This window comes from Thiothrix litoralis (assembly GCF_017901135.1).
Classification (GTDB): Bacteria; Pseudomonadota; Gammaproteobacteria; order Thiotrichales; family Thiotrichaceae; genus Thiothrix; species Thiothrix litoralis.
This window is the reverse complement of sequence record NZ_CP072801.1, coordinates 4,192,714-4,249,720: the sequence shown is the minus strand read 5'-3', so window position 1 is coordinate 4,249,720 and position 57,007 is coordinate 4,192,714. Positions and strand designations below refer to the sequence as shown.

60 protein-coding genes (2 of these 60 running past the window's edge) are annotated in these 57,007 nt (G+C 52.4%); 28 read left to right on the top strand and 32 right to left on the bottom strand.

What is annotated here, in order from left to right; all coding sequences use genetic code 11:
* The 10 genes from J9253_RS20710 to J9253_RS20665 all read right to left on the bottom strand — a co-directional run.
* On the bottom strand, positions 1–739 hold the 5' portion of the coding sequence (locus tag J9253_RS20710) for an RNA-guided endonuclease InsQ/TnpB family protein (RefSeq protein ID WP_210222695.1). The gene continues 476 nt to the left of window position 1, outside the view; only the first 739 of its 1,215 coding nucleotides appear in the window; its start codon is at positions 737–739; its stop codon lies off the left edge, out of view.
* Positions 740–935: 196 nt separating this feature from the next.
* Positions 936–2,054 (bottom strand): ATP-binding protein, encoded by a 1,119-nt coding sequence (locus J9253_RS20705; protein WP_210222694.1) that lies wholly within the window; start codon positions 2,052–2,054, stop codon positions 936–938.
* A gap of 1 nt (position 2,055) precedes the next feature.
* Entirely contained in the window at positions 2,056–2,724 is a 669-nt protein-coding gene (locus J9253_RS20700) for a response regulator (protein WP_210222693.1), read from the bottom strand.
* Between the two features lie 6 nt (positions 2,725–2,730).
* Complete coding sequence (locus J9253_RS20695; protein WP_210222692.1) at positions 2,731–3,348, bottom strand: cytochrome b/b6 domain-containing protein; 618 nt, start codon at positions 3,346–3,348, stop codon at positions 2,731–2,733.
* Between the two features lie 12 nt (positions 3,349–3,360).
* Positions 3,361–3,897, bottom strand: a complete 537-nt coding sequence (locus tag J9253_RS20690; RefSeq protein WP_210222691.1) for a diheme cytochrome c — start codon at positions 3,895–3,897, stop codon at positions 3,361–3,363.
* Positions 3,898–3,907: 10 nt separating this feature from the next.
* Positions 3,908–4,324, bottom strand: coding sequence for a DUF1924 domain-containing protein (locus J9253_RS20685; protein ID WP_210222690.1), 417 nt, complete (start codon positions 4,322–4,324; stop codon positions 3,908–3,910).
* A gap of 115 nt (positions 4,325–4,439) precedes the next feature.
* A complete protein-coding gene (locus tag J9253_RS20680) occupies positions 4,440–5,690 on the bottom strand; it encodes an FAD-dependent oxidoreductase (protein WP_210222689.1) in 1,251 nt (416 codons plus the stop codon).
* On the bottom strand, positions 5,690–6,130 hold the full coding sequence (locus tag J9253_RS20675) for a c-type cytochrome (protein ID WP_210222688.1): 441 nt from the start codon (positions 6,128–6,130) through the stop codon (positions 5,690–5,692). Before J9253_RS20675 ends, J9253_RS20680 begins: the two co-directional genes overlap by 1 nt.
* 90 nt (positions 6,131–6,220) lie before the next feature.
* Positions 6,221–7,195 carry a DUF5666 domain-containing protein gene (locus tag J9253_RS20670; protein ID WP_028488662.1) on the bottom strand — a complete coding sequence of 325 codons (975 nt, stop codon included), beginning with the start codon at positions 7,193–7,195 and terminating at the stop codon, positions 6,221–6,223.
* Entirely contained in the window at positions 7,185–8,033 is an 849-nt protein-coding gene (locus J9253_RS20665; RefSeq protein WP_210222687.1) for a DUF6502 family protein, read from the bottom strand. Before J9253_RS20665 ends, J9253_RS20670 begins: the two co-directional genes overlap by 11 nt.
* 94 nt (positions 8,034–8,127) lie before the next feature.
* On the opposite strand from J9253_RS20665, the gene J9253_RS20660 reads away from it, so the two are divergent.
* A complete protein-coding gene (locus tag J9253_RS20660) occupies positions 8,128–8,652 on the top strand; it encodes a helix-turn-helix transcriptional regulator (protein WP_210222686.1) in 525 nt (174 codons plus the stop codon).
* An 8-nt stretch (positions 8,653–8,660) separates the two neighbouring features.
* Here the strand turns inward: J9253_RS20660 and J9253_RS20655 are convergent, their stop codons facing one another.
* From J9253_RS20655 to J9253_RS20640, 4 genes are all read right to left on the bottom strand, one after another.
* On the bottom strand, positions 8,661–9,266 hold the full coding sequence (locus J9253_RS20655; protein WP_210222685.1) for a cytochrome b/b6 domain-containing protein: 606 nt from the start codon (positions 9,264–9,266) through the stop codon (positions 8,661–8,663).
* Between the two features lie 140 nt (positions 9,267–9,406).
* Positions 9,407–10,384, bottom strand: coding sequence for an LbtU family siderophore porin (locus tag J9253_RS20650; protein ID WP_210222684.1), 978 nt, complete (start codon positions 10,382–10,384; stop codon positions 9,407–9,409).
* 340 nt (positions 10,385–10,724) lie between these two features.
* Complete coding sequence (locus J9253_RS20645; RefSeq protein ID WP_210222683.1) at positions 10,725–11,273, bottom strand: cytochrome b/b6 domain-containing protein; 549 nt, start codon at positions 11,271–11,273, stop codon at positions 10,725–10,727.
* 6 nt (positions 11,274–11,279) lie between these two features.
* Complete coding sequence (locus tag J9253_RS20640; protein ID WP_210222682.1) at positions 11,280–11,606, bottom strand: PepSY domain-containing protein; 327 nt, start codon at positions 11,604–11,606, stop codon at positions 11,280–11,282.
* Between the two features lie 216 nt (positions 11,607–11,822).
* Between J9253_RS20640 and J9253_RS20635 the strand changes: the two genes are divergently transcribed.
* The gene (locus tag J9253_RS20635; RefSeq protein WP_210222681.1) at positions 11,823–13,613 is read left to right on the top strand and encodes an AAA family ATPase; all 1,791 of its coding nucleotides are present in this window, start codon (positions 11,823–11,825) and stop codon (positions 13,611–13,613) included.
* 38 nt (positions 13,614–13,651) lie between these two features.
* On the opposite strand, the gene J9253_RS20630 is transcribed toward J9253_RS20635, so the two are convergent.
* The 7 genes from J9253_RS20630 to J9253_RS20600 form a co-directional block, all read right to left on the bottom strand.
* Entirely contained in the window at positions 13,652–14,668 is a 1,017-nt protein-coding gene (locus tag J9253_RS20630; RefSeq protein ID WP_210222680.1) for a sensor histidine kinase, read from the bottom strand.
* Positions 14,665–15,354, bottom strand: coding sequence for a response regulator transcription factor (locus tag J9253_RS20625; RefSeq protein ID WP_210222679.1), 690 nt, complete (start codon positions 15,352–15,354; stop codon positions 14,665–14,667). Before J9253_RS20625 ends, J9253_RS20630 begins: the two co-directional genes overlap by 4 nt.
* A gap of 32 nt (positions 15,355–15,386) precedes the next feature.
* On the bottom strand, positions 15,387–16,043 hold the full coding sequence (locus tag J9253_RS20620) for a DUF2202 domain-containing protein (protein WP_210222678.1): 657 nt from the start codon (positions 16,041–16,043) through the stop codon (positions 15,387–15,389).
* 28 nt (positions 16,044–16,071) lie between these two features.
* The gene (locus tag J9253_RS20615; protein WP_210222677.1) at positions 16,072–16,827 is read right to left on the bottom strand and encodes a DUF2202 domain-containing protein; all 756 of its coding nucleotides are present in this window, start codon (positions 16,825–16,827) and stop codon (positions 16,072–16,074) included.
* A gap of 76 nt (positions 16,828–16,903) precedes the next feature.
* Entirely contained in the window at positions 16,904–17,548 is a 645-nt protein-coding gene (narL, locus tag J9253_RS20610) for a two-component system response regulator NarL (protein ID WP_210222676.1), read from the bottom strand.
* Positions 17,538–19,343 carry a type IV pili methyl-accepting chemotaxis transducer N-terminal domain-containing protein gene (locus J9253_RS20605; protein WP_210222675.1) on the bottom strand — a complete coding sequence of 602 codons (1,806 nt, stop codon included), beginning with the start codon at positions 19,341–19,343 and terminating at the stop codon, positions 17,538–17,540. Before J9253_RS20605 ends, narL begins: the two co-directional genes overlap by 11 nt.
* Positions 19,344–19,436: 93 nt before the next feature.
* Positions 19,437–20,474 carry a tellurite resistance/C4-dicarboxylate transporter family protein gene (locus J9253_RS20600; RefSeq protein WP_210222674.1) on the bottom strand — a complete coding sequence of 346 codons (1,038 nt, stop codon included), beginning with the start codon at positions 20,472–20,474 and terminating at the stop codon, positions 19,437–19,439.
* Between the two features lie 311 nt (positions 20,475–20,785).
* Between J9253_RS20600 and J9253_RS20595 the strand changes: the two genes are divergently transcribed.
* Genes J9253_RS20595 through J9253_RS20560 form a run of 8 tightly spaced genes read left to right on the top strand, consistent with a single transcriptional unit; the run spans position 20,786 to position 31,443 of the window.
* Entirely contained in the window at positions 20,786–22,063 is a 1,278-nt protein-coding gene (locus J9253_RS20595) for an MFS transporter (protein ID WP_028489079.1), read from the top strand.
* A 15-nt stretch (positions 22,064–22,078) separates the two neighbouring features.
* A complete protein-coding gene (locus J9253_RS20590) occupies positions 22,079–23,686 on the top strand; it encodes an MFS transporter (protein WP_210222673.1) in 1,608 nt (535 codons plus the stop codon).
* A gap of 21 nt (positions 23,687–23,707) precedes the next feature.
* Positions 23,708–24,007: a TusE/DsrC/DsvC family sulfur relay protein gene (locus J9253_RS20585; RefSeq protein WP_210222672.1), complete on the top strand. Its 300-nt coding sequence runs from the start codon at positions 23,708–23,710 to the stop codon at positions 24,005–24,007.
* Between the two features lie 5 nt (positions 24,008–24,012).
* Positions 24,013–27,765, top strand: coding sequence for a nitrate reductase subunit alpha (locus tag J9253_RS20580; RefSeq protein ID WP_210222671.1), 3,753 nt, complete (start codon positions 24,013–24,015; stop codon positions 27,763–27,765).
* Entirely contained in the window at positions 27,762–29,315 is a 1,554-nt protein-coding gene (gene narH, locus J9253_RS20575; protein ID WP_210222670.1) for a nitrate reductase subunit beta, read from the top strand. Before J9253_RS20580 ends, narH begins: the two co-directional genes overlap by 4 nt.
* The gene (gene narJ / locus J9253_RS20570) at positions 29,312–29,995 is read left to right on the top strand and encodes a nitrate reductase molybdenum cofactor assembly chaperone (RefSeq protein WP_210222669.1); all 684 of its coding nucleotides are present in this window, start codon (positions 29,312–29,314) and stop codon (positions 29,993–29,995) included. Before narH ends, narJ begins: the two co-directional genes overlap by 4 nt.
* Before the next feature lies 1 nt (position 29,996).
* The gene (gene narI, locus J9253_RS20565; protein WP_028489074.1) at positions 29,997–30,674 is read left to right on the top strand and encodes a respiratory nitrate reductase subunit gamma; all 678 of its coding nucleotides are present in this window, start codon (positions 29,997–29,999) and stop codon (positions 30,672–30,674) included.
* 10 nt (positions 30,675–30,684) lie between these two features.
* The gene (locus J9253_RS20560; RefSeq protein ID WP_210222668.1) at positions 30,685–31,443 is read left to right on the top strand and encodes a peptidylprolyl isomerase; all 759 of its coding nucleotides are present in this window, start codon (positions 30,685–30,687) and stop codon (positions 31,441–31,443) included.
* 105 nt (positions 31,444–31,548) lie between these two features.
* On the opposite strand, the gene J9253_RS20555 is transcribed toward J9253_RS20560, so the two are convergent.
* The 4 genes from J9253_RS20555 to J9253_RS20540 form a co-directional block, all read right to left on the bottom strand.
* Entirely contained in the window at positions 31,549–32,574 is a 1,026-nt protein-coding gene (locus J9253_RS20555) for a 4-phosphoerythronate dehydrogenase (protein ID WP_210222667.1), read from the bottom strand.
* A 3-nt stretch (positions 32,575–32,577) separates the two neighbouring features.
* The gene (locus tag J9253_RS20550) at positions 32,578–33,465 is read right to left on the bottom strand and encodes a TIGR01212 family radical SAM protein (RefSeq protein WP_210222666.1); all 888 of its coding nucleotides are present in this window, start codon (positions 33,463–33,465) and stop codon (positions 32,578–32,580) included.
* Positions 33,466–34,743: an NnrS family protein gene (locus tag J9253_RS20545; protein ID WP_228291449.1), complete on the bottom strand. Its 1,278-nt coding sequence runs from the start codon at positions 34,741–34,743 to the stop codon at positions 33,466–33,468.
* 127 nt (positions 34,744–34,870) lie between these two features.
* A protein-coding gene (locus J9253_RS20540) for an ISNCY family transposase (RefSeq protein ID WP_228291448.1) occupies positions 34,871–36,345 on the bottom strand; the annotation gives its coding sequence in 2 pieces (ribosomal slippage) (positions 34,871–35,892 and positions 35,892–36,345; 1,476 coding nt in all).
* 303 nt (positions 36,346–36,648) lie between these two features.
* On the opposite strand from J9253_RS20540, the gene J9253_RS20535 reads away from it, so the two are divergent.
* From J9253_RS20535 to J9253_RS20515, 5 genes are read left to right on the top strand one after another with little or no spacing between them, the layout of a single operon-like run.
* Positions 36,649–37,557, top strand: a complete 909-nt coding sequence (locus J9253_RS20535) for a TauD/TfdA family dioxygenase (RefSeq protein WP_210222665.1) — start codon at positions 36,649–36,651, stop codon at positions 37,555–37,557.
* Positions 37,554–39,266 carry a ribonucleoside triphosphate reductase gene (locus tag J9253_RS20530; protein ID WP_210222664.1) on the top strand — a complete coding sequence of 571 codons (1,713 nt, stop codon included), beginning with the start codon at positions 37,554–37,556 and terminating at the stop codon, positions 39,264–39,266. The genes J9253_RS20535 and J9253_RS20530 overlap by 4 nt, the downstream gene beginning before the upstream one ends.
* Complete coding sequence (nrdD, locus tag J9253_RS21220) at positions 39,251–39,448, top strand: anaerobic ribonucleoside-triphosphate reductase (RefSeq protein WP_210222663.1); 198 nt, start codon at positions 39,251–39,253, stop codon at positions 39,446–39,448. Before J9253_RS20530 ends, nrdD begins: the two co-directional genes overlap by 16 nt.
* Positions 39,436–40,041: an anaerobic ribonucleoside-triphosphate reductase activating protein gene (locus J9253_RS20520; RefSeq protein ID WP_210222662.1), complete on the top strand. Its 606-nt coding sequence runs from the start codon at positions 39,436–39,438 to the stop codon at positions 40,039–40,041. The genes nrdD and J9253_RS20520 overlap by 13 nt, the downstream gene beginning before the upstream one ends.
* Positions 40,042–40,061: 20 nt before the next feature.
* Positions 40,062–40,406 carry a hypothetical protein gene (locus tag J9253_RS20515; protein WP_210222661.1) on the top strand — a complete coding sequence of 115 codons (345 nt, stop codon included), beginning with the start codon at positions 40,062–40,064 and terminating at the stop codon, positions 40,404–40,406.
* Here the strand turns inward: J9253_RS20515 and J9253_RS20510 are convergent.
* Positions 40,363–40,836 carry a MarR family winged helix-turn-helix transcriptional regulator gene (locus J9253_RS20510; RefSeq protein ID WP_210222660.1) on the bottom strand — a complete coding sequence of 158 codons (474 nt, stop codon included), beginning with the start codon at positions 40,834–40,836 and terminating at the stop codon, positions 40,363–40,365. The genes J9253_RS20515 and J9253_RS20510 overlap by 44 nt on opposite strands.
* Before the next feature lie 195 nt (positions 40,837–41,031).
* Between J9253_RS20510 and J9253_RS20505 the strand changes: the two genes are divergently transcribed.
* From J9253_RS20505 to ubiT, 4 genes are all read left to right on the top strand, one after another.
* A complete protein-coding gene (locus J9253_RS20505; protein WP_210222659.1) occupies positions 41,032–41,592 on the top strand; it encodes a Yip1 family protein in 561 nt (186 codons plus the stop codon).
* Positions 41,593–41,681: 89 nt separating this feature from the next.
* Positions 41,682–42,692 carry a ubiquinone anaerobic biosynthesis protein UbiU gene (ubiU, locus tag J9253_RS20500; RefSeq protein ID WP_210222658.1) on the top strand — a complete coding sequence of 337 codons (1,011 nt, stop codon included), beginning with the start codon at positions 41,682–41,684 and terminating at the stop codon, positions 42,690–42,692.
* A gap of 7 nt (positions 42,693–42,699) precedes the next feature.
* Positions 42,700–43,599 (top strand): ubiquinone anaerobic biosynthesis protein UbiV, encoded by a 900-nt coding sequence (ubiV, locus tag J9253_RS20495; protein ID WP_210222657.1) that lies wholly within the window; start codon positions 42,700–42,702, stop codon positions 43,597–43,599.
* Positions 43,600–43,614: 15 nt separating this feature from the next.
* Entirely contained in the window at positions 43,615–44,097 is a 483-nt protein-coding gene (ubiT, locus tag J9253_RS20490; protein WP_210222656.1) for a ubiquinone anaerobic biosynthesis accessory factor UbiT, read from the top strand.
* A 27-nt stretch (positions 44,098–44,124) separates the two neighbouring features.
* On the opposite strand, the gene J9253_RS20485 is transcribed toward ubiT, so the two are convergent.
* The 6 genes from J9253_RS20485 to J9253_RS20460 form a co-directional block, all read right to left on the bottom strand.
* The gene (locus J9253_RS20485) at positions 44,125–44,493 is read right to left on the bottom strand and encodes a group I truncated hemoglobin (RefSeq protein WP_210222655.1); all 369 of its coding nucleotides are present in this window, start codon (positions 44,491–44,493) and stop codon (positions 44,125–44,127) included.
* Positions 44,494–44,584: 91 nt separating this feature from the next.
* Positions 44,585–45,298 carry an ABC transporter ATP-binding protein gene (locus J9253_RS20480; RefSeq protein ID WP_210222654.1) on the bottom strand — a complete coding sequence of 238 codons (714 nt, stop codon included), beginning with the start codon at positions 45,296–45,298 and terminating at the stop codon, positions 44,585–44,587.
* 2 nt (positions 45,299–45,300) lie between these two features.
* Positions 45,301–46,494, bottom strand: coding sequence for an ABC transporter permease (locus tag J9253_RS20475; RefSeq protein WP_210222653.1), 1,194 nt, complete (start codon positions 46,492–46,494; stop codon positions 45,301–45,303).
* Positions 46,491–47,678 carry an efflux RND transporter periplasmic adaptor subunit gene (locus tag J9253_RS20470; RefSeq protein WP_210222652.1) on the bottom strand — a complete coding sequence of 396 codons (1,188 nt, stop codon included), beginning with the start codon at positions 47,676–47,678 and terminating at the stop codon, positions 46,491–46,493. Before J9253_RS20470 ends, J9253_RS20475 begins: the two co-directional genes overlap by 4 nt.
* Positions 47,675–48,295, bottom strand: a complete 621-nt coding sequence (locus tag J9253_RS20465; protein ID WP_210222651.1) for a TetR/AcrR family transcriptional regulator — start codon at positions 48,293–48,295, stop codon at positions 47,675–47,677. Before J9253_RS20465 ends, J9253_RS20470 begins: the two co-directional genes overlap by 4 nt.
* Before the next feature lie 108 nt (positions 48,296–48,403).
* The gene (locus tag J9253_RS20460; protein ID WP_210222650.1) at positions 48,404–48,607 is read right to left on the bottom strand and encodes a hypothetical protein; all 204 of its coding nucleotides are present in this window, start codon (positions 48,605–48,607) and stop codon (positions 48,404–48,406) included.
* Between the two features lie 133 nt (positions 48,608–48,740).
* On the opposite strand from J9253_RS20460, the gene J9253_RS20455 reads away from it, so the two are divergent.
* The 9 genes from J9253_RS20455 to J9253_RS20415 form a co-directional block, all read left to right on the top strand.
* Complete coding sequence (locus tag J9253_RS20455; protein WP_210222649.1) at positions 48,741–49,337, top strand: hypothetical protein; 597 nt, start codon at positions 48,741–48,743, stop codon at positions 49,335–49,337.
* 84 nt (positions 49,338–49,421) lie between these two features.
* Positions 49,422–50,636 (top strand): zinc-binding metallopeptidase family protein, encoded by a 1,215-nt coding sequence (locus tag J9253_RS20450; protein WP_210222648.1) that lies wholly within the window; start codon positions 49,422–49,424, stop codon positions 50,634–50,636.
* A gap of 69 nt (positions 50,637–50,705) precedes the next feature.
* A complete protein-coding gene (locus J9253_RS20445; protein ID WP_210222647.1) occupies positions 50,706–52,004 on the top strand; it encodes an Lcl domain-containing protein in 1,299 nt (432 codons plus the stop codon).
* A gap of 27 nt (positions 52,005–52,031) precedes the next feature.
* A complete protein-coding gene (locus J9253_RS20440; protein ID WP_210222646.1) occupies positions 52,032–53,150 on the top strand; it encodes a thiamine-phosphate kinase in 1,119 nt (372 codons plus the stop codon).
* Complete coding sequence (locus J9253_RS20435) at positions 53,147–53,839, top strand: thymidylate synthase (protein WP_210222645.1); 693 nt, start codon at positions 53,147–53,149, stop codon at positions 53,837–53,839. The genes J9253_RS20440 and J9253_RS20435 overlap by 4 nt, the downstream gene beginning before the upstream one ends.
* 59 nt (positions 53,840–53,898) lie before the next feature.
* Positions 53,899–54,348, top strand: a complete 450-nt coding sequence (locus J9253_RS20430; RefSeq protein ID WP_210222644.1) for a DUF4231 domain-containing protein — start codon at positions 53,899–53,901, stop codon at positions 54,346–54,348.
* Between the two features lie 233 nt (positions 54,349–54,581).
* Complete coding sequence (locus tag J9253_RS20425; protein WP_210222643.1) at positions 54,582–55,040, top strand: hypothetical protein; 459 nt, start codon at positions 54,582–54,584, stop codon at positions 55,038–55,040.
* A 10-nt stretch (positions 55,041–55,050) separates the two neighbouring features.
* On the top strand, positions 55,051–56,745 hold the full coding sequence (locus J9253_RS20420; protein WP_210222642.1) for a YHYH protein: 1,695 nt from the start codon (positions 55,051–55,053) through the stop codon (positions 56,743–56,745).
* A 98-nt stretch (positions 56,746–56,843) separates the two neighbouring features.
* Positions 56,844–57,007: the start of an IS4 family transposase gene (locus J9253_RS20415; protein WP_210221796.1), read on the top strand. The gene runs 1,183 nt beyond the window's last position; the window shows 164 of its 1,347 coding nt (coding positions 1–164); the start codon lies at positions 56,844–56,846; the stop codon falls past the right edge of the window.

Below are 57,007 nucleotides of genomic sequence, written 5' to 3'. Positions count from 1 at the left end.
CATTGGCGATTTGCGTGTGAATTTTTTGAACGTTGGCTTGTGCCTTTTTCCAGTTGTTGCTGAATTTCTGTTTGTGCGCCATGCGCCGTTGGTATTTGGCGAGTTTGGCGGCTTTGCTCTTGAAGCTGTTGCGCGGTTCAAGGTACGTACCGTCGGAGAGCGTCGCAAAACGCGCTATACCAAGGTCAATACCGATAGCAGTGGTTGCGGGTGTGGCTGGCAATTCCACTTCGCGCTGGGTTTGGATGCTGACAAACCATTTGCCGCCTTTGCTGGAAACCGTGACATTGCGTAGTTCTCCCAACACATCGCGGCTATTACGGTAGCGTATCCAGCCGAGTTTTGGCAGAAAAATGCGGCCATTGCCTGGGTCGAGCTTGATTTGTTTGGGGTCGGGGTAACGGAATCTGTCACCACTGCCCTTGCGCTTGAAACGGGGGAAGTCGGCACGTTTGGTGAAGAAGTTTTGGTAAGCCTTGTCGAGATCTTTGAGCGCGTGTTGCAGGGGATGAACAGGGGAATCTTTCAGCCACGGGGTTTCCACACCGTTGCGCCATGCCGTCAGGTGTTTTGCCATTGCCACGTAACCGATGAATTTTTCGCCCGCTTCATGATTGGCTTGCTGCAACGCTAACGCCTTGTTGTAAACGAAGCGGCATGACCCAGCAAAACGGCGTAGTTGACGCTGTGTTTCACCATGGGGCATGAGTTCGTATTTGAAGGCTTGGTGTCGTTGCATCTTCGGAGTGTAGCTAAAAAAGAGCGGCTTGAGTGGGTATTCTGCGTTAAACTGCGCGGATTATCCGACAAAACTACCGAACATCGGGCGGCTTCGCCACCCGCGCTATCCTCCCCGACCTGAAGGACGGGGTTTGCCGCGCAACCTGATCAACAGATGATTTCAGCAGTGTATTGGCTGTGGAAACGGCGCAAGCTTAGCCGAATATCACCGTGACACTCAAACCCTGCCCATCAACTGCGGGGGCAAGCTGCAAGCTCGCCTGATGAATTTCCGCAATACGCTGCACAATCGACAGCCCCAAACCGCTTCCCGTAGCAGACGTACCCAGCGGGCGGTAAAAGCGTTGGGTGATTTTCGCTAATTCCGCCGCAGGCAAACCGGAACCATTGTCGCTGATACGGATACAAGGTTTACCCTGTTGGTGCATAATATCTACCGTCACCAACGTACCCGCTGGGGTGTAACGCACCGCATTATCCAGCAGATTGCGCACCATCACTTGCAACAAGGCGGGCAAGCCCTGCACCGTGATGTCCGCACCGTCGCGTAATTCCAGATGCACCCCGGCTTCCAGCGCTTGCGGGGCAAGCTCTGCCATGACTTCGGCAACCAAGGTGCGTAAGCGGCACGCTTGTAAAGCTGTCGTATCCACACTTTCCAGCCGCGCCAATGTCAGCAACTGCCCGATCAAGTGCGTAGCACGGTTACAGCCTTGAATCGCATTATCCAACGCGTGATCACGCCCTGCGGCATCACTTGCCCCTTGCGCGACTTGCAACTGTGCCTTGATCGCCGCAATTGGGGTACGCAATTCGTGGGAAGCATCGGCCGTAAAGCGGCGTTCGTTTTCGATCAACTTGCCGGTGCGGGCAAACAGGTGGTTGAGGCGCTCGATCAGCGGCATGACTTCACGCGGCGCAGCCACATCCAACGGCGCAAGATTGTCCGGCTGACGACGGGCGACCGCTTGCGTCAGTTTGACCAGCGGGCGCAAGCTGGCAGCAATGACCCACCACAACAGCCCCGCCAGCAACGGCAAAGCCACCCACAAGGGCAGCAACAGATTGCGGGTAATTTTCAACGCCAGTTCATCGCGCATCCCCGCCAATTCAGCCGCATCATCGCCATGCTCATCATCATCGTCCTGATGGGTAGAATGCCTCCCCAAAAAGGAAGCTGCTTGCGCCGGATGTTCATCCAGCACCTCGCCGAGCTCATGCCGCGCATCGTAATACGTGAATGCCGCCGCCCCCATCCACACCAGCATCACCACCCCTAACACCAATAACAGCAAGCGTTGTTTCAGTGACATATCAGGCCGCCTTGTCGCGGGGAATCAGGTAGCCCACGCCCCGGATGGTTTCGATCAAACCGGGGTACAGTTTGCGCCGCAAGTGATGGACGTGAACTTCCACCGTATTGCTTTCCACCTCCTGCCCCCACGCATACAGCTTGTCCTCCAGTTGCGCACGGGAAAGCACCCGCCCGACATTCAGCATCAGCGCCTGTAACACGGTGAATTCGCGGCTGGCCAGTTCCACCGTTTCCCCCTGATAACGGACGCAATGCCCAGCGGGGTCAAGTTCCACCCCACCGACTTGCAACAGCGGGTTCACATGCCCATTGGCACGGCGGATCAAAGCACGTAAGCGAGCAGCAAGCTCGCCCATATCGAAGGGTTTGACCAGATAATCATCCGCTCCATGATCCAGCCCGCCAATGCGGTCTTCCACCGTATCGCGGGCGGTCAGGATTAGCACCGGAATAGTGGATTTACGTTGGCGCAAGCGTTGCAACACGTCCAGACCGGACAAGCGCGGCAAGCCCAAATCCAGCACTACTGCCGCATAAGGTTCGCTAGCCAGCGCGTGATCGGCTTGCACACCATCACGCACCCAATCCACCGCATCACCGGCTTGCGTCAGCCCTGCCTGAATGGCATCGCCCAGCAGGGCATCGTCTTCCACCACCAAAATCCGCATACGGGTTTAACTCCCCGATAAGTAAACGATCAAGAAGACTGCGCTCAGCAATGCCATCGCCATACCGAGCCAAACGTAACGATGGGTAATGCTAACCGCATTTGCCGCCTGCTTGTATCCGGTAAACATCGCACGCACCAGATTTTCCCGATGCAATACGCTGCTAATCAGCACGCCAGCAATATGCACGACCACCACACCCAGCATGAGGTTGGCGGTGATTTCGTGCAATTCTTCAAACAAGTCTTCGTCACCGAATTCCCAATACAAGCCCAAACCGCTCAGGCCAATCAATAAACCCAGCGCCAGCAGCAGGAAAATCGCCACCCCACCCGCCGGATTATGCCCCACATAATGCTGCGGTGAAGGGCTAAGCAGGGAACGCACATACCCCACCACTGCCGCTGGTTTGAACAAGAAGGAGCCGAACCGGGCGTAAGCTGTCCCCACAAAACCCCACACCAGCCGGAACGCGATCATCCCCAACATCAAGTAACCCAGCGCCAAATGGATGTCACGGTAACGCTCACCCTCTGAGGTCAGATACGCCCCCGCGAAAGACAGCGCCAGCGTCCAATGGAATACCCGCGTCGGTACATCCCACACCAAAATACGTTGCAACATGGCAGCTACTCCTTAACGTGGGATACGCACGCTATCTTCGTCAAAATTGCCCTTATCCGCACTCGTATGGCACGCCATGCAGTTGGAAGCACTTTTGATGGAAGCCCTCTTCCACGTCGCCGCAGATATTTCATCATGTTCATGCTTGAACCAGCTCGTTTCAGTAATCCGCAACACGGGTTTTTCACCGCTATCGGCTTTGCGCTCAGGCGCAGCATTCTGTTCAAGGAATGGCAGGATTTCGGCAACTGTCGCTTCATCCAGACTCGCATCCGTGTCGAAATGCTTGTCCAGCGTCCCCATCATTTCCCTCCAGGAAGCCGCAGGCAACATACCGGGCGGGTAAGCCATGTGGCAGGCACTGCATTCGGTCTGAAACGTTGCATCGCTAGCGGTTAGCAAACCACCTGTCATGCCTTCACGGCCTTCACCATGTTCCCTGCCCTCATGTTCGTCATCATCACCGAATGCTTGCATGGCACCGAAACTGGATAGCAGCAATACCGCTAACGTGATGGCAGCCGTAGATTTTTTTGCGTTGAATAACATGGTGAACTCCTTACTGGATAGCCATTAAATACGTCAGCACATCGCCTTTTTCCAGCGAGGTACACTCGCGATCCAGCACATCGCCACAGTTGCGCTTGAACCACTTGTTCACTTTTTTCAGGTCAGTGAAGCGTTCGGCATTGACGGCGGGAGCCAGCGGATCAATCACTTTATCGGTTTTAGCGTGTTTGCCAGAAGCGGCGGGGTTAGAGGTGTGGCAAGTTGCACAGCTCCAGTCATTACCGTGGGTGCTGTTGAAAAATAGTTTGCCGCGTTCAGCATCAAAGCCTTGAAAATCAGGTGCTTCCGTTTTGGCTTGCGTGGTGAAGCCGTCGAGGATTTGCTGCGGTGTTTCTGCGAAAGCTGGAATGCTCGCCAGCACGCCACAGATCGCTAATGAGAGTGATAAACGATAGGGGGTTAACATGATTTTTTCCTCTGTTGTAACAATGAGTACAGACTGAGCCACTAACCTTAAACAAGCCTTAAACAAAAAAAAGCCACCGCGAACGGTGGCCAAATACTCCCTCAAGAGATAAGTGTCAGGCGAAGGTGTCGTTAAACAGATTCGTCGTCCAGTCAAACATGCGGCTGTAATTTTTGGTCGTAGGCACATCTGACGCACCAAAGGATTCCGGCACCAACTTCATCGTGCCGCTGGCCTGTTCATAGGCATAGACCGCCGTCAACCAAGAGGCCGTAGTGCTGGAAATCGGGCTATAACACGCCGAATTGGTCACCGGGGCAGCAAAAGGCTGACCACCGGATAACAAGCGCAACACCGCATCGGCGCACACTTTGGCTTCCGCATTGGCAATATGCCCCGCCTTGGGTTGGCCTGTACCTTGCGAATCGCCAATAATGTGGATATTGGGAACAGCGGTGGACTCGTAACTCAACGGGTTTACCCCTGCCCAACGCGCCCCCACATTCGCGAGGCCGGATTGCAACACAATCGACCCGGCACTGTGTGGCGGAATCACATTCAACACATCGGCCTTGTAATCACCAAAACTGGTATGTGCTATTTTCTGATCAGAATCAACCCCTTGCAACACCGCATTCGGGATGTATTCCACCCCATACGTGGCGAAGGCATTACCGAAGGTTGTCGCTTCCACTGTAATCGCCGGGTTCGCATCCAGCACGATAACGTTGGAACCGGGCTTGTTAGTACGCAGCCAATCCGCCACCACGCAAGCCCGTTCATACGGCCCCGGTGGGCAACGGTAAGGCGCAGCCGGAATGCTCATGACGAAAGTACCACCCGCTGGCATCGCTGCCAGTTGTTGTTGCAACAGGGTGGTTTGCGCCCCCGCTTGCCAAGCATGGGGAACCTTGCTGCTATCCAGCCCCGGCACATCCATGAACTGGATACCCGGCGCGATGATCAGACGGTCATAAGCCAGCGTTGAGCCACCGCGCAGGTTAATGGTTTGGTTAGGCGCGTTAATGCCATCCACCCAATCATTCACCACCTTGATGCCGTATTTGGAAGCCAGCGTGTTGTAATTGAAACTGATCTGGCTCAGGTTACGCTGGTTGTTCAACACCAGATTGCTGAGGATCGGTGAATAATACGTAGTATTAGGCTCCACCAGCGTCACATCGACAGCACCTGACCAGTAACGCAAGTACTTGGCAGCCGTTGCCCCAGCAAAGCCACCCCCAATAACCACAACGTGCGGACGAGTAGTCGCAGCCCTGATGATCCCCGGAAAGGCAAGCGCAGCCGTGGCTGCCGAAGCCAAGCCCAAGGATTGCAAAAATTGACGACGATTCAAGTTAGCCATTAGTCATTCCCCCCATTAGCGCCTCTAGGCAAGGCCGCGATATACGTCGCAAGGGCGCGAATCTGGTCTTCGCTATAGCCCATTGCCTGCCGATGCATGATGTCATTCGTGTTGGTGCTGTATTTCATTTCCAGCATATCGCTGACCAACTCTCCGGTGCTGTCACCCGCGATACTCTCAATACCACTGCTGGAACTGCCGCCCGTGCCGTGGCACTGGAAGCATTGCGCCGCCAACAAGCGAGCGCCATCAGGTGCATTCACCGTGGGGGCGGTACTACCTGTTGTCGTCGTACCCGTCGTTGTTGTGGTCGTGGTTGAACCACCGTTGTCATTATCACTGCTCTCGCTACTTGACGTAGAGGTACTCCCCCCACCACCACAAGCTGTGAGCAATACCCCTAGCGCAAAGGCCAAGGGAATGTTTATACTGGCTTTCATGAGTTTTTCTCCTGTTGCCATTTACCAAAGTGCTTACCTAATGGGTAAGTTGTTGAATGCCTCGGTGGTTGCAACACCGGGGCATTTTTTTTAAAAACCGGCATCCTTCACGGATACCTCATCCGCCACCAATATGCCCTGCGCATTGATTTGCCCTTCGACTTCCACCAAGGCATTCAACCTGAGCGCACTGGCAGCGCCATCCTCAAACTCAGTCGTTGCTGTCGTCACCACCGCCTGCCGGTTTACGCTAAAGTCAGCGATGGAGACAAACCGGGTCACGACCCCTTCCAGCTCAACTTTCGCCCCGTTATCGTAGTGGTCGTATTCATTTTCCAATTCAATTTCGTAAGCCAACAGCCGGTTGCCTTGCAAAACTTGCCGGGTTTTAGCTTCGACGTACTGACCATTCGCCAAGGTTGCCGCACCAAAATCCTTCCAAACTGCCGACGAATAATCAACCAACAAGCCACCAATCAGGAAGGTCTTGTTCACCGCATCCAGTTGACGCACCAAGCCTTTGAGTTCTGTCACCGTCCCCGGCTCATAACGGAGCTGTTTCAGCGTCATGCTGGTAGCAAGCAATACATCCTGCCCATCCCGTACCCCGGAAACTTCCACCACATTATCTACAGCCAATTCAGCAAGCTGAGTGAAACCGTGGAACACCGTCAACGCATTCGTGCGGATCACCTGCCCCATAATGCCGATAGAAACACCATCAGTCGTTTCGGCGGTCACTGTGCCTTCCAACTCATTGCTGAACGCCACTTCGGTCGCTGTGCCTGTCAGGCCATCGGCATTCACCGTGCCTTTGACCACCACGTATTCGCCGATACGGTATTCATTTTGCCCGGTGGCAGGATGCCCATTACGGGTCAGCGTGGCTGTGTCGATCTCATATTCAACACCGTTGACGAAAATGCTACCGAACCCGGTAATCGGCCCTGAAGCAATCCCGGTTCCCCCAATCCCGCCCGTGGCAAGCTGGAGTGAATTACTGCCAACACACGCCACCAGCAGCACAGCTAGCAACATGGAAACAACCATCGCCCTAATTTTCATCCTCAATCCTCTTATCCGCTTCTGGCTGCACCGCAACCGGCTCCTCGAAATAGTAAATGCCTACCCCGGCACGCATCTGCCCGGTTCCACCTGCCTGCGGGTTACTGTCCCTATCCTGGGTGGCAAGCCATTCATTGAACTTGATCAGTAAGCCCAAGCCATCCTTCTCCACCATCGCTTTGAAAGCGGGTAAGGCTTCTTCAGGCAAATTGTCGTAACTGACCTTGCGCTGGAAATACAATTGGCTACGCTCTTGCGTGGTGAGATTATGGTCAATGGTGGCAATCAAGGCAGCGGCATCCGTGCCCAGAATCGAAAACTTTTCAGACTCATCCCCATGCGGGATGTAACCAGAACCCAGTAATTGCACAGAGGCCGATGCCTCATCCACCTCAACAGCGCCCACCCGTACCATTTCCTGCAACATCGCCCGGTACGGCATATCCCCACTGTAACGGCTGACCAACGCCGCAAAACTGCCGGTATCACCCTGTAACGGCAGCCGCACCGCTTTACCCGACGCATCCAGAAACTCGGTATCGTGCAGCCAACCCGTCATCACCCGTGCCCCCCGGTTATAACCACCGGTCGGGGAATGCCCCTTCTCGACCTCACCCAGTCGTAACTGGGCAACCTCCTTACGGGTGAGACCAGTGACAATGGCAATTCTTGAGGTTGTGGGGCGCTCACCTGCTACTACTAATACTTCTTCCGATACCTCAACATAGATTTGTTTTACAATCTGGCTGAATTCACCAAAAGCCACGCCCTTCCGGTGCAGGATGCGCACCAGTGATTTCAGGATTCGGCGGATGGCTTGGTTCAGCATGTTTTTCATAACTTGGGAATTTAATCCCAAAAGCACTCAGTGTCAAAGCGATACTGATGATATAATAATCACATAAGACATTTGTCCCACAAGGAATAACACCATGCCACGTACCAGAGACAGTTTTTTCATTATTTTGCTGATTATCCTGACATTGCTAAACGTTCTCGATTTCACCAGTGACTATCAGGAAGAAGACCACAACAGGCTACACCTGCTCATGGAAGGGTTGATCATTGTGCTTTCTCTCCTCGGCATCAGCTTTCTGATTCGAGAAATCCAGCAACGCCGCCGGGAAGTCGACAACCTGCGGGGACAATTAAAAATCACCCGCAACGATTTAAGTGCCTTGAATACCAATCTTGACGCACTCAACAACAAACTCGGGCAAGCCAGCCGCCAATACGGCGAAGTGATTCAGGAACAACTGACAACGTGGGATTTCACCCCCAGCGAAAAAGAAGTAGCACTACTCTTGCTGAAAGGACTGAGCTTTGATGAAATTGCCGGAATGCGCGACACCAAGGAAAAGACTGTGCGGCAGCAGGCAACTGCTATCTACCGCAAGTCTGGTTTGAATGGGCGGCACGAATTTGCCGCCTGGTTCTTCGAGGATTTCTTACAATAATTCAGCCATTACAGCTTGAAAATGCCAGAGATCAAACGCTGCCCACGGTATTCATGCCAAGCAGCCGCGATCACATGCCCTGCCAGATAGACCCACATGAACGTCGCAAAAAACTCATGCAGATGAGCAAATTGCTCAAACGAATCACTACCCGCACCATCGCCAAAGTCCATCACCAGAAACAAGGCAAAACCGGAAGCCGCCATCGCCGTCGCGATCAAAAACCCCAAACCGTGGATAAACCCTGCCAGACCGGCGTCATTACCCACTTCTGGCAAATGACCTCGCTTGAAAATATGCGCCACATCGGCAAAGACACGCTTTAAACCCGATGATCCCCAAGGAAACAACTTGGCAAACGACACATCCGATTTAGGCAGTAACAGCCACAACCAATGCAGCACCATTACCCCAACAACCCCCAAACCCAGAATTTCATGCCCTTCCAGTGCAAATTTTTGCAGTGCAGTGGCCTCTTCGAGTTCATCCGGGGCGACCATCAACTGGGAAAACATCAGTTGCCCCACGATGCCTAACGCCATTAAACCGTGTAACAAACGGGTCACACCCTGCCATTGACGGGTCGTGACAATCCCATTATTTGCATTATTCATTTGTCATTCCTCTTAATACTAAAAACCTTGATAAACGCCGTTATCACACTGGCTCATCATGCGCCCTTCCCTATCCCAAACACAGCCAACAAATCACTTAAAACAAGGGGAAAACGACAAGATTACATGAGACAAATGTCTTAAAATTCATAGGAAAGTTGAGCCGTTAACGCATTATCATTCGCCCCGTCATAGCTTTTGGAGCGCATTAGCTCCACCGCACCAGCTAGGCTTTTGTAAAGCGGCTGGCTGTAAGTAATACCCAATGCCTCTTTCGCCAAATCAATTTCTGCCGCGTTGCTGCTACTACTCCAAGCAAGCGCCACAGTCCGATCGTTATTCAAATCCACATCAGCTTCAAGCTGGGAGGTAGCGGGTTTCGCAGCCACCGTCACCGCCCCATCCAAATCCCCCGGCTGGAAAGCTTTGGCAGCCGCAATGTGTTCCCCGATCAGGGTAACGCGCCCTATTTTGGTTAAACCATGCACCGCAATTGCTGGAATCTCGCTGGCAACATCGTTGGTTTCAAAATGATTGGTTTCAGCCAGATTAGACAAATAATCCACCCCCAGTGTCGCTGCATCCGTCTCATAACCAACGCTCAGGCCATAGCCAGCGTCATGCTTACCCGTCCCGCCCGTATTGGGGGACGTACCTGCAAAAACATAACCTTTGGTTTGAAAGTTGCCCTGCTTATGAGATGCCAGCAACACCTTATCCTGACTTGCTTCAGCCAAGTCTTTGGTAAGTGGGCTGGAAATCATGGCTTTTTCAAATGCACCAAACGGTAAATATTGTCTACCCACCGTCATATCGAGCTTCTCATCTGGCAAGGCGTGCCACGTAATATCAGCTTCATCCACGCTCAGTTGTTGGTCTTCATACAACAATAGCGAATGAAGATCGACTTTATCGGTCGGCTTGTACTCCACCCCAACTTCAATTTTGGTAGCAAGTGGCCCATATTTTCGACCAGAATCCCCACGTGAAACGCCATATTCCAACTCAACCACACCGGACACTTCCGCCGGATCACCCACTTCTAGCGCCCATACAGAGCCAGACAGGGTGACACCCGCTAATAAACACGTTAGGGAAATGCTTTTATTAATGATCATTAATTATCTCCTTATTACCAAAATGCTCACCCGACAATAACGGGCTTCCAGTTAAAAACCCCGGTGGTCGCAACACCAGGATAAGTTTGTGCGCCTCATCAACTTTTTGGGAATTTAGTCCCAAAAAGATGCGTTGTCAAAGCACAATCGACCAGTAACAGGAGGTATAGGAGGTATGTCTTGTAAAAATTTCAACCATACGACACTTGTCTCATCAGCAAAACCAAAAAAAATCCGGGTTGGTCGTAACAGATTTTTGTCCATCACGACCAACCCGGAATAAATAGCAGGGAATAATAGCTCGCGTAATTAGTGTGTCATTTTTAACAATGTTTTAGCATTACCACTGGAATATATTACTGCTAATAGGGCGCTTCCCGGTGATCATGGTGCGGATCAAGCGAATACCCAGCAACTTGCCCATGATAACCACCGCGCTAACATGCACCACCACAGCCCACATCGTGATGTCTGCAAACAGCTCATGCAGATCTTCCAACCAGCCCTCACCCCAGAACATATCCCAGGTCAGTAGCCAGCCAGTCAGCACAATCAGCGACAACATCAGCATCAGGAACAGCACCATTGCCCCACCTAGGGGGTTATGGCCTTCGGCGGGGTCAACCGTCCCCTTGCGCATCTCCAACAGATGTTTGCGGATACGCGCCGGGGTCGGAAAAAAGCTGCTGAAACGGGCGTTATAGTTGCCCGTAAAGCCCCACACTATCCGCCCCAGCAACAGGAAGCCAATGGCGTAACCCGACCAATTATGTGGCGGGTCGCCCGCTTCCAGCACCCAGAAATCCAGCAGGAACAAGGTGGCGACAGACCAGTGGAACAGCCGAACAAACAGATCCCAAACAACGATTTCATGCGTACTGGTTTTCATGACTGATTAGTCCATTTCTTTTTTGACGACTTCGCCGGTAGCGGTATTGAAGTAGGCTTCAACCTTAACCATTTCCGGGGCAACCGCTGGGGTGGCAGCATCAGCAGGTTTGACCTCTTCTTTGGGAGCCATGCCGTAGACTTCGTAGCATTCGTCATCGGTTTTGAACTTATAGATCACCCAACCGTAGTCATTGACGATCTTCTTCTGCATGTCCAACTCAGACAGCCACTGGTCTTTGGGGTTAGCAGGGCAATCCGCACCCGCGAAAGCGCTTTGAGCAGTCATGGCGGTCAGCAGCACAACGGCGGCGAGGGTAGCTTGTTTCAACATGGTTAAATACTCCTTAAATGGAAATAGCGTCAGACGGTGCGTCTGGCTGGAGTGCATCATGCTGTTTGTGGAAGCGCGGCTCAATCGGACGAATGCCGCAAGCGTACCGCGCAAATGACCATACGACATTTGCCGGATGGCAAAGCGGAATTACCACCGTGCGCTTCTGTGCTAAAGTAAGCGCATCAGTCCCCCGAACAGCAGCATGGCACGCACATGATCAAATTTCCCTACGGCATCAGCGATTTCCACCGCATCCGCACGGATGATTACCTGTATGTTGACCGCACTGCCTTCATCCCGGTACTGGAAGAGGCGGGCAGGCAATTGATCTTTCTGCGCCCGCGCCGGTTTGGTAAATCGCTGCTGCTATCCATGCTGGCGAATTATTACGATGTGAAAACAACGGGTGAATTCGATACCCTGTTCGGCAATTTGGCGATTGGGCAACAGCCAACACCAGAACATAACCAGTACCTGATCCTGCGCTGGGATTTTTCCAAGGTATCCGCACAAGGTGATCTTGAACACATCAGAAGCAGCCTGTTTCAGCATATTAATCAAGCTATCAAAGATTTCGTGCGGCAATATCAGGCGCAACTAACCTTCAGTGTGGATATTTACGATGACGATGCGCTTGGCTCATTCCAGTCGGTGGTCAATGTTGCCAAAAGCAGCGGCTATACGGTTTATTTGCTGATTGACGAATACGACAATTTTGCCAATGACGTGCTGATACAAGACACCACGGATGCCGCACGTTACCGTGAGTTATTACAGGGTGAAGGCATCCTGAAAACGCTGTTCAAAATCATCAAAGCGAGTGCATCTGAGGGAAAAATTGCCCGTGTGTTCATCACGGGTGTATCGCCGATTGTGTTGAGTGACATGACCAGTGGCTATAACGTCGCTACCAGCATTTATCTGGATGAAGACTTCAATAGCCTTTGTGGTTTAACTGAAAACGAACTGAGCACATTGGTACAGCAAACGGCGCAAAGCTGCGCGTTACCGCCTACGCAAACCGCCACAGTGATGGAAACGCTGCAACAGTTCTATAACGGCTACCGCTTCTGTGCGGATATGACGCAAACAACGGTGTATAACCCGACGTTGTGTTTTTATTTTCTGCGCCATTACCAGAAAAAATGCCAAGCACCTGAAAAAATGCTCGATGGCAATCTAGCCATGGATGCGGGGCGAATTCGTTATATTGCAGCATTGCCGCAAGGTAGCACCGTGATTGATCACATACTGGATGAGCAGAACCCTGCGATGTTGCAGGAGTTGGAAAACCAGTTTGGGGTAGAGAATTTACGGGAGGTACAACAGGATAGCCATTACATGCTGTCATTGTTGTATTACTTTGGGGTACTGACCATTATTGGGCGGAATGGCTTAGGCAAGTTGATTTTGGGTATCCCTAACCTCGTGATTCATAGTTTGTATGTGGAACGTCTCAAACAACATGCCCTGCCTCGTACTCAGGATGAACAATGGGCAAGTCATTTAGCCGAACAATTTTACCAAACCGCCGACTTACAGCCGCTGGCGGATTTCATGGAGCACAAGTATTTTGCAGTATTCAGCAACCGTGATTACTGCTGGAGCAATGAACTCACGGTAAAAACCGCATTCCTGACCCTGCTGTTCAATGACACCTGGTACATCATGGACTCGGAAACAGCGCTGCAACGGCGTTATTCTGATCTGGTGATGATTATCCGCCCCAGTATGCGCCACTACGCCCCCCTGAAAGATTTCATCTTTGAATTCAAATACCTCAAGCTGGATGATTTGAAACTGACGGGTGAGCAATTGCGGGAGAAAAGCGTGGCAGAACTGGAAGCCATGCCCCCCGTGCAAAAAGCCTTGCAGGACGCACTGGTGCAATTGCGGCAGTATCGCCCGGTGCTGGAAAGTAAATACCAGCAGCCGGAACGCTTGTATTGTTTGGCTGTGGTGGCACTGGGGTTTGAGCGAGTGGTTTGGCGGTTACTCGATTGAGTGAAGCGGGCGTATGCCATACGCCCCTACGGGAACAACTAGCGCTGTGGCAACGCCACCGTCACCTGCAAGCCTCCCAGCGCTGCCGAACGCCCAAACGCTAGTTCCCCGCCGTACAATTTCACAATATCCTTGCAGATCGAAAGCCCTAATCCGTGACCTTCCACCGATTCATCGAGGCGCACGCCGCGTGCCGCCATTTGCTGCAATTCGGCGGCGCTGCGGCCTGCACCGTCGTCTTCCACCGTGATCAGGATGTGTGCGTCAACGCAGGCAAGCTGGCAGCGCACGTGTTGCGTCGCCCATTTGCAGGCGTTGTCGAGCAGGTTGCCGACCAGTTCCAGCATGTCTTCGCGGTCGCCGAAACGGGTGATGTCAGGGGCAATGTCGAGCGCAATGCTGCGCGGCGATTTGTGGTGAATCCGTGCCAGCACGTCGACCAAGGTGGGCAGTTCCGCACGCGGGTCAAAGCGTTGCGTGGTGTTGCCCAGCCCCGCCATGCGGGCGCGTTTGAGTTCGCGTTCAGTGAGTTGGCGGATGCGTTCGGCCTGTAATTGCGCCTGCTGGTTGTGGTTAGCATCCGGTTCTTGATCGAGGTATTGCACCAGCAGGTTGAGTGGTGCTTTCAGCGCGTGGGCAAGGTTGCCGAGGGAATTGCGCGAACGTTCCAGGCGTTCCTGCATCAGGCTAAGGATGTGGTTGAATTCGTGGATAATGGGGTAGATTTCGGCAGGTACATCTTCGCTCAGCATCGAAAGCTTACCCGCTTCCAGCTCACGGACTTCGGCGCGTATCCGGTCGAGACGGCGGAAGGTACGGCGGATAACTACACCCTGAATCCCCAAAATCAAAGCAATCCCCCCCGCTGCCAAGATAGGGAAAACCCATTTGAAACGTTGCGGACGTTCAGAAACTGGCATCCCCGTACTTTCCGCTACGGTGTAAGCGTGCGGCGCAAAACGCGGGAACTGGCTGCCCACCACCCAAATCAATGCCATCACTGCAATCAGCGTCATCGCAAGGTTGATCTGCAACTGGCGTTCGAGCGATGTCATACGGGTGGCTCCGGTTTGGCGGGGTCGATGAAAATGTAACCTTGTCCCCGGCGGGTAAGGATGCGCCATTCACCCAACTTGCGGCGTAAATGGCGCACATAGACTTCGATCACATTGCTGTCGCGGTCGAAATCCTGTTCGTAAACGTGTTCGGTCAGGCGGGACTTGGTGAGAATTTTGCCGGGGTGCAGCATAAAATAGCGCAACAGGCGGAATTCGGTGCCGGTCAGGTCGAACACCGTGCCCTCCGGGGTAGTGACTTGCTGGTGTTCCTCATCCAGTTGCAGGCCACAGCAATCCAGCTTCTGATCGGGAACCGATGCCTGAAGGTTGCGGCGAATCAGCGCCTGCACCCGCACCAACAATTCCTCAAAGTGAAACGGCTTGCCGAGGTAATCATCTGCACCAGCTTTGAAACCATCCACCCGTTCGTGCCAAGCATCGCGGGCGGTGAGCACAATCACCGGCACGCGATTGCCACGTTGCCGCCAGTGTTGCAACACCTCCAGCCCGCTGCGTTGCGGCAGGCCGAGGTCAAGAATCACCACATCGTAAGGCTCTTCGTTGCCCATGAATTCGCCATCCACACCGTTCGCGGCGATGTCCACGGCGAAACCTTCGCGCTTCAGGCGGGCGTGCAAGCTGCTACTCAGTTCGGTATCGTCTTCAACCAATAACAGGCGCATTACTTTCTCCCTTTAGTGAAGAGATAGTAGCATTATCTGCCCATCCCTCCACCTTGACCACGTTCATTCGGACTGTTGACGATGGCATCTACTTCCGCTTGTGGCATGGTTTGCGCCACGTAAGTCACGCCTTGCGCTTGAATCTGCCCGACAAACGCCCGCAAATGGTTGCGTGAACCGCGCATCAGGTTGTCGTAAGTGCTGAGAATATCGGGGCGCGTGGTTTCGCTCATGGATTTTTGCAAGTCCACAATATCCACCTCCTCGATCAAAGCGCCGACATGCAAGGCTTCAAGCGGCGAGGTTTGCCCTCGTGCTACCAGTTGCGCATACAAGGCCGCCAAATCTGCATTCAGGAACACGCCTACCGTGTCATTCGTCACCGGGTCAGTTAGCCGATAGGTTTGCAGCAAGGCTTTTACCCGATCGGTATGCCGTTGTTCAGATTGGGAAATATTGTTGAATACCGGCAGTTTCCACTGATTGTAGAGGGTGATGTAGACATCACGCGCCAGCTTTTCTTCTTCACGCATGAAGCGCAGGGCTTCGCTTTCGGTCACAGTCAGTACCTCGGTCTGAGGGGGCGCAACGGCTTGACCGTTACCTTTGGCAAACGTTGCGGGTGTGGTCAGCAAACCTGTGCAAGCAATGGCAACCATGCCTGCGATGAGGGTTTTAGGTAAAGTCATGGGAGTTTCTCCTTGTCATTATAATTAATTACTGTCCGCATTTTTCGTCGGGGCTGTTCACAATCGCGTCAACCGTGGCTTGAGAGACATACTGTGCTTGGTAGACAAGGCCGTCTTTCTCGATTTGCCCAACAAAGGAACGTAAGTGGTTGCGCGAACCGCACAACAAGCTGTCGTAAGTCTGGATAACGGCGGCTTGATTCGTGCCTTGTTTGGCTTCATCAATGGCATCCTGAAGGTCTTTGATGTCGTATTCTTCGATGAAACCGCCCACCATCAGTGCCTCTTGCGAAGAGGTCATGCCACGCGCCACCAAGTCGTTATACAGTTTGAGGATCACCGGGTCGGTGAAAGCGCCAATCTCGTTGGATGATACCGGGTCAACGTAGCCGAATGCATCCACCCATACTTTGATGGCATCCATGTGTTGCTGTTCACCGTTGTTGGCGATGTTTTGGAAGATGTTGGTTCCCCATTGGTTGTACAGGGTCAGGTACACATCCCGCGCCAGCTTTTCTTCTTCGCGCACAAACAGCAGCGTTTCGGTCTCAGCAACCGTCAGTGGTTGTGCCGCAAGCGTGGGGGTTGTGACCGTTGGAATCGTCGTGACCACAGCAGTATCCGTGGTCGTGCTGGTATTACTTGCTGTATCAAGCGTTGCAGCACTTGCTGTACCAATCAAGTTATCAGTAAGGCTGGTCGACGTTCCATCACTACCACAACCTGCCAACAAGGCAAGGGAACAAGCCAGTAAAAAGCTGCCCGTTTTGTTATGGATTTTCATGTTTACATTCCTTAATCAATCATCAGTTGTGACGAATGCTAAGGGGGCTAGCTGAAATGAACCTGAAAAATTAAGCCTATTGATCCACAAACCACACGGCTGCTTCCACCCGCGAGCGCAGGTTGAGCTTGCGCAGCAAGTGTTTGACATGCACCTTAACAGTGCCTTCGGTAATACCCAGTTCCCGTGCTATCAGTTTGTTGCTTTTGCCAGCCGCGACCCGTTCTAGAATGCGCTGTTCCTGATCCGTCAGCCCCGCTTCGTGGCTGGTTTTGGGGTGAATCGCATCGTGGCGCATCGCGTGCGCCAGCAAGTTGACCAGGCGCTCGGTCAAGGTAATACGGCCTGCCGCCGCTTCTGAGAGTTTTGCGACCAAATCTTCCGGCTCCATTTCTTTGAGCAAGTAGCCATCTGCCCCAGCGCGTAACGCTGCCACCAAATCACTCGCCTGATCGGAAACCGTCAGCATCACCACCCGCGCATCGCTGCCAGAGGCTTTGATGACTTTGAGCACCTCAATGCCACTCATGTCCTTCATGTTCAGGTCGAGCAGGATCATGTCGGGGGCAAGCTCCAGCGCCATGTCGATGCCTTCCTGACCGCATGAGGCTTCACCGACGATGATGAAATCGGGCACCATGTTGACTAAATACCGTACCCCTTTCCTGAACAGGGGGTGATCATCCACGATCAACAGACTTTGCGGGGTTTCAGGCGGCATGGGCAATCCTTGTTTGGGTGGTGAAATCGAGTTGGACGCGGGTTCCACCCTCAGCGCGGGGCAAGTATTCCAGCGTACCGTGCAAGGCGCGGGCACGTTCGGCCATGATCGCCATGCCGTAATGGTGCAGTGTTGCACTTTTCTGGATGCCCACCCCATCATCGTCAACCCAAAGCTGGACACGACCGTCGGCTTGGCTTTGCAGCGTTACCCAAGCATGGCGGGCATGGGCGTGCTTGAGAATGTTGGACAGGGCTTCGCGCACAATTTGCAGCAAGTGGATTTCTTCATTGGGGCTGAGGTTGAGGTTATCCAGATTCACCGCTAGCTCAATCGGCAAATGACCGCGTTCGGTAAATTCAGTCGTGGTTTGCGCCAGTGCCATGCCCAGATCGTCATCTTCCATGCGCAAACGGAAGGTGGAGAGCAGTTCACGCAATTGTTGGTAGGAACTACTGAGGCCATCACGAAGTTCTTCCAATGCCGCCGTAATTTCCTCCCCCTCTTCAGGGTGCTTGAGGGCATTACGCAAGCGGCTGACCTGAATTTTCATGTAAGCCAGCGATTGTGCGAGTGAATCGTGCAGTTCACGGGCAATGACGGCGCGTTCTTCCAGCAATGACACGCGGCGGTGCTGTTCGCTACGCTGTTCTGAGGCAATGGTGACACCAATATGGCGCGACAGGGCTTCCAGCAATTGCACTTGCCAACGCTCGGCATTGGTATTGGCGGGAACGTCGATAGCCAACATACCGTAATGTTTTCCAGCATCGGTCAGCGGCATCCGCAAGATTTGCCTGCCATCAGGGAGGGCATCCATGCGGACGGCGAGCGGGTCCTGACATTCCGCACAATTGTTGGCGTGTTGGCATAACGGGCTGCGGTTGTGCAAGGCGGTGGTGGCGACTACCTGCCCCTGAGTGCCGTGATCACCTTTCAGGCAAATCGTGCCATTACCCAGACCCAGTACCGCCTCGGCATCGGTGAGTACATGATGGAATATAGCGCGGTCGGGGGCAATGCCGTGCAAACGGGTGATGGAGCGGTACAGCAAATCCAGCGAGCGATTGCTGCGGGTCAGTTCGGCGGTTTTCTGTTCCACCCGTGCTTCGAGATCCTGATAGAGCTTGGAAAGGTCTTCCGCCATCAGGTTGAAGGCTTGCGCGAGTTGCCCGATTTCATCATCGCCCGCCAATTCGGTACGCACAGCAAGGTTGCCTTGGCGAATTTGGTCGGTTAGCCCCAACAGCGCCTTGAGTGGAATAACCAGAATGCTGTTGACCAAATAAATCGACAGGATGACAGCAAGGATAGTACCAATAATAGCGACACCCAAAATGACACGCAGCACGAAAATCTTGGCTTCGGTAGCCTCTTCAATCTGCTTAACCAAGTCATTGATGTGCTTAACGAATAATGGAATCTCATCCAATACCACAGCATTTTGAGCCGTGCTAGACTGGAGCACCAAGGCGGGCTTAATGCGTTGCTGCCAATCGATTTCTACCTGACGGTACACTTGTTTGAGCGGTGTTGTGTTATCTTCTGGTAACACAGAGAGAATCGAACCTGCCTCCAAGTCCTGTTCAAAACGTTCGATCGCTTGTTGCAGAGTTTCACGGTACTCGGGCTTATCGGTTTGCAACAAACGCTGGTAGAAGGAGGCCATACGCCAGCTTTGCATCCGCAAACTACCCGCGACGTTGATGGCTTCACCGTTGCCCTGAGTCGTTTCCGCCACCATCCAGGACGTCGACATGCCCACCACCGCCAAAATCGTAATAGCAGCAATCATGCCTCCTACTCGCAACAGCAGTGAGTTTTGCAATTTGTTCCAGAGAAAACGGTTCAAGCGGATACTCCCTCGCGTGGATATACCCATACTATCTCAACGGTCTTGCTTAAACCACGAATACCCCCACCCCAACAGCGTCAAACACCACACCGCGAAGGCCACCCACACCATCAGATACGAAATCCACCCCAGTGGCGGAAACTCGGCAGCCAGCCCCAAGCGAAAACTCGCCACGGCATACATACCCAGCGGGAACACCATGCTCCACATGGCAGGCTCATAAGCTATGGGATAGCGCCGCACAAAGTGCTTCCAGATGCCAAAAATAATCAACATGGGAATCCACCAAGTAGCCCAAGCCCACATCAGCATGGCCATACCATCAATAAAGGGGTGTAACGCCAGCAAAAATGACAAATGCACATCGCCGTTCAGCAACCCTGTCCCCGCATTTGTCCCCACCGCTGCTGCCCCGGTAATGACCCACAACAGCGGTGAAGTATCCTCCGGCTGGAAGCGCTTGAAAAAGATCCGGTAGCAAAACAAGGTAATGAAAATACCGTAAAAAATCAGCCCCAGCATCCACAACAAATGCACTTCAACCAGCATGTAATCAGCATATTCCCCCAGATCCGGGGCAATGATAAGCCCCAACAACACCAGCGATTGCGTACCGGTAATCGAGGAAAGCCAATCGCCATGCACCACATTCACCGTATGCGGATGCGTCAAAAAGGTCAGCACACTAAAACTCAGGTACAACAAAGCTGACCATGACAAAAAGGCCATCACCCAACACGCCATCGCCAACTGTGGATAGCCATGCTGGTGAAATAATATCCCCACAATATTGGTCGCCACCACCAACGTAAAAAAGGCAAAAACCCGGCGGATATTCAGCAAATCAATTTTCACCGCATGGGGAAAACGCAGCAACCGCCACGCACTTAACAGCAATAACACCACCCAGAAAATCCCGGTGAGTACCGACATCGCCTCATACAACCACAACTGCCCGATCATCTGAAAGGCAATCGCCAGAATGCCCGTTGCCATGACCAGCGCAAAATACCCCGGCGGTAAGCCTTCCAGCCAACGCAAGGATTGATCCCGTGATGCATCATCCAGCATGAATACTTCCCGAAAAAACTAAAACGGCATTGTCGCACGCAACCCGCATCGCCCACAGCTTACCTGAATGTATAGGCATACCCCCCACCCGTATTAGCGGGTAAGAAGGTGTACCACCTTTGTACCACCTCACTGGGGCAGCAAATCAATAACGAAAAAATACCCTTTATTAACAGCAAGTTAATGAATAACACCACTACCACTAAAGTGGTATTTCAACCCATTTTTCAGCCATTACCCCCACTGAAATCAGGCGTTTATCGGCATAGAATCAACTTGAAACCACTTAAGGTTCCGTCACGAGGTGAGTTATGGCAACGCAACAATACAAGGCATGGTCGGTCGTCATCATGAGCACACTGGCATTTACCGTGTGCTTCATGATCTGGATGATGTTTGCCGTCATCGGCATTCCCATCAAAGCAACCTTGGGTTTGAACGAAACCCAGTTCGGCATTTTGATCGCGACGCCCGTCCTGACTGGCTCATTAGCGCGTCTGCCACTCGGTATGTGGACAGATAAGTTCGGCGGGCGGCTGGTCTTTTTTATCCTGATGCTCTGCACCGTCATTCCCATCTGGCTCATCTCGTATGCAACCCAATTCTGGCAGTTCCTCTTGATCGGTCTGTTTGTGGGGATTGCAGGCGGCTCGTTCACCGTTGGTATTGCCTATTGCGCCCGCTGGTTCCCTAGGGAACGTCAAGGGACGGCAATGGGTATTTTCGGCGCAGGCAATACCGGCGCGGCCATTACTAAACTGCTCGCTCCCATCATTGTTGTCGGCTATGGCTGGACAATGGTTCCAAAAGTCTACGCGGTGCTGATGCTGGTGACGGCCATCCTGTTCTGGTTTTTCACCTTCACGGATACCAGCCATAAGGTTGGAAAATCCGTCAGCGTCAAGGAGCAGCTCGCGGCTCTCAAAGACCCCAGAGTTTGGCGTTACAGCCAATATTATTCGATCGTGTTCGGCGGTTATGTGGCGCTGGCCTTGTGGATGACCAAGTATTACGTCAGCGAATACGGCTTTGATCTGAAAACTGCCGCCTTCCTTGCGGCTGCGTTCAGTATCCCTGGTGGCCTGTTGCGGGCGGTTGGTGGTTACTTCTCTGACAAATTCGGCGCACACACCATGACCTGGTGGGTGTTGTGGGTTTCGCTGGTTTGCCTGTTCTTCCTGTCTTACCCACAGAGTGACATCACCATCCAGACCATTAGTGGCCCGACTACTTTCCATTTTGGCCTGACCCCCACGGTATTCACCATCCTGCTGTTCACACTGGGCGTTTTCTTTGCCATCGGCAAAGCCTCGGTCTTCAAGTACATCTCGGATGATTACCCAGACAATATCGGCGTGGTTTCCGGCGTGGTCGGCCTCGCGGGCGGCATGGGTGGTTTCCTGATGCCAATCATGTTCGGGGCGCTGGTTGACCTGACCGGCATCCGCTCTTCCGCATTCATGCTGATGTTCGGGGTGGTATGGGTATCACTGATGTGGATGTATTTCACCGAAGTCAGACCTGTCCATGCCGAGAAAGAACTGACACGTGCACAAAATTCAGATTCACCGCTCACCACAACTGTTTAATGCGAGGAACTTTTTATGACAGACATCAAGAACTGGGACGTGGAAGACACCACGTTCTGGGAAAGCACCGGCAAGAAGATTGCCAACCGTAATTTGTGGATTTCGATCCCCAGCCTGCTGATGGGTTTCGCCGTCTGGCTGATGTGGGGAATTATCACGGTACAAATGTCCAACCTTGGCTTCCCGTTCAAGGATGATGAATTATTCACCCTGACAGCCATTGCCGGGTTAGCAGGTGCAACCTTGCGGATTCCGGCCTCTTTCTTCATCCGGCTGGCAGGCGGACGTAACACCATCTTCCTGACCACCGCACTGCTGATGATTCCGGCGATTGGCACCGGGATTGCGCTGCAAAGCAAGGAAACCTCGCTGCTAACTTTCCAGATTCTGGCACTGTTGTCCGGGATTGGTGGCGGTAACTTCGCTTGTTCCATGTCCAATATCAGCACCTTCTTCCCTAAACGCTTGCAGGGTACTGCACTCGGCTTGAATGCTGGTTTGGGTAACTTCGGTGTGACCACCATGCAAGTGCTGATCCCATTGGCCATGACCATGGGCGTGTTTGGTGCATTGGGTGGCGACTCCATGCCGCTGATCAAAGACTCTGGCTGGATTCTCGGCAAGATTCTGGCGGGCACTGACACTTGGATTCAAAACGCGGGCTTTATCTGGCTGGTGTTCTTGGTTCCGCTGGCTTTCCTCGGCTTCTTTGGCATGAATAACTTGTTGCCGATTTCCCCTAGCATTGGCGGCACGTTGGCTGCTTTCGTCAAAATCCTGTGGCTGTATGGCTTGGCATTCTTCGTTACGGCAGTTGGTTTGTACCTGTACCTGCCAGCACCTACCGGCTTGGGCGTGCTGAACATGTGGATAGCCTTGCCGCTGATCATTGTGGCGATGTTGATGATCATGAAAGTGACCGCCTTTGGTGAAATGAAAGTTGGCATCAACAAGCAATTCGCGATTTTCAGCAACAAGCACACGTGGTCAATGACCGTACTGTATGTACTGACCTTCGGCTCTTTCATTGGCTTCTCCATGGCGCTGCCCCTGGCTATCAAGGTCATTTTTGGCAATACCCACGTGTTTGATACAGCTACCCAACTGTGGGTACATGCGAAAAACCCGAATGGCCCTTCAGCCCTGACCTATGCATGGATTGGCCCCTTCGTCGGCGCGTTGATTCGCCCGGTCGGTGGCTGGATTTCTGACAAGGTGGGCGGCTCGATTGTGACGCAAATCATTTCCGTGGTCATGGTTGGTGCTTCCGCTTATGCGGGTTACTTGATGATGCAGGCTTACCAATCTGCTACCCCTGAAGTGTTCTTCCAACCATTCCTGTGGACGTTCGTGGTGCTGTTTGCGGCATCGGGTTTGGGCAATGGCTCTACCTTCCGCACCGTTGGGGTGATCTTTGACCGCTTGCAAGCGGGGCCGGTATTGGGTTGGACATCTGCTGTCGCGGCTTACGGCTCGTTCATTGCCCCGGTCGTGATTGGTGCACAAGTGAAAGCGGGTACGCCTGAAAACGCCATGTACGGTTTTGCGATTTTCTACGCGCTGTGCCTGATTCTGAACTGGTGGTTCTACCTGCGTAGTGGCAGCGACATCAAGAACCCTTAAGAACCCGACAGGAGATAAGTTATGGCTGTTCAACAATACGACGACAACCTGCAAACCAACCCTTACGCGATTTATACCGTGGCGCTGGATGTGGATGGCAAGCAAGTCCTCACCGATCAGGAAGGTTACATCCAGAACATGGATGAGTGGAGCGAAAGTTTCGTGGAAGCCCCGGTGCGTGACATGCTCAAGCATTTCAAAAAAGCCTGGGGCGAAGAGTTCGCCACCAACCATTACTTGCATGAAATTTTCCCCAAAGGCGGCCCACAAAAGCAGGGTAATCGCTTGGCGGGAATCCGTAGAACCAAAGGGGAGCATTGATTGCCATGAGCCACTTTATTGACAGACTGAATTTCTTTAAACGCAACACCACCCCATTTTCCAATGGGCATGGCGCAAGCACTGACGAAAGTCGTGCCTGGGAAGACGGCTACCGCCAACGCTGGCAGCACGACAAAGTAGTACGTTCCACCCACGGCGTGAACTGCACCGGCTCGTGTAGCTGGAAAATTTACGTGAAAAACGGGCTGGTCACCTGGGAAACCCAACAGACCGATTACCCACGCACCCGCCCTGACCTGCCGAACCATGAGCCGCGTGGCTGCCCGCGTGGGGCGAGTTTTTCGTGGTACATGTACAGTGCCAATCGCCTCAAATACCCGCTGATGCGCAAGCAATTGCTGCAAATGTGGCGTGAAGTCAAAGCCAAAAACCCTGATCCGGTCGAAGCATGGGCATTCATCGTTGAAAACCCGGACATGGCAAAGGCATACAAAACCCGCCGGGGCTTGGGTGGTTTCATCCGCTCTAGCTGGGATGAGGTGAATGAATTAATCGCTGCTGCCAATGTCTACACTGCCAAGCAATACGGCCCTGACCGCGTAATCGGTTTCTCACCGATCCCGGCGATGTCGATGGTGTCGTATGCCGCCGGTAGCCGTTACCTGTCACTGGTTGGCGGCGTGTGCTTGAGCTTCTACGACTGGTATTGCGACTTGCCACCTGCCTCACCGATGGTGTGGGGCGAGCAAACTGACGTACCGGAATCTGCCGACTGGTACAACAGCAGCTACATTATTGCGTGGGGTTCCAACGTTCCGCAAACCCGTACCCCGGATGCGCATTTCTTCACCGAAGTACGTTACAAAGGCACGAAAACCGTCGCAATTACCCCGGACTATGCAGAAGTTGCCAAACACGCCGACCAATGGCTGAACCCGAAACAGGGTACGGATGCGGCGCTGGCCATGGCGTTCGGACACGTTATCCTCACCGAGTTCCACCGTGACAAGCCCAGCGTGTATTTCACCGATTACGTGCGGCGTTACACCGACTGGCCGAATCTGGTCTTACTGGAAGCGCGTGACGATGGCAGTTACCAAGCCGGGCGCTTTGCGCGTGCCAGCGACTTCGTAGCAGGCTTGGGTGAAAACAAAAACCCTGACTGGAAAACCGTCGCCATTGACGATGCCAGCGGCGAAATCATCTCCCCCAACGGCTCCATCGGCTACCGCTGGGATGGCAGCAGCCAGTGGAACCTGCAACAAAAAGATGGCAAGACCCACGAAGACACCGTGCTGTCTCTGTCCTTGAAAGAGCGTCATGACGCAGTTGTGGAAGTATCATTGCCGTATTTCGGTGGGGTACAAAGCGACTACTTCAAGGGCAATACCCTGAAGGACATCCTCAAGCACAAATTGCCAGCCCGCAAAGTGACGCTGGCAGACGGCAGCGAAGGCGTGCTGGTCTCCGTTTACGACCTGAACATGGCGAACTACGGCGTCAGCAATGGCTTGGGCGACGACGACAGCGCCAAGGACTTTGACGATGCCAATGCACCGTATACCCCGGCATGGCAGGAAGCAATTACCGGCGTACAGCGTGACAAAGTGATCCGCATTGCGCGTGAATTTGCCGATACCGCCGACAAAACCAAGGGTAAGTCGATGATCATCGTCGGCGCGGGCATGAACCACTGGTATCACATGGACATGAACTACCGTGGCCTGATCAATATGCTCGCCATGTGTGGCTGCGTCGGGCAATCCGGTGGTGGCTGGGCGCATTACGTCGGGCAGGAAAAGCTGCGTCCGCAACCGGGCTGGTTGCCTTTGGCCTTCGGTCTGGACTGGAGCCGCCCACCGCGTCAAATGAACGGCACATCCTTCTTCTACAACCACTCCAACCAGTGGCGTTACGAGAAGCTGGAAATCAAGGAAATTCTCTCGCCGCTAGCCGACCCTGCCAAATACCCCGGCAGCCTGATCGACTACAACGTGCGGGCAGAACGCATGGGCTGGTTGCCTTCAGCACCGCAGCTCAATACCAACCCGCTGCGCATTGCCAAGGCCGCCAAGGATGCTGGCATGTCCCCGGCGGATTACACCGTGGCCAGCCTCAAATCCGGCAAGATCGCGTTTGCGGCAGAAGACCCGGATTCCCCGCAAAATTTCCCGCGCAACCTGTTTGTGTGGCGTTCCAACTTGCTGGGTTCCTCCGGCAAGGGGCATGAATACCTACTCAAATATTTACTGGGAACCAAGCACGGCGTGCAAGGCAAAGACCTTGGCGAAATGGGCGGCGCAAAACCGCAGGAAGTGAAATGGCGTGAAGAAATGCAGGAAGGCAAGCTCGACTTGCTGGTGACGCTCGACTTCCGTATGTCCACCACCTGTTTGTATTCCGACATCGTACTGCCTACCGCGACATGGTATGAAAAGGACGACCTGAATACTTCCGACATGCACCCCTTCATCCACCCGCTGACCGCCGCCGTAGACCCCGCATGGGAAGCACGTAGCGACTGGGAAATCTACAAAGGCATTGCCAAGGAATACTCACGGGTCTGCGTTGGGCACCTCGGTGTCGAAACCGATCTGGTAACACTCCCGCTGTTACACGACGCCCCCGCCGAACTGGGGCAAGCGATGGGCGTGAAGGACTGGAAAAACGGCGATTGCGAACTGATTCCCGGCAAAACCGCCCCAAGCCTGATTGCGGTGGAACGCAATTACCCCGAAACCTACGCCCGCTTCACCTCCATTGGCCCCTTGATGGAAAAGCTCGGCAATGCCAACAAGGGCATCAGTTGGAATACTGAATCTGAAATTGACTTGCTCGGCAAGCTCAACCATCAGCAAACCAGTGGAACCAGCGAAGGCCGCCCTTGCCTGAATACCGCGATTGATGCGGCAGAGATGATCCTCACCCTTGCGCCTGAAACCAATGGGCAAGTCGCCGTGAAAGCCTGGGCAGCCTTGTCGAAAATCACCGGCATCGACCATACCCATCTGGCACTGCCCAAGGAAGATGAGAAAATCCGCTTCCGTGACATCGTGGCACAACCGCGCAAGATCATTTCCAGCCCTACGTGGTCGGGCTTGGAAGACGAGCATGTGTCATACAACGCCGGTTACACCAACGTTCACGAGCTGATTCCGTGGCGTACCCTGACGGGGCGGCAACAGTTCTACCTCGACCATGACTGGATGCGTGATTTCGGTGAAAGCCTGTTGGTGTATCGCCCGCCGATCAACACCAAAACCATCAAGCCAATGCTCAACCAAAAGTCCAACGGCAACCCGGAACTGGCACTGAACTGGATTACCCCGCACCAAAAATGGGGCATCCATTCCACTTACACCGACAACCTGCTGATGCTTACCCTGTCACGCGGTGGCCCCATTGTGTGGATGAGTGAAGACGATGCCAAAACACTGGGCATTGAAGACAACGACTGGATCGACCTGTTCAACGCCAATGGCGCGATTGCAGCACGGGCAGTCGTCAGCCAGCGGGTCATGCCGGGCATGGTGATGATGTACCACGCGCAAGAACGCATTGTGAACGTACCGGGTTCTGCCATTACCGGCACACGCGGCGGTATCCACAACTCCGTCACCCGTGTTTGCCCGAAACCAACCCACATGATTGGCGGCTATGCGCAACAGGCTTACGGCTTCAACTACTACGGCACGGTCGGTTCTAACCGCGATGAATTCGTCATTGTGCGCAAGATGACCAACGTCGATTGGCTGGACGGCGAAGGCAATGACACCATTCAGGAGGCAGTCAAATGAAAATACGTTCCCAAGTCGGCATGGTGCTGAATTTAGACAAATGCATCGGCTGCCACACCTGTTCCATTACCTGCAAAAACGTGTGGACGTCACGCGAAGGCATGGAATACGCGTGGTTCAACAACGTCGAAACCAAACCCGGTATCGGTTATCCCAAAGAGTGGGAAAATCAGGACAAGTGGAAAGGCGGCTGGTTACGCCGTGCGGATGGCAAGATTGAGCCACGCATTGGCGGGCGTTTCCGGGTACTGGCGAATATCTTCGCCAACCCGGATTTGCCGGAAATTGACGATTATTACGAGCCGTTCGATTTCGATTACCAACACTTGCACAATGCGCCGGATAGCAAACATCAACCGGTCGCCCGCCCGCGCTCGCTGATTTCCGGGCAGCGCATGGACAAGATCGAGTGGGGGCCCAACTGGGAAGAAATCCTCGGCACGGAATTTTCCAAACGCCGTAAGGATAAAAACTTCGACCAGATTCAGGCGGACATTTACGGTGAATTTGAAAACACCTTCATGTTTACCCTGCCGCGTTTGTGTGAGCATTGCTTGAATCCGGCGTGTGTCGCGTCTTGCCCCAGTGGGGCGATTTACAAGCGTGACGAAGACGGCATTGTATTGATCGACCAAGACAAATGCCGAGGCTGGCGCATGTGCGTCAGCGGCTGCCCTTACAAAAAGATTTACTACAACTGGAAGTCTGGTAAATCCGAGAAGTGCATTTTCTGCTACCCACGCATCGAATCCGGGATGCCGACCGTGTGCTCCGAAACCTGTGTCGGGCGTATCCGTTACCTTGGCGTCTTGCTGTATGACGCGGATCAGATTGAAGCCGCCGCCAGCACCCCGAACGAAAAGGATTTGTACCAGAAGCAGTTGGACGTTTTCCTCGACCCATTCGACCCGAAAGTGATTGAACAGGCGAAGCAAGACGGTATCCCCGACAATGTGCTGAAAGCCGCGCAAGAATCCCCGGTCTACAAACTGGCGATGGACTGGAAACTGGCGCTGCCGTTGCACCCGGAATACCGTACCTTGCCCATGGTGTGGTACGTGCCACCGCTTTCCCCAATCCAATCGGCGGCAGATGCAGGCAAGATCGGCTACGACGGCGTATTGCCGGACGTGGACAGCTTGCGGATTCCGGTGCGTTACCTCGCTAACTTGCTGACGGCAGGCGATGAAGAGCCGGTCAAACTGGCACTCAAACGCCTGATGGCGATGCGCCAATACAAGCGTGCGGAAACCGTGGAAGGCATCCACGACATCCGCGCCTTGGAGCAAGTCGGCCTGACGGAAGCGCAAGCCAAGGAAATGTACCGTTACCTCGCCATTGCCAATTACGAAGACCGTTATGTCATCCCCACCAGCCACCGCGAATTGGCGCGTGAAGCCTTCCCGGAAAAGGGCGGTTGCGGTTTCAGCTTCGGTGACGGTTGTGGCAACAGCACTGGCACGAATGAGACCAACCTGTTCGGTGGGCGCAAGCAAACCGTGACTATGGTGAAAAAGATCGAGTTCGTGAAACAGGAGGGTCAATCATGATCAAGAGTCTTGCCGTTATCGCCCGCTTGCTGGATTACCCCAGCGCGGAGCTAGTGGAAGCCCGTAGCGCCCTGATCGACGTGATCCGTGAGGAAACCCGTTTCCCGGCAGCGCTACGCGGTTCGCTGACAAACTTTGTGCAGCAACTGTGTACCGCTGAGTTGATGGATAGTCAGGAAGACTACGTTGCCCTGTTTGACCGGGGACGCACCCTTTCCCTGCTGTTGTTTGAACACGTCCACGGTGAATCACGGGCGCGGGGGCAGGCCATGGTGGATCTGCTCCAGCAATACCGTGATGCGGGGCTGGAGCTGAGCGCCAAGGAATTGCCGGATTACATTCCGCTGTTCCTCGAATACCTGTCGACCCGCGAGGAAGACGAGGCGGCGCAAGGCTTGGGGGATGTTCACCCCATCCTCGCCCTGTTGTCGGCACGTTTGCAGGAACGCGAAAGTGCTTACCACCTGCTGTTTGATGCGCTGTTGGCGATGATCAATATCCAGCCGGATATGGCGGTGTTACGCGAGAAAGCCGCTGCTGAACCGCGTGACGATACTGCCGCTGCGATGGATAAGGTCTGGGAAGAAGAAATGGTCAACTTTGTGGAAGACAAAGGGGCTTCTTGCCGACCTACCCAATCCACCAGCCAAACCCATACGCTGCATTTTCGGGAGAACTGATATGTCATACTTTGATTCACTTTTCTTTGGGCTGTACCCCTATGTGGCGGGTGCGGTGTTTCTGATCGGTAGCTGGTTGCGTTACGACCAAGCGCAATATACGTGGCGGGCAGGTTCCAGCCAGATGTTGCGCAAGAACGGGATGCAACTGGCGAGCAATTTGTTCCATGTGGGCATTTTGGTGATCTTTTTCGGGCATTTGGTCGGCTTGCTGACCCCGCATTGGCTGTATGAACCGTTCATGTCACCGGGTACGAAACAGGTACTGGCGATTCTGGTCGGTGGCATTGCCGGGGCGGCTTGCTGGTATGGTGCATTCTTGCTGTTCATGCGCCGCAAGAATGACGCACGGGTACGTGCTACCGGTTCGACAATGGATCTGGCCGTGATTGGTATCTTGCTGGTGCAAGTTACCTTGGGTCTGTTGACCATCATCCCGACACTGGGGCATCTGGATGGCAGCAATATGTTGCTGTTGGCGGAATGGGCGCAATCCATCGTGTTCTTCAAAGGTGGCGCGGCGGAACATCTGGCGACTGTCGGCTTTATTTTCAAGCTGCATATTTTCCTCGGCCTGACCATCTTCCTGCTGTTCCCGTTCACCCGTCTGGTGCACATCTGGAGCGTGCCGGTGCAATACGTGAGCCGTCAATACCAGATCGTGCGTCAGCGCGGCTAAGGAGTTCATCATGGAAAACATTCAAGTGGGTAAGCACGAGGTGACGGAAGAGGCGATTGCCAGCGAGTTGCAATACCACCCCGCCGAGCAGATGGAAGCAGCGTGGCAGGCGGCCGCCACTAGCTTGGTCATCAAAACCTTGCTGGAACAACGCGCCACCGAACTGGGCATTACCGCTGCGACGGAAGAAGAACGCACTGCCTTGCTGTTGGAACAGGAGCTGATTGTTCCTGAGCCGACAGAAGAGCAATGCCAACATTACTTCCATAGCAACCGGGCGCGTTTCCATACACCCGTATTGCTGGCGGTCAGCCATATCCTGCTGCCCGCTGCACCGGATGATATGCCGCAACGTGACCAGCAGCGCATTCTGGCAGCGCAATTGTTACGGCAATTGCAAGCTGACCCTGGCAGTTTTGCCGCACTGGCGCAGCAATATTCTGCCTGCCCTTCTTCCGGGCAAGGCGGCAGTCTGGGGCAGTTGTCCAAAGGGCAAACCGTGGCAGAATTTGAACGGCAAGTGTGGCTGCTCCCGGTAGGGCTGTGCGCGAACCCGGTGGAAACCCGCTTTGGTTTTCATCTGGTTCGGGTAGACCAGCGCGTCGAAGGTGAGCCATTGGAGTATCAGCACGTTGCGACCCGTATCCGCCAGTATTTGCATGAGCAAGTTACCCGGCGGGCATTAAGCCAGTACCTGCAAGTGTTGGGTGCCGAGATTGGCGTAGAAGGGATTGCCTTTAATGCGGCGGGTTCACCACTGATGCAGTAACGTTTTCAAGACCCTCCGAAACTGGTCGGAAGTAAGCCACTGACCAGGGGTTGTGGGCGGTAGCAATACCGCCCGTTTTTTGTCTTGAAAAGGGGGGCAAAAGTCTCAGGATAAACCGCTGAACTCGCGCCGTACCGGGTAGTTCTTGCGCAACTGGTCGAAATAGCGGGCAGAATCGAGCATTTTGTCATGCAGCAAGGCTTTTAACCGCCGGTCATCTTCACGGATGTCATAAGCCTCAAGGACGCTGAACAAAGGTTCCGCCGGGGCAAGCGGGGATTCCCAACGTGGTTCCACTTGCAGGAACTCACAGCAAGCGCCGTACACCATTTTTGTTCCCCGGACTTTGCCATCCAGACTGTAACCAGCAATGTGTGGCGTGCCAAGCAGGGTATGCTGGAGCAGGGTCAGGTTGATGGCAGGTTCATTTTCCCACGTATCCAGCACCACATCCAGATCAGTGCGGGTTTGCAGGCGTGCCAGCAAGGCGCTTTCCTCCACTACCCCACCGCGTGCGGTGTTGAGCAACAGGCTGCCGGGGCGCAAGGTAGCAAGGTGTGCCGCATCCAGCAGGCGGAATGTCGGATGCTTGCCAGTACAGGTAAAGGGGACGTGCAGCGTCACAATATCGCAAGCCAGCGCGGCTTCCAGCGAATGCAGCCCGGTGTGCCCCAGCTCCTGCAACGGCGGGTCGTGGGCGATACAACGCATCCCCTTGCTTTCACACAACTGCCTGACCCGTGAGCCGACATTGCCATGCCCGATAATGCCAATGCTGCATTCCTGCAAAGGCTTGTTACGCATTAATGACCAATGGCTGAGGGCAGCAAGCACATATTCCGCCGCCGACACCGCATTGCAACCGGGCGCACGCGTAAAGCCGATGCCCTGTTCGCGCAAGTAATCGAGGTCAATGTGGTCAAATCCAGCCGTGGCAGTGGCAACGAAACGGACGGGCGTCCCCCTCAGCAATTGCGCATTCACCTTGGTAATGGAACGCACCACCAGTATATCGGTATCCTGCAAATCAGCATGGCACAGGGAACGCCCTGCCAACAGCCGGGTTTGCCCCAAGGTGCTAAAAGCCTGTTCCGCGTAGGGGATGTTTTCATCCAGGGTAATGCTCAGCATGGTTCACGTTCCTAATTGTTCAGCAATTTTGTTCAATACCAGCCACTTCTTATTGCACCATGCGGGAGCCAGCAATATTTCGGTGGATGCCGTGGCGGTAACGCGGTGGAAGATGACATCAGGCGGAGTGGTGCGGATCAGGTTAACTGCACTGTCCACGTAATCCTCCAGTGCCAGCGGCTGGTATTCGCCGCGCCGCCATTCATTCGCCAGTTGTGTCCCCCGAACAACATGCAGGGGGTGTAATTTCAGCCCTTCCACCCCCAATTCCAGCACACGCGCCAGTGTTATGCGGCTGTGTGATAAACATTCACCCGGCAAGCCCACAATCAGATGGGTACAAACGGGCAGGTGGCGGGCATGAGCACGTTGCACTGCGTCCACGTACTCGGCAAAGCCATGACCCCGGTTGACCCGGCGTAAGGTACGGTCAAAACTGGATTGCAGCCCCAGTTCCAGCCACACCTCATGGCCTTGATCACGGTAACTGGCGAGTAAATCCAGCACCGCATCAGGGACACAATCCGGGCGTGTGCCGATGCTCAAACCAATGACATCGGGTTCTGCCAAAGCCAGGTCATACAGTGGCTTTAGCACTTCCAGCGCAGCATAGGTGTTGGTGTAAGCCTGAAAATAGGCCAGAAATTTTTTCGCCCCGGTACGTTTGGCCAGCACCGCACGCCCGGCAGCAATTTGCTGCGTAACGGTCGGTGGCTGCCTGCCTTGCGGGTTGAAGGAGGCATTATTGCAAAAAGTACAGCCACCCCGCCCGATACTGCCATCGCGGTTAGGACAGGTGAAACTGGCATTCAAGGCAAGTTTATGTACCCGCTCGCCGTGACGCTGTAACAGGTATTGCCCGAAAGTATTGAGGTGCTTGGCAAGGTTCATTCAGCCATAACGTCCATCGATCCTTGGCTTGAGCAGCATCGGCGCGTATTTCCACACAAACAGGGTAAAAGCAGCGATCCACAACAGTTGTGATGCCAAAATCCACACCGCATGGCTATGCGGCAACCACCACACCGCCAGCACCCGGATAGCCGCCCCACCCAATAGCAACACAAAAACCGCGACCACCACCAGCGGTGGTTCAAAGACATTACGCCCGGTATGCCCAAGAATGACACGAGCCATCATCCCGACGGTAACGACCGTAAAACCGCCATAAGCAAAGGCATGTACAGCTAACCACGGCGACACACCCGCCACGACAGCAAGAAATTTCAACAGGAAGCCCAGCACCAGCCAGAGATAAGCCAGATACAACACCCACAGCAGCGGCTTTTTCCAGATATTGGGGTGATGCCACCCCCACAAGCGCAGGCTGTGCAACAGTACTTGCAGCAACGCCAGCTCAGCACTGACATAACCAGCCACCCCATGACCCGTCACCATGAAGGTCAAATCCGCCACAGCAAACAGCAGGAGTAATACCAGGGCGGAACTGTCGATCCATCCACGGTTACGCGCAGTAAACGGGCAACCTACCCCGCGTTCAATAAAAAACGGGATAACCCGCCGCCCGACGATGAGAATCAAAGAAAGGATAAGGTAAAAAGCGCCATACAAACCGAGTTGCAGCCCTTTAGGCCATATCCCCAGCAAGCCCAGATAAAACACGGCATCTGCCACCACCAACAGGGTGACACTGCCCACGATGCCCATCTGCTGCCATTGTTTTGCCCGAATGATCGGGTACGCCACCGCCAGCAACAGGCAAAACAGGAACAGCGTATCCACCACCGCCAACACGAGCAGTGGCAGCTCCCCCACAAAGGGCAAGATACGCGCCAGCAGCCACATCCCCACCAATGCCAGCAAAGGCCAGCCATGCAAAGTTTGTTGCCCCGTCCAGTTCCTGATAGCAGTCAGCAGGAAACCGGCAGCCACCGCCACCGTATAGCCAAACACCATTTCATGGGCGTGCCACGTGATGGCGGGATACCCGGAATGCAACCCACCCCAGCCAAAGCTGTAAATGCCTGTCCATAGCACCATGCTGACAATGGCAAATAGTCCGGCAGCCAAGAAAAAAGGCCGGAAGCCTAGCTGGGAAAGCGCGTATTTGCCCGTAACAGGCGACTCGATATTTAGTGTCTGACCGAAAAAGCCTTCCTGCCGCCACGAGTGCCCAATTTTAGTCCATGCAGCCGTTTTCCCCGCCACCTTCTGGCAAGCACGAGGGTAAAACGCTGGGTTTCAAGGCATGGCTGGCAGCGCAGGCTTGCCTTCGGTGCAGGGGCTGCCCTGCCTTCCCGGCATTTTCCCTCATCGGTCGGCGTTGTGGGGTGGTTCAGGCGGCTTGGCGCTGTCGTCGGCGTTCATCCTTCTGCAAGGCCTCCAACGCCCTGGCCTGTAAAATGGCCCCGACCTTTTGCAGGTTCCTGCCCACCACCGCCAGTGCCACATAGCGCTTGAAGCGTTCCAGCCCCCGGTCGGGGCAATAGTCCAGCCCATGGACTTCCAGTGCGTTGATGCCGGATTCCACCGCTGAGTGCTGGCGTCTGGCCTGGACAAACGCCGGGTCGGTTTCACGGGCAGTGTCCGCCTGGCTCCAGCGGCCCTTTTTCGGCAACACCACCCGGTCGAGCAGTTCGGCCAGTTCGCGCTGGTTGGCCGGTGAGTGGAACCCCTTGTCAAAGCTGCACGCGCTCAGGGAGGGGAACAGCGCTTTGGCTTGCTTAACCATGGTCACGGCAATCTCACTGTCGGGGCAGTGTTGCATCACTTGGTGGTGGAGGATGAAGCCGTCAGCCGATTCCATCACGCACACGTTCAGGCCCAGCTCCACCGGCACACCGGCTTTGCCCTTGCTGAGCCATTCGCTGTAATCCTCGAAGAGGGAGAAGATCTTGTCGCCGTGGGGGATGGTTTCCCCGTCCAGCACCCGCCGCCGCACCAGGTCAACCTGATGCCACCCGTACCCCAGCCAGCGCTGGAGGTCGTTGCCCGACCGGCTGTCCAGCAGGCTGAGGGGCAGGTCAGCCACCGTTTCCTCCACTTTCGACAACAGCGCGGCGCACAGGCCCAGGTAGGTGTGGTGGGCGTCACGGATGGCCTGTTGCCGGGTGGCCTGCTTGTCCGGGTCTTGGGAGCTGGAGTGCTTGAGCTTCTGCGCATGACGGCAGGCTTTCTTCACCTGGCGGAGATTGTACTGCCATTGCCGCCAGCGGCTGTCGCCGTGCCCTTCACACCAATCGGCCACCGTGCGCACCGAACAACGCACCGCGTCGTACAACAGGTTGATGTCGGTCGGGTAGTGGATGTTGCTTTCCACCACGAAGGAGTCACAACGGGCGCTCAGCGGCGCGGCTTTTTTTTTAGCAGCTTGTGACCGGCCTCCACCACCAACTGGTTGATGCGTTGCAGGCTGGCTTCGTCCACCAGAGCGGCGTTGTCCTTGACCGTTTGCAGCTTGTACTCATCGTCATCATCCCAGAAACCATGCCCCAGCATCTGACGGATGCTGCGGTGCTGGTTCGCCATCTCCAGCAGCCGGTCATAGTCCCAGTTCAGGTTCACCCGCAATGTCGCCAGCACCAGCGCATTCCACAGATCCATGCCGGGGCGTCCACGGCTGGCGTCCACCTCCGCCGGAACCCGCTTTTCCAGCACCGCAAACACCGCCTCACGCAGTTCGTCTGTCACATAAATGTATTGCAGCCCTTGCAACACCTGCGGGATGTCGTCCCGCGAACGTGGGTTGAAGGTCAGCCTGCCGATGTCAGCGTGACCCAGGCGAAGTTGGCGGGCGATCACTTCACGCATCGTGTGTCTCCTGCGAAGTTTGGCGGATGGATGCCCTATTTTGCCCTATTTTGGGCGCTTTTGCAGCTTTCTGGCCTGCTTCCGGGAAATCTTAGGGCAAGGAAAACGGGCGTAGCATCTTGATCGGAAAAGGGTTTTAGGGTTTCCGGTCAGACACTATTTAGTTTGCTCATGGGTGTTTTTTAAGGTAAATCGTTACACCACACCTTGACTTAAGTCAAAGCCAGCAGCCGATAACTCTACATAAAGTATGTTATTTCTTTAAAAGACACTACATATAGTATTTACAAAGAGGTATCACTCATGACGCATAGCCTTTTCCTGCTGGATGATGAAGCCCTGTACCAACACTGGCGTGAGCAAAAGCTGCAAAACTACCCAGCGCATCTGGAAGACCTGATCGTGGAAGTCAACGATCCACGCCATCTGACGGATGCCGAACACCAAGCCATCCTGACACGCTGCCGCAAAGCCAATATGGCCATTTATGTGGGCAAAACCGGCGATGACCCTGACCGCAACATCCCGCATCGGCTGGCACAACAGTTTGGCCTTCTACACCTCAACCATAACTGGCTGGCAGACGACGATGGGCTGACCTCCCTGACCGTCGCCGCCGGGGATAGCGGGGAACGCGAACATTACATTCCCTACAGTAACCGCGCTATCCAGTGGCATACCGACGGCTATTACAACCCACCCGACCAGCAAGTCCACGGCCTGTTGCTGCATTGCGTGCAAAGCGCTCCTACGGGTGGCGAGAACCGCTTGCTGGATCATGAAATGGCCTATTTGCACCTGCGTGACCAGAACCCGGACTACATCCGTGCCTTGATGCAACCAGATGTGATGACCATCCCCGCCCGTACCCACGGCAATACGGTTGCCCGTGCGGAAAATGTCGGGCCAGTGTTTTCTGTTAACCCGTTGACGGGTGATTTGCACATGCGTTACACCATCCGTGGGCGCAATGTGGTGTGGAAAAACGACCCGCTAACACTCGAAGCACTGGCTGCCCTCAGCAACTGGCTGGAAGGTGAATCACGCTATATTTTTCGGGGCAAGCTGGAACCGGGCATGGGACTGGTCAGCAACAATGTGCTGCATGACCGTAGCGGCTTTGAGGACGCCCCCGAACGCCACCGTTTACTGTACCGTGCCCGTTACATGGACAGGCTGGCTGGCACCGGGATGCGGGAGTGGCTGGCATGAGCTGCGTGGAGGTTGCCGATACCATCGACAGTTACCTGCAACAACGTGATTGGCGGGTGAATGCCAATGCCAATCAGGGCTATTCCGTCGGGGGGCTGATCCTGAACACGGCGGGAAAAATGATTGCCAACTACTGGCTCGATCAGGTATACCCAACGGACATCGGGCAAGCCCACCGTGACGGGGATGTGCATATCCACGACCTCGACATGCTGGGCGGCTATTGCGCAGGCTGGTCATTGCGTAGCCTGCTGCACGAAGGTTTCAACGGCGTGCCGGGGCGTACCGATGCCAAAGCGCCCAAACATCTGGACAGTGCCTTGTGGCAGGCAGTGAATTTTCTCGGCACCTTGCAGAATGAATGGGCAGGCGCACAGGCATTCAGTTCCTTCGACACTTACCTTGCCCCCTACATCCGCAAGGATGGGCTGGAATACGGGTATGTCCGGCAACTGATGCAGTCCTTCATTTTCAACCTGAATTTCCCCTCACGCTGGGGCTCACAAACCCCGTTCACCAACCTGACCTTCGACTGGACATGCCCGGATGACCTGAAAGCCCAAGTCCCGGTGATTGCCGGGGAAGAAATGCCGTTCACCTACGCTGACTGCCAAGTGGAAATGGGCATGATCAACCGCGCTTTCCTTGAAGTGATGGAAGAGGGCGATGCCTGTGGGCGGGTGTTTACCTTCCCCATCCCCACTTACAACATCACCCAGGATTTCCCGTGGGAAGATGACAATACCGACCTGTTGTTCCGGGTCACGGCGAAATACGGCCTGCCCTACTTCCAGAATTTCCTGAAGTCAGGGTTGGAACCGGGCATGGTGCGTTCCATGTGTTGCCGCCTGCAACTCGACTTGCGCCAACTGGAACGGCGTGGCAACGGCTTGTTCGGCTCGGCGGAACAAACCGGCTCGCTGGGGGTATTTACCATCAATTGCGCCCGGCTGGGCTATTTGTACAGAGGTGACAAGGCGGCACTGTTTGCACGGCTGGACACGTTACTGGAACTGGGGCGCGACAGCCTTGAAATCAAACGCCGGGTAATCCAGCAGCACATGGATCAGGGGCTTTACCCCTACACCCAACGTTATCTGGGAACCTTGCGCAACCATTTCTCCACCATCGGCGTGAACGGTGTGAATGAGATGATCCGCAATTTTAGCGGGGATACGACCCACATTGCCGAACCTGCGGGGCAAGCACTGGCAGTACGCCTGTTGCGGCATATCCGCCGCCGCCTGCGGGACTTTCAGGAAGAAACCGGACACATGTACAACCTAGAAGCCACCCCGGCAGAAGGCACAACCTACCGTTTTGCACGGGAAGACCAGAAACGTTTTCCCAACATCTTGCAGGCCGGAACCGTAGAACGCCCGTATTACACCAATTCCACCCAGTTGCCGGTGGGTTACACTGCCGACCCCTTCGTAGCACTGAGCCTGCAAGACGGTTTGCAGACCCTGTACAACGGTGGCACGGTACTGCACCTATACATGCAGGAACGCATTTCCAGCCCACAAGCCTGCAAGCAACTGGTACGCCGCAGTCTGGAACGTTTCCGGCTGCCGTACATCACGGTGACACCCACCTTTTCCATCTGCCCCAAACACGGTTATCTCAGTGGAGAACACGAGTTCTGCCCGCGCTGTGATGAAGAGCTATTGCACCAAAAACAGGAGGAATCCCTATGCGCCATCCAATAAACCAGCAGCCCGGCAAACTGGCTGACCATGAACGTCAGCGTTGTGAAGTCTGGACACGGGTCATGGGCTACCACCGCCCGGTCAGCTCCTTCAACCCCGGCAAACAAAGCGAACATGCGGAGCGGCTTCCTTTCCAGGAAACCTCTCCACGGTTGGAGGGGAAACGTCCATGTTGCAGTTAGGCGGGCTAGTGCCGCTAACCAGCATCGACTTTCCGGGACACTTGGCAGCCGTGTTGTTTTGTCAGGGCTGCCCGTGGCATTGCAGTTACTGCCATAACCCACACCTGCTGCGCACCGATGTACCCAGCACGCTGGAATGGGGCGAGGTCATGCGGTTTTTGCAGGAACGGGTCGGTTTTCTGGATGGGGTAGTGTTCAGTGGCGGCGAACCACTGCTGCAACCACGCTTGCCAGAAGCCATGCAGGCAGTGAAAGCGCTGGGATTCAAGATTGCCCTGCACACGGCAGGGATCATGCCAGCACGATTGGCGAAAGTGTTGCCCTATGTGGATTGGGTGGGGCTGGACATTAAAGCCCCGTTCCATGCCTACAAAAGGATTACAGGATTGGCAGGCAGCGGTCACAAGGCAGCAGAAAGTCTGGATTTGCTGCTGAACGCCCATCATGTGGATTACGAGATCAGGACAACGGTTGACCCAACCCTGCTGGGGAAAGCGGATATTGAACAATTGGCAGTATCACTGGCAAAGTGCGGGGTAAAGCGGCATGTATTACAGACCTGCCAAAAACCAGACAAGTCCGGCATGTTTTGACCGGGAATGGAGAAAAACCCATGACCACTTGGTTCACCAAAAATCTGGGGGATGCCATGCTGGCAAATCCTGCTGTGGAACACATCCAAAAACTGTTTTTGGAAACGTATGGCCTGAAGGAGTATGCAGACGATACCGCCCTCTTTTTCCGGCATGAATCCGAGGGACGGCTGCATTGTGAGGTCAAAGTCTATCTCCCTCCTGCTACTGTTCTCATCGCAACGGCGATCAATGCAATGCCGTGTAGACAGCCGATTCCCACGGATCTAGGGTTGCTCATGGGTTCCGAGGCTTGCTGGCCTGTCCTTTTTCCCGAAAGTTTTACGCCACCGGTGTCTGCGCCTCTACCCAAGCAAACATCCTGAGCAACTGATGCAGGTCATCCTGATGCTGGAGGGCAATACGCTCCAGCAAGTTCTCCCCGGCGGGCAACAAGTGGATTTCCACCACCCGCTTGTCCTCGCACCCCGTGCGACGAACCACCAAACCAAGTTTCTCGCAACGGTCGATCAGCGCCACCACCCCGTGATGCTGGGCTTGTAGACGTTCAGCCAGCTCGCTGATCGAAGCCCAGTCGCGCTCAGGGAAACCACGCACGTGCAGCAGTAGCTGATATTGCAGCGAGGTAAGCCCCTGCTCATGGCAAATCCGCTCACTGACGCGCAAGAAGCGGCGCAATCCATGGCGGAAATCGGACAACCGCACATAGTCAGCCTTCACCAAGTGATTAGGAAAGGTACTTCCAGCGGGAGCACCTGTGGATGTCAAGTTCGTGTCAGTCTTTGCATTAGTCAATGAAGTGTTCCTAAATATCCATGCCCATAAAGTGAATGAGATTCTACAGCAATTCAAAGAACCCTATTCGGTCGACATGGCTACTTTCTGCCTTGACATATCCGCAAGGAAGACTATGATATTAATATCACAGTGTGATATTAAATAGCGGGGTTTTCCGGGCAACAAGCCTGTTCTACCAAGAGGAGTTTGATCATGAAACTGAATACCCTATTGTATCTGCCGTTTTCCACTCACGAAGGTTGGCTGGAAATCGAGCGCATCCACCCACGGTTGCTGAAGCTGTTCGCTTTTATCGTGCTGCCTTTATCCTTGCTGCCGCCACTCATGGTGTATTATGCGGGCACGCATTACCCGGAAGCTTTCCTTCCTCAAGGACTGGCTAAAGACTGGGCTGCGGTCGCGGCGGCCTTCTTCCTGACCGAGGTATTCACCCTCTTGGTCATGGGGTGGCTCATCAAGCAAGTCGCCGAAACCAATACTTTACGTATCGACTACCACGATGCCTATTTGCTCGCCAGCATCAGCCCCATTCCGCTGTGGCTCTCATCTCTGGCGCTGTTTGTGCCAAGCCTGAGCTTCAATGTGGTCGTGTCTCTGGCTGCTATTGGCCTGTCCTGTAGCATCATCTATCATGGTATTGAGGGTTTAGGCCACACGGGTGAAGATATGGCTGCCGCCAATGTCGTGCAGACCGTTATCGGTATTGGCCTTATCGCTTGGGCTTTGATGTTGGTGCTGGTGATCATGATGTAACAACACCCACGGGAACGTTGACATGGGTCAAGGCGTCCTGCCATTAGCGGGCGTATGAAGTACCATCCACCGCGACAAGAGGCCAAACCATGCCCACACCACTGCTCGAACTCATCTGCCCCGCTGGCAGTCTGCCCGCACTCAAGGCAGCCGTTGACCACGGGGCGGATGGGGTATACCTCGGCTTAAAAGACAACACCAACGCCCGTAATTTCAGCGGCCTGAATTTCGACGCCAAGGCACTCGCCGACGGCATCCGCTACGCCCATGCCAAACACCGCAAGGTACTGATGGCGCTCAACACCTTCCCCCAACCTGCCATGCTCAAACGCTGGCAACAAGCCGTGGATACAGCGGCAGATGCAGGGCTAGACGCCATCATCCTCGCCGACCCCGGTCTGATGGCGTATGCACTGAAAACCCACCCGCAATTGCGCCTGCACCTTTCCGTGCAAGGCTCTGCCACCAATTACGAAGCCATTAATTTTTACCACGAACATTTCGGCATCCAGCGGGCGGTCGTGCCACGGGTGCTGTCCTTGCAGCAAGTCGCCAACGTCGTGCGGCACACGCCGGTGGAAATCGAACTGTTTGGCTTTGGTGGCCTGTGCGTAATGGTGGAAGGGCGCTGTTTGCTGTCCTCGTATGCCTGCGGGGATTCGCCCAACACCTTCGGGGCGTGTTCGCCCGGTCATGCGGTGCGCTGGCAACAGACCCCCACAGGCATGGAAACCCGCCTCAACGGGGTGCTGATCGACCGTTACGCCGACCACGAAAAGGCAGGCTACCCAACCCTGTGCAAAGGCCGCTTTGAAGTGCAAGGCGAAACCTATTACGCGCTGGAAGAACCCACCAGCCTCAATACGCTGGAAATGCTCCCGGAAATGTACCGCCTCGGCATTGCCGCCATCAAAATCGAAGGCCGCCAACGCAGCCCCGCCTACGTCACGCAAGTGACCCAAGTATGGCGTGCCGCGATTGATGCGGTGAAACGCAACCCGCAAGGCTTCCAGCCACACCCCGGCTGGCTGGCGCAACTCGACAAGGTATCCGAGGGCAGTATGCACACTCTTGGTGCTTATTACCGCCCGTGGAAGTGAGGTACTGATGACACCATCCATCAAATTGGCTCTTGGCCCATTGTTGTATTACTGGCCCCGCGACACCGTACTGACTTTCTATGAGCAAGCTGCCAACTGGGCAGTGGATACCGTGTATCTGGGCGAAACCGTGTGTTCACGCCGCCACGTCATGCGCCTCGATGACTGGCTGGGGCTGGCGGAAAAGCTGAGCGCCGCAGGCAAGGAAGTGGTGCTTTCCACCCAGACCCTGATTGAGTCCGAGTCCGACCTCAAGGCATTACGCAAGATCGTGGACAACGGCTCGTTCCGGGTGGAAGCCAATGAATTCGGGGCTGTGCGGCTACTGTTTGAAGCGGGCAAGGCGTTTGTGGCAGGCCCCGCCCTGAATGTGTATAACCCTGATACGCTGGCCTTGCTGGCAAGCTGGGGTGCGGTGCGTTGGGTTCCCCCCGTGGAAATGCCGCGTGCCATGCTGGCGGAGATGCCGATCCCGGCGGGGATGGCCACCGAAGTGTTTGCCTACGGGCGTTTACCGCTGGCCTTTTCCTCGCGCTGCTTCACCGCCCGCCACCACAATCTGCAAAAGGATGCCTGCGAATTCCGCTGCCTCGACCACCCGGATGGCTTGCTGATGAACACCCGCGAAGGTGAAGGTTTCCTCACCATCAACGGCACGCAAACCCAATCTGGCAAAGTACACACACTAGCACACCGGCTGGCAGAACTGGCCGGAACGCCGGTAACAACGCTACGCCTGTCGCCGCAATCGCAGCACATGGCGGAAGTGATCACGCTGTTCCGCGAGGTGCTGGATGGCGCATTGCCCGCAGCGCAAGTGGCAGCACGGCTGGAAACGTATTTGCCAGCACCCGCCTGTGACGGGTATTGGCTCGGAAAAGCCGGGTTAGACCTAGCTACCGCTTAAAGGAGAAATGCTTCGATGACATTAAAATTCCCCACTTCACTGGCACGGCTGGTGGCTCGTCTGCCCGCTTATCCCGCATCGTTGGCTTTCGCCACCGCTTTCAACCTCTCGGTATGGAAAAGCCTGCAAGATCTGGACTGGGATGCCCTGCAAGGCCGCCGCTTTTGCGTGCATGTAGCGGATATTGGTATGACGCTGTGGTTCTCAGTGGCAACGTCCGGCTTGAAAGCAGAAACAGCCGGGCGGCAGGATGTCACCTTTACTGCGACACTGATGGATTTCATCCGCCTCGCGATGCGCCTAGAAGACCCGGATACCTTATTTTTCAACCGCCGCTTACGGATTGAAGGCGATACTGACCTTGGGTTACGGGTGAAAAACATGCTCGATGGGGTAGAATTTGAAGCCTTGCTGGCCAGTTTCCCCGGTGTGCTGGGGCGGCTGGTGAACGGGCTGCGGGAACGGGCGTTGCGGGAAGATGGCATCGCCACCACCTAATAGGTGATGACGATTCGCAAGCTGGACTCAACGGCAGAGCACGTCGGTACGGGTACTTTCCACAATGGCACCCGCCTCGGCAATGATGTCTTCCGGTACTTTCAGGTCACGCAGTGCCTTCACCAGATTTTCCATGGTGGCATCAAAATGCACATCTGAAAGCCCCATGTGGTCAACCATGTGCTGGTGGGCGGCACGCATGTCCTTACCCGCATAGCCACCTTCTGCACCCAAGGCGAAGCTGATGAAATCCTTCTGGTGCTGGCGTTGTTTTTCCATATTGATATTGGCGAAGAAGTGTTTTACACGGTCATCTTCCAACATGTAAACGTAAAAACGGTCTACCGCCGCGTCAACAGCGGCTTTGCCACCAATGCGTTTGAATACGTCTCTCATCTGGGTCTTTCCTTGTTACAAAAAAATGGAATGTGCATCTTAAACTAACGGATAGTGCACGGCATTAAAGTTGATCAAATTGATAAGGTATTTATCCTACGCTTTCTTCATATGTCTTGCCGTCGCGAATGTGGTAAATCCGCTTGAACAGGGGAATGATTTTTTCGTCGTGTGTCACCACGATAATGGCGGTCTGGTGCTGTTGCGCCATCGCGTTAAGGATACCCATTACCCCCAAGGCACGTTCGCTGTCCAGCGGTGCGGTGGGTTCGTCGGCAAGAATAATCGGCGGGTTATTCGCCAAGGCACGCGCAATCGACACGCGCTGCTGTTCACCGCCGGAAAGTTGCGACGGGTTGGCTTTGGCACGATGCCCCATGTCCAGCGCTTCCAGCAATTCCAGCGCCCGGCGGCGGGCTTCGCGGTTGGATTTGCCCGCTAGCATCGGCAACAGCGCCACATTGTCGGTCACGTCCAGAAACGGGATCAGGTACGGGGCTTGGAACACAAAGCCAATCCGGTCACGGCGCAAGGTGCGTAAATCGTTGACCTTCCATACCCCATCGAAAATGGCTTCCCCGCCCAGAAACATCTGCCCCGCCGTCGGGTCAATCACCGCGCCCAAACTTTTCAGCAAGGTGCTTTTGCCTGAACCGCTGGGGCCGACCAGACCGACCACTTCACCGGGGGCAATGCGCATGTCCACGCCTTTGAGCGCATCCACTGCGGTGTCGCCGCTGCCGTAACGCTTGCACAGGCCGCGCAGTTCAATCGCCGGGATGTCGTTAGAACGGGTAGCGCTCATGATCAGCCTCCTATTGCTTCGGCGGGGTCTACTTTCAAAGCCGCACGGATCGCCATCACGCTGGCCAGCGTACACACCAGCACAATCACCAACAGCCCCAGCACCGCATCCAGCGGCAGCAACAATACATACTTGGGGAAGACAGGTGCCCACAAGGTCGCCACGGTTTTGCCGATAATGAAACCGACCAACCCTAGCCCGATGGATTCCTGCAAAATCATCCACGCAATCGTGCTGTTGCGCGTACCGATCAGCTTGAGGACGGCAATTTCACGGATTTTCCCCAGCGTCATGGTATAGATGATGAAGGACACAATCGCAGTACTGACAAGGGTGAGAATGACCAGAAACAAACCAATCTGTTTGGCGGAGGTAGCAATCAGCTTTTGGACAGCAATCTCCTCCATGTCGGCGTAGGTGTAGGCTTGCAAGTGTTTCCAGCGCTGGATGTCGGCAGCCACTTGCGCCGCATCCCAGCCGGGGCGTACCCGCACCAGCACCGCATTGACGTTGTGGCTGGTGATCTGGCTGGCTTGCACTGCTTCCAGCAAGCCCGGCACGCTGGGGCGGTTGAAAGCGGGGTTCGCAGCGGTACGTTCGCGCCCGCTGACAATCGCATCGTTATCTTTCTGGAATTGTGCCGCTTGTGCATCCGCCAGCGGGATGAACACCATCGGGTCGCCCCCCGTCGATACGGTGCGCTGGCTCAAACCGACGATGGTGTAATCGTTGCGGCGGATGCGGATTTTTTCACCCAGCTTGAAACCCGCTTTCACGTCAGCCACCGCTTCGTAATGCGAACGGGTCACGTGGCGACCAGCTACCAGTGAAGGTGGCGCACCCGGTTGCCCCGGTTCAAAGCCGACCACCATTACACGGGTGTCTTTGCCCTGATGCTGCACTTGCATGGTGAAATAGGTGACGTTGGCGGCCTGTTCCACGCCGGGCATTCCCAGCACACCCCGGTATATATCATCGGGTAGGCTGGAGGATTCGGCATAGGGGCCTTGGGTGTCTTTTTGCACTACCCACACATCGGCATGGCTGTTGCGCAATAACACTTGTGCGTCATCCACCATGCCGCGATAAATGCCCGCCATCGACAAGGTGACCCCGATCAGCAAACCCAAGCCAACCCCGGTGAACACGTATTTTGACCATGAATGGGCAATGTCGCGGGCGGCGAGGCTGATCATGGCTTGACCCCAGCCAGTTGCTGCACCACCTTGATTTTGCTGGTAGCGCTGAGGGTTTTGCTGGTGTACACCACAATATTGTCATCCGCCTGCAAGCCACTGAGAATTTCCACCTGCCCGTCGAGTGACTGGATACCGGTTTGCACGGGAGTGAATTGCAAGGTGTTGTCGCCATTGAGTTTCCACACCCCGGTTTGCCCGTCATGTTGCTGGATGGCGGCATTGGGAATGACCAGTACAGCGGCTTTTTGCCCGGTTTGCAGGGTAACTTCTGCCAGTTCGCCGGACGATAAAGCCGCAGGAACCGGGGTGAAAGCAATGCCGACAATGCGTTCTTCGGTGATGCTGTCGCTGATGGGTTCGATCCGTATCAGCTTGCCTGCGAGTGCTTGCTGTGGGGCGGAACGCAAGGTAATGCTGGCGGCCTGCCCTGCTCGCAAACCGAGCGCTTGGCTTTGGTCAATGCGGGCTTTTACCCAGTAGCTTTGCGGGTCGGCAAGGGTGAGGACAGGCTGGCCTGCCACCAGCGTTGTGCCTGCTTCGGCATCGCGGGTGGTGATCATGCCCGCCACCGGGGCGGTCAGCACGAGGTTGGCTTGTTGCTGGCGTAAGACTTGCTGTTCGGCTTGCAGGCGTTGCTGTTCCTTATTGGCAACCTCAAGCGCGGCTTTGCTGGCTTCGACAGCGGCCGTCGTAACCGCAAGGTCTTGCTGGCGGGTATCGCTGCTGCTTTGGCTGACCAAGGCTTTGGCAGCGAGTTCGCGCTGGCGTTGAGCTTCACGCTGGGCAAGACTCAGGCGGGCGGCGGCTTCCTTGGTCTGCGCGGTGGCTGAAGCAATACTGGCGGACGCACGTTCGGCGGCTAAACCGGCGGCCTGAATGCGGGCTTCAAGGTCAACACCCTCCATCACCGCCAGCGTTTGTCCAGCCTGTACGCTGTCGCCGACATCGACCAACACTTGCTTGATACGCCCGGCGGCAGTGGGGCCAATGCGGTAACTGTAACGCGCTTCGACCGTGCCAATGCCGAAGATACTGGCCGCAATCGCTTGGCGGGTCACAGGGGCAACGGTCACTTGCGTCGGAGCCATCGGCCCTTGTTGGGTCACCACCCAGCCGAAGCCCCCCAGAATGACCAAGACAATCAGCGGTAATATAATCTTTCTGAGTAGCGGGCTTTTCATGCGTTTGGCTCCTCGCGGATAGCACGACAATACAAGTTCCAGACACCGGGGATCAGTGGCTGAATGGCGGCGCAAGAGCCGATCAACATCGCCTGCATCACCAGCCCCTGAATCGAACCGATGAACAACGTGGCAGCGCTGCGTTCATCCAGTGTCGGCAATACCAGCCCCTGCGCTTTGGCTTGTTGCAGTACCCGGATCAGGATACCGCTGTAACTTTGCAGCATCCCCGCCACTTGCTGCTTGACCGGGGAGTCGGCGGGTTGCTGCAATTCGTGGAAGATGAAACGCGGCACGCCGGGGTTTTCCTGCACAAATTGCAAATGGGCGCGGAAGATATTACTGAGGTTTTCCAGCGGGTCAGACGAAGATTTGGCGGCAGTTTGAACCAACGGTAACAGGGTTGCTTCCAGCCATTCAGCCACATTCAGCCAAATCGCCTGTTTGTTGGGGAAATGGCGGAAGACTGCGCCTTGGCTCAAACCAATCTCGTTGGCAATATGGGTCGTCGTGATACTGGCTGGCTCCTGCTGTGCTGCCAGCTTCAGGACAGCCTGTACCATTTCGGCCTGACGACGTTCGGCGGGGAGACGGGTTTGGATGCTTGCATGAATCATGTTATTTATTGCCTGATCACAAGTAAGTGAGTAATTACTTACATAATGCCTGCAAAAAAATGGCCGGTCAAGCTGCCGCCTAACCAGACATTCTGTAACAGACTGTACTTACAACCGTACAAAATACGGAATCACACTGAGCGCACAACCAATCGCCACCAGCAAGAATTGCCCGGAAACAAAATAGGGGAAAACTATCAAGCCCAAGCCGCAGACCAGCGGTATCGGGCGATGCTGCTTTTTGCCGTACAGGAAGTAGCCCATGCCAATCGAACCAAACAGTAAGCCCCACAACAGGGTAGCAGTATCCATAAAAGCTCCTTTGTTATATTTATGATGATTACAGCCATAATTTATCATGCAGTCATGTTAAATATTGGTAACTTTTTTTGCCCCGTGAGCTTGTCTACACTTTTATTATCAACCATCCCAGAGGAGTGAAGCCATGCACGCAAAACATTTCATACCGTTAACGCTCATTGCCCTGCTGCATTCCAGCACATTGTGGGCAAACGGTCTTAACATTTTCCAAGGCTCGGCAGCACCCGCCCAGCCGCCGCAACAACAGCTCCAACCCAGCATGATCAGCCAGTCCCAATCGGTGCAAGTCCAGACGTTGCCGGATGGACGTTACCACGCCGAAATCAACTATCAGGACGAGGCCAACGACACCCGCAACTTCACCTTTGAAGGCACGCAGGATGAAATCCGTCAACAGGTGCAACAGAACACCACCCTGCCCGCAGAGCGCAAACAGGCATTGTTGCAAGCCTTGGATATGAGGCCGGAAGCCCTGTTCAACCAACCGATGTTTGGGGGAAGCAACCCATTTGATGACCCGTTCTTCAAGAACAGCCCGCTCAATGACGATTTTTTCAAGCAATTTTTCGATGACATGCCAACCTTTGCACCCATGCCTGATTTTCAGCAATTTTTCCAACCGCCCGGTACACCGTCGACGGCAATCCCCCCCACTACGATTACGCCCACGCCACCAACCAAGCCGCCTGGAACCCCCCAGAAGGATCGTATTTTTCTTTAAGCATCAATACGTAGGTATTTTTCACCCGCTTGTGATAGAGTTTCAGACATTCTGTCAATCATTTTTTGTGAGCCACAAATATATATGAAAACCTTTAACTGCACTTGCCAAGATCATCAGATTTTATTCTTCGAGAGCAGTACCTGTAGTTCTTGCAACAGGACTGTTGGGATTGATGACGAGTTTGAAAAAGTAGAACCTTATGATTTAGATGAAAAAAGTGGACAATATTTCAAAGCAGAACAGCCACATATTCGCTATCAAAAATGTGATAACAATGCTAATTTCCAAGCGTGTAATGGCATGGTTAAGTTGAATACGCTTGCCCCTGCTGACGATAAAGATGAAGTGTTGTGTTTCGCTTGTCGCTTTAATGAAACCATTCCGAATTTAAGCATCGTTGAGCACATTCCTCTGTGGCGGAAAATGGAAAGAGCCAAGCGGCGTGCTTTATATACCTTGAAAGCATTTTCCTTGCCATTGCGTAATATTAGCCAAGATCCAGACAATGGATTAAGTTTTGATTTTATTACCGATCGCGATGTCAATGATCATTTTGTTAGTAAACTACACGGTTCTGAAACGGTATTTACTGGCCATGATTGTGGCCACATAACCATCAATCTAGCTGAAGCGAACGACGTTGCCCGCTCTCATACAAAACTGGCAATGGGTGAGCGTTATCGTACATTGCTGGGGCATTTTCGTCATGAACTAGGCCACTATTATTTTGATATATTAATTGCAAGCTCACCAGAAAAACATGCATTATGCAAACAATATTTTGGTGATGATGAACTGGATTACCAAGAAGCACTGGACAAACATTACAAAAATGGTTCTCCAGAAAACTGGCGTGAAGCATTTATTAGCGAATATGCCACCATGCATCCCTATGAGGACTGGGCAGAAACTTGGGCGCATTATATGCATATCATGGACACGCTAGAAACCGCAAAAAACTTTTCCATTACCGGCTCGACCTCCGCAAATACAGATGATGCTGAAGAAATCGAAGATTTGAACTTACCCCAGAGCACCTACTTTTTCTCTGCGCAAACATCAATTACCAGTATCTTGGATACTTGGATAGATTTTGCTGTCATTCTCAACTCATTAAATCGTAGCATGGGAATGAATGATGCTTATCCGTTTGTATTAACAGAACCGGTACGTACAAAACTGTCATTTATTCATCATGCCATCCATGACAGATTACATCGGATGCCTGCATTGGTGGAAGAAACGAACAACGTAGAACCTGAAGTTAAAACGAATAATACTAAGAGGAATCTCTAAAAATCTGAGTCAGATCAGTACTGGCTGAACGCGGCAACAATATACGATAACTTATTGGGTATTTACTTAATGGCAAACCAAATCAAAAAAATCTTCATAGCATCACGATTTGAAGAGTTTAAGGAAATAAGAGAGAGACTTCGAAATGAACTATCATACTATGGCATGGATTTTATAGATCTTAATGATAATAAAGCTGTTGCTCATCCACCTCTTGAAAGGTCATTACAAAATGTGCGTGAAAGTGATACAGTCATTTTATTAGTTGGAGACACTTATGGCAATCCCCTACCAGGAAAATCAAAATCATATACACATCTAGAATATGAAGAAGCCAAGAAATATAAAAAAAACATATATGTATTTTGCATAGGGAAATCCGATACCAATAATGTAATTAGATCTACTACAATACAAAAAATGAAAGAATGGCGAAAAGAACTTGATAAAAATCATACTTTGAGTTTTCATTATAAAAGTACAAATATAGAAGACATCGCTCATGAAATCATTAAATCAGTTTATATTGAAGAAAATAAAGTATGGTTGGATGACGACACTGGTTTTATGTGGCAGGTACAAATACCTGATATAAGATATGCATTTGTTGACCAACTGAAGTATCGAAATCAATTAAATCAAAATAGTTACGGAGGTTTCAATGACTGGAGAATTCCTAGCATTGATGAACTTAAAACCATCAATACAGAGGAAAGTTATAAAAATAGCTATGGATATGATGAAGAAACCTTCATAAAAAAACCTCTTGTATACTCAATGATCATGAAGTACGGAAGGTTTTGGAGTAGCACTTCTAACCCTAAAAACAATAATCTTGCATATGGTATTAATTTTAATCGAAAAAGAAATAATAGCAAAAGTGAACATGGCAATAAAGAGAAATACAAAACTCGATATATACGTTGCGTAAGATTATGGACTTACGATACTGTCAACACTGAACTAAATGACATTTTAAATTCTCCTGATATTAAAATTCAAAACCTAGAAGCTTTTTTACAAAAATACACTGACTCACAATATAACGAATATAAAAAACCAGCCTCAAAAAAATTAGAAGAACTACGCAAGAAGAAAAAAGAAGAATTTAATAGCCTTACACCTATAGAACAAAAGATTTTGACAATAAATGAAGGAAATTCGAATATGACAGAATCAATATCATTAATGAATGCCATTGAGAATGGTGAATTTGACTCAGAAAAACTTGATGCATTATTAAAACTAAAAGAATTAATGATAAAAGAAAACAAATGGAAAGAAGCGTCAGGAGCAAAAAACCTCAAGAAGAATAAAGACTATCAAAGAACATTAAAGATTATTGAACTCATGGATGGATGTAAATAACCAGAATATGATACACATGAATTGATTATGGAAGAGTGTATGCTTGATAAAATATTAGATGAAATCAGTGAAAAAGAAATAGTACAAGAGATAACACAGTTACTAGAAACATCTGATTTATTGCTTGATGGCTTTGGACATGATTCAGCTTTTATCGACATTACAATAGGTGAAGATGATATTTTACTGATGAATACTGATAGGTCAGGAATCAATATAGCCTATACACTTGGTCTTACAGATGGGAATGCTGAATGCGTAGGTGATTTTGGCGTATCACATGCAGTAAGTGATATTGTCGCTTCAGGAGGAAAACCGCTTGCAATAACTATCGCACTTTTGTTGCCAGGCTCGTTGAAATTCAATTTTGTAAAGCAAGTTATGATCGGCGCACAAAAAGCAGCAAAAAAATATGGGGCATTTTTAGCAGCAGGAGATACCAAAAAAAATTCAACGTTCGCCATGGTGGTAACTGTTGCGGGGAAAGCACAAAAAACTGAGAGACTTACACGTTCAAAAGCAAAAAAGGGTGATCTATTAATCGTAACGGGACACTTAGGTACTATGCTTTCAGGACGATTTGCTTTCAAAAAAAATATTTGCATTTCTAAAGAAACTGAAAAAATACTTAAACATGCACTGATTTATCAAAATCCACCATACGAATTAGGTCTAAAGTTAGCAAGAGCAAAAGTAGCAAATGCCTGTACTGACATCAGTGATGGGTTAGCAAGTAGTATATATAACTTGTGTAACGCAAGCGGTGTAGGTGCCATTATAGATGAAACTAAAATACCTTTACATTCTGCGAGTCTCGACATCGCTAATAAGTTAAATATAAGACCTATGCAATTAACACTAACAGGTGGAGATTGGCAATACTTATATTCTATTCCGAAAGAAAATATTGACATCGCCCATCAAATAGCTCAAGAATGTAATTACAACATAACTATAATTGGTCAAATTATTGAAGAAAGACATGTAATCGCCAAGACTTTAGAACAAGATTATAAAATTTTAAAAAGAATTGAAAATGATAGATTTAGTAACCCAAGTGGTTACAGCTTTTTTGATACTTTAGGTTCTAAGATTGAGTTATTTGGTGAGAATGTAGAGCTATATTGCTTAAAGGATCATGAATGAAATCTAATTATACATGTCGAGCTATTCATGCTCAAACGATTGGCGAAGGCTGGATAAAAAGCATCAAAGAGGTAATGGACTTTGGTTCATTACATTATGATGAAGACATTATAATTAAAGAAATTCTCGGATTAAATATTGAAATATTGAATCCGAAGCCAGAGGATCATATAATTAAAAAATATGGTGATTCTGCAATAGTAAAAAGAACATTGGCTAAATTTAGAAAAGGTGTTGTTATGCTAGATAGACCTTTCACATATGGCGCTTGTATCTATGATCATTCTGGAGTAGATCAATTTGAATGGATGATTGAAAGACTTTTAACTAAAAATGAAACTAAATCTGCCACTATTTGCCTCCTAACACCGGGAAATCAATCAGCAAATTTACCCTGTTTAACAACAATCGATGCAAAGATAAGAAATGAAAAATTAGTGTTACAGTTTTTCTTTAGAAGTCAAAATATCTTTGGACGGCAATATGCAAACTTATTGGCATTAGCTAGACTACAAAATGATCTTTCCGATAGATGCTCTGTAGGCATAGGAAGCTTGAAAGGATATATTGCTTCTGCACACATATATGAATATGACTTTTCTGATGCTCAGTTGTTAATCTCAAGCAAAAAAGTACACATTCAAGATAAATATTATACAAATGGTCCGAAATCCATTAGGATTGAATAGTTGTCAAATTCCGTTGCACCTATCAATTCAAAGATTAATAATTAATTAGGAGTTAGTATATGAATGAAGATGAATACCTTGCATCAAGAGTTGATGATCAAATTGGATGGTATGATAGCAAGAGTCAAAAAGCACAACGTTGGTTTAAGCGGCTTAGAGCAATAGAAATTGTAGCTGCTGCTGCAATTCCATTAATCGCAGGATTTGCTAAAGAACCTTTTCCTGTAACACTAGTTATTGCTTTGCTAGGTGCAGCAATAGCAATAATTTCTGCTGCAATCAGTTTAAATCAATTTCAAGAGAACTGGAGAGAGTATCGTACTACTTGTGAATCATTAAAACATGAGAAATTTCTTTTTCTAACAAAAGCAGAACCTTATCATACAAAAAACTCTTTTGCTATTTTTGTCCAGCGAGTTGAAAACTTGATCTCAAGAGAAAATAGCAATTGGTCACAATACACTCAAGCACGCATTGAAAAATCCCAGAATAATAGAGATGAAGGGTAGCCTGTTAATTAAGAAAAATAATTGATGAAATTACATAATTATAATTCCGACGGCTGACGCGGTAACAACTCATGACTTTTCCAAAGTTTACTTTCTGCTCCGTCCATCCAGACAAAACGTTATGCACACATAAATATCTGAGATGGCCTTGTTGTGTGGTGGTAGCAATTTTCCCAGCACAGCGGCTTTACATGGCTAATTGTGATAGAATCATTCAAAATTAAAGGATGACAATGATGTCTAAAAAAATTTGGTACACCAGCGATTTTGAGTCACTTTCTTGGCATGATGTACATATTCACGGGTTTAAGCTTGATTCATTCGTTCCTGATCAGGGTGTCGCCGATTTGCTCTTTGACATCGACTACATTCTAAAATGGGAGAACATCAACAATGAATTATTATTTACCGTTTGCCGTGCGACATTGAGATTTCACCAGATTTTTGGCATGAGATTTATGCTTGACTATGCTACTCCAACAGCAGGTATGTGCCCTTTTTCGATTGATGGTATCGAGCGGCGCCCATCAAAACTTTCTACAGATTCCGAGTCTTTTCAATGGTCTATCAAAGTTAATTGGCCACAGGGTCACATTGAGTTTGATTCTCCAGGTTTCACACAAACACTTGTAGGCACACCAATAGTCCAATCCAGTCAATCGCTTTCATCTGAACAACGCGATCAATTATAGGCAAATCCATATGAAACCCTTTAGTCTAAAAACGCTGTCATTATTTTCCATTGGTTGCTTGGCATTTAGCTCCACCGCAATGTCAGCCGAACAAAATCAGTATAATATTGACGTATGGGCTGATAATTGGTTTTCTGCCTATATTGATGGCAAGCCACTCTTGGAAGACTCTGTATCTATTACCACAGAACGATCATTTAATGCTGAAACACATCAGTTTTCCGCATCAAGCCCCTTTGTCTTGGCATTCATGATTAAAGACTTCAAAGAAAACAACACCGGGCTTGAATATATTGCTTCTCCACGTCAGCAAATGGGCGATGGTGGTTTTATCACCCAAATTACTGACCTGAAATCTGGTAATGTCGTTGCTGTTTCTGATGCCTCGATGCGCTGTAAAGTCATTCACAAGGCTCCGCTGGACAGTAACTGCGCCAAGGTATCCAATCCTATAGCGGGACAAGGTGAATGCCAGTTTACATCTGAGGCTGAACCAGCATCTTGGCAAATGCCAAACTTTGATGATAGCGCATGGCAACATGCCACAGAATATAGCGTCGCTCAGGTTAGACCGAAAGATGGCTACGACGAAATAAAATGGGATGCAAACGCAAAACTTATCTGGACAGATGATCTGGAAAAAGACAACACCCTGCTTTGTCGGCTAGTCGTGGATGGCAAGCATACGCTTCCAACCACCCAGAATAATACCACTCATAGTCACATGCATTCACTCTTTCAGCATTCCCATCATGTTAAAACCAGTGAAGACTCAGACTATTTAAATGTAGAATCCAATGGCCTACCTGAGCACAATATGATGGTAGGCATTACCAATTGGCAACAACAAGTTCCACTCCCACAAAACTATACCGGTCAAAACAGTTGGAAAATCCCGCTAAAACCCGTTCTCGCTGATGAACCGATGTTAACCAAAGACCATTTTCATAAAGGTGCGATTGCCATTGCGGTGAATGGTGTACCCATCTTTACTGCCATGAATAATCGCGGTGAGTATGCGGCTGATATAGGCGAGCTTGATCAGTGGGGTGGTCATAGTGGCCGGGCTGATGATTATCACTACCACCTAGCCCCCGAACATTTGGAAAAGGTGGTCGGTAAAGGCAATCCTATTGCTTATGCGTTAGACGGTTATCCCCTGTACGGAAAAACTGATAAAACCCTTGATAAATACTTAGGGAGATTTAATGAAACTGGCTCTTATGAATATCATGCCACTGACTACCCACCGTATTTAATTGCGGGCTTAAGGGGCAAGGTACAAGTCGATTCACTGGCAAATGCACCAGAAGATCAAATTGAACCGCAAGCCAAATCCCAGCCTATACGCACGGATGATTATGGCCCTTTAAAAGGTGCCAAAATAACAGATTTCAAGAAAATAAATGACAGCAGCTATTCATTGGAATACACAGTAAACGACAAGCCACACCAAGTTAACTATAACTGGGATGAAAAAGGGCAGTACCAGTTTGTCTATGTCGACGCAGATGGCAAAGAATCTGTCGAAACATTCCAGAAAAATGATCAGAAACAAAGACCTGCCCCCACTAACGGTGCAGGTAAAAATCCCGAACCAAGACCACCAGCCAATAATCAGGAACCACGTAAATATTGCGGCGATGGCCTCTGTGACAACACAGAAAGTAATCAACAGTGCCCGGCGGATTGCCCTGATAAATGAGAAAAATCAGGATCTTCGGGAATTCACGAAGAGCCTCGGTTTATTCCATCTCCTTATACACAAGTCCCAAGCTGATGTAAGATAAGCAATTTTCACCTATGAACTGGTCATCTAGCGAACTCACCGATCTTGATTTGGGAGACAAGCGCCTCGAAACACGCGCCGCCCATATTCTCAATGCCATGCTGAAAGCGCCCCAATCCAGCCTCCCCAAGGCTTGCCAGAGTTGGTCAAGTACCTTGGCGACGTACCGTTTCTTCTG

Bases quoted from the DNA above. Each gene is read 5' to 3' on its own strand.
- J9253_RS20705 (WP_210222694.1), bottom strand. From the start codon at position 2,054: ATGTCACTGAAACAACGCTTGCTGTTATTGGTGTTAGGGGTGGTGATG.
- J9253_RS20700 (WP_210222693.1), bottom strand. From the start codon at position 2,724: ATGCGGATTTTGGTGGTGGAAGACGATGCCCTGCTGGGCGATGCCATT.
- J9253_RS20695 (WP_210222692.1), bottom strand. From the start codon at position 3,348: ATGTTGCAACGTATTTTGGTGTGGGATGTACCGACGCGGGTATTCCAT.
- J9253_RS20690 (WP_210222691.1), bottom strand. From the start codon at position 3,897: ATGTTATTCAACGCAAAAAAATCTACGGCTGCCATCACGTTAGCGGTA.
- J9253_RS20685 (WP_210222690.1), bottom strand. From the start codon at position 4,324: ATGTTAACCCCCTATCGTTTATCACTCTCATTAGCGATCTGTGGCGTG.
- J9253_RS20680 (WP_210222689.1), bottom strand. From the start codon at position 5,690: ATGGCTAACTTGAATCGTCGTCAATTTTTGCAATCCTTGGGCTTGGCT.
- J9253_RS20675 (WP_210222688.1), bottom strand. From the start codon at position 6,130: ATGAAAGCCAGTATAAACATTCCCTTGGCCTTTGCGCTAGGGGTATTG.
- J9253_RS20670 (WP_028488662.1), bottom strand. From the start codon at position 7,195: ATGAAAATTAGGGCGATGGTTGTTTCCATGTTGCTAGCTGTGCTGCTG.
- J9253_RS20665 (WP_210222687.1), bottom strand. From the start codon at position 8,033: ATGAAAAACATGCTGAACCAAGCCATCCGCCGAATCCTGAAATCACTG.
- J9253_RS20660 (WP_210222686.1), top strand. From the start codon at position 8,128: ATGCCACGTACCAGAGACAGTTTTTTCATTATTTTGCTGATTATCCTG.
- J9253_RS20655 (WP_210222685.1), bottom strand. From the start codon at position 9,266: ATGAATAATGCAAATAATGGGATTGTCACGACCCGTCAATGGCAGGGT.
- J9253_RS20650 (WP_210222684.1), bottom strand. From the start codon at position 10,384: ATGATCATTAATAAAAGCATTTCCCTAACGTGTTTATTAGCGGGTGTC.
- J9253_RS20645 (WP_210222683.1), bottom strand. From the start codon at position 11,273: ATGAAAACCAGTACGCATGAAATCGTTGTTTGGGATCTGTTTGTTCGG.
- J9253_RS20640 (WP_210222682.1), bottom strand. From the start codon at position 11,606: ATGTTGAAACAAGCTACCCTCGCCGCCGTTGTGCTGCTGACCGCCATG.
- J9253_RS20635 (WP_210222681.1), top strand. From the start codon at position 11,823: ATGATCAAATTTCCCTACGGCATCAGCGATTTCCACCGCATCCGCACG.
- J9253_RS20630 (WP_210222680.1), bottom strand. From the start codon at position 14,668: ATGACATCGCTCGAACGCCAGTTGCAGATCAACCTTGCGATGACGCTG.
- J9253_RS20625 (WP_210222679.1), bottom strand. From the start codon at position 15,354: ATGCGCCTGTTATTGGTTGAAGACGATACCGAACTGAGTAGCAGCTTG.
- J9253_RS20620 (WP_210222678.1), bottom strand. From the start codon at position 16,043: ATGACTTTACCTAAAACCCTCATCGCAGGCATGGTTGCCATTGCTTGC.
- J9253_RS20615 (WP_210222677.1), bottom strand. From the start codon at position 16,827: ATGAAAATCCATAACAAAACGGGCAGCTTTTTACTGGCTTGTTCCCTT.
- narL (WP_210222676.1), bottom strand. From the start codon at position 17,548: ATGCCGCCTGAAACCCCGCAAAGTCTGTTGATCGTGGATGATCACCCC.
- J9253_RS20605 (WP_210222675.1), bottom strand. From the start codon at position 19,343: ATGATTGCTGCTATTACGATTTTGGCGGTGGTGGGCATGTCGACGTCC.
- J9253_RS20600 (WP_210222674.1), bottom strand. From the start codon at position 20,474: ATGCTGGATGATGCATCACGGGATCAATCCTTGCGTTGGCTGGAAGGC.
- J9253_RS20595 (WP_028489079.1), top strand. From the start codon at position 20,786: ATGGCAACGCAACAATACAAGGCATGGTCGGTCGTCATCATGAGCACA.
- J9253_RS20590 (WP_210222673.1), top strand. From the start codon at position 22,079: ATGACAGACATCAAGAACTGGGACGTGGAAGACACCACGTTCTGGGAA.
- J9253_RS20585 (WP_210222672.1), top strand. From the start codon at position 23,708: ATGGCTGTTCAACAATACGACGACAACCTGCAAACCAACCCTTACGCG.
- J9253_RS20580 (WP_210222671.1), top strand. From the start codon at position 24,013: ATGAGCCACTTTATTGACAGACTGAATTTCTTTAAACGCAACACCACC.
- narH (WP_210222670.1), top strand. From the start codon at position 27,762: ATGAAAATACGTTCCCAAGTCGGCATGGTGCTGAATTTAGACAAATGC.
- narJ (WP_210222669.1), top strand. From the start codon at position 29,312: ATGATCAAGAGTCTTGCCGTTATCGCCCGCTTGCTGGATTACCCCAGC.
- narI (WP_028489074.1), top strand. From the start codon at position 29,997: ATGTCATACTTTGATTCACTTTTCTTTGGGCTGTACCCCTATGTGGCG.
- J9253_RS20560 (WP_210222668.1), top strand. From the start codon at position 30,685: ATGGAAAACATTCAAGTGGGTAAGCACGAGGTGACGGAAGAGGCGATT.
- J9253_RS20555 (WP_210222667.1), bottom strand. From the start codon at position 32,574: ATGCTGAGCATTACCCTGGATGAAAACATCCCCTACGCGGAACAGGCT.
- J9253_RS20550 (WP_210222666.1), bottom strand. From the start codon at position 33,465: ATGAACCTTGCCAAGCACCTCAATACTTTCGGGCAATACCTGTTACAG.
- J9253_RS20535 (WP_210222665.1), top strand. From the start codon at position 36,649: ATGACGCATAGCCTTTTCCTGCTGGATGATGAAGCCCTGTACCAACAC.
- J9253_RS20530 (WP_210222664.1), top strand. From the start codon at position 37,554: ATGAGCTGCGTGGAGGTTGCCGATACCATCGACAGTTACCTGCAACAA.
- nrdD (WP_210222663.1), top strand. From the start codon at position 39,251: ATGCGCCATCCAATAAACCAGCAGCCCGGCAAACTGGCTGACCATGAA.
- J9253_RS20520 (WP_210222662.1), top strand. From the start codon at position 39,436: ATGTTGCAGTTAGGCGGGCTAGTGCCGCTAACCAGCATCGACTTTCCG.
- J9253_RS20515 (WP_210222661.1), top strand. From the start codon at position 40,062: ATGACCACTTGGTTCACCAAAAATCTGGGGGATGCCATGCTGGCAAAT.
- J9253_RS20505 (WP_210222659.1), top strand. From the start codon at position 41,032: ATGAAACTGAATACCCTATTGTATCTGCCGTTTTCCACTCACGAAGGT.
- ubiU (WP_210222658.1), top strand. From the start codon at position 41,682: ATGCCCACACCACTGCTCGAACTCATCTGCCCCGCTGGCAGTCTGCCC.
- ubiV (WP_210222657.1), top strand. From the start codon at position 42,700: ATGACACCATCCATCAAATTGGCTCTTGGCCCATTGTTGTATTACTGG.
- ubiT (WP_210222656.1), top strand. From the start codon at position 43,615: ATGACATTAAAATTCCCCACTTCACTGGCACGGCTGGTGGCTCGTCTG.
- J9253_RS20485 (WP_210222655.1), bottom strand. From the start codon at position 44,493: ATGAGAGACGTATTCAAACGCATTGGTGGCAAAGCCGCTGTTGACGCG.
- J9253_RS20480 (WP_210222654.1), bottom strand. From the start codon at position 45,298: ATGAGCGCTACCCGTTCTAACGACATCCCGGCGATTGAACTGCGCGGC.
- J9253_RS20475 (WP_210222653.1), bottom strand. From the start codon at position 46,494: ATGATCAGCCTCGCCGCCCGCGACATTGCCCATTCATGGTCAAAATAC.
- J9253_RS20470 (WP_210222652.1), bottom strand. From the start codon at position 47,678: ATGAAAAGCCCGCTACTCAGAAAGATTATATTACCGCTGATTGTCTTG.
- J9253_RS20465 (WP_210222651.1), bottom strand. From the start codon at position 48,295: ATGATTCATGCAAGCATCCAAACCCGTCTCCCCGCCGAACGTCGTCAG.
- J9253_RS20460 (WP_210222650.1), bottom strand. From the start codon at position 48,607: ATGGATACTGCTACCCTGTTGTGGGGCTTACTGTTTGGTTCGATTGGC.
- J9253_RS20455 (WP_210222649.1), top strand. From the start codon at position 48,741: ATGCACGCAAAACATTTCATACCGTTAACGCTCATTGCCCTGCTGCAT.
- J9253_RS20450 (WP_210222648.1), top strand. From the start codon at position 49,422: ATGAAAACCTTTAACTGCACTTGCCAAGATCATCAGATTTTATTCTTC.
- J9253_RS20445 (WP_210222647.1), top strand. From the start codon at position 50,706: ATGGCAAACCAAATCAAAAAAATCTTCATAGCATCACGATTTGAAGAG.
- J9253_RS20440 (WP_210222646.1), top strand. From the start codon at position 52,032: ATGGAAGAGTGTATGCTTGATAAAATATTAGATGAAATCAGTGAAAAA.
- J9253_RS20435 (WP_210222645.1), top strand. From the start codon at position 53,147: ATGAAATCTAATTATACATGTCGAGCTATTCATGCTCAAACGATTGGC.
- J9253_RS20430 (WP_210222644.1), top strand. From the start codon at position 53,899: ATGAATGAAGATGAATACCTTGCATCAAGAGTTGATGATCAAATTGGA.
- J9253_RS20425 (WP_210222643.1), top strand. From the start codon at position 54,582: ATGATGTCTAAAAAAATTTGGTACACCAGCGATTTTGAGTCACTTTCT.
- J9253_RS20420 (WP_210222642.1), top strand. From the start codon at position 55,051: ATGAAACCCTTTAGTCTAAAAACGCTGTCATTATTTTCCATTGGTTGC.